Here is a 57,671-nt window from a genome sequence, read left to right as displayed (position 1 = left end):
GCTTTGCCTCAGACAGTACCAAGATCAATGTCGAACAAGTGCTAAAGCAGCTATCTCCAAATACTGACGTGAAATCAATCTAGAGGAACAACGATGAGTACTCAGCTTGATAAGCTCACTATAAAGGGCTTCAAATCGATTCGTGAACTTGAAGATTTCGAAATGAAGAATCTCAATGTGATCGTTGGTGCCAACGGGGCAGGTAAAAGTAATCTGATATCATTTTTTAAGATGCTACGCTCCTTGATCAATGACAACCTAAGTAATTATGTGTCTAACAATGGTGGAGCTAGCGATCTCCTGTTCAATGGTGAAAAAACTACGCCCAAAATGAGCTTTAGTACTCGTTTTGGTACTCGTGGATTTCGCTTTACATTAGCTCCGACACCCTCGGACAGCTGCTCTATTGAAAGTGAAGCTCGATATTATTCAGGTAGTCAGTACGGCTGGTGGGAGCTGGGCGACAGTCATGACGGTAAGTCCAAGATGGTTGCTGAGGTGAGAGAAAAACGCTCGGATGCGCGTTACTCGCAACCTGTTTATGACGAAATAGCGTCTTGGATGATCTATCACTTCCACGATACCAGTGCAACGGCTCCAATGCGTAAGTACGAGATCGTTGAAGATGATGCGGTGTTACGTACTGACGCGGCGAATATTGGTCCGTTTTTGAAAAAGCTGAAAACAGCCCACGAAACACAGTATAAAGAAATCGTTAATGCGATTCGCTTGGTTACGCCATTCTTTGACGATTTTCTATTAAAGCCTCGAGAGTTTGGCGTAAAGCAAAAAGTGAATATCAGCTGGCTCCAGAAAGGTTCTGACTACCCGATGCAGCCTTATCACCTATCTGATGGCTCAATTCGCTTTATCTGCTTAGCGACGGCACTTTTGCAACCTAACCCACCTTCGACAATCATCATTGATGAACCTGAGTTAGGGTTACATCCAGCGGCAATTGATGTTCTAGCTGAGTTAATCCAACAAGCTTCACAGCGTACACAGGTAATTGTTGCAACTCAGTCGCCAGCGTTGATCGATCAGTTCGCAATTGAAGATATTGTGGTGGTGAATCGCAAAGATGGAGCATCAACGTTTGAACGTCTAAATGCAGAAGATTTCTCACAATGGTTAGAAAGCTATTCCGTCGGTGAGCTTTGGACTAAGAATGTCATAGCAGGGGGACCTCGCTATGAGTAAGTTCATCTCGGTTATTGCCATCGTAGAAGGGAAAACAGAACAAGTATTTATCGAGAAGGTACTCGCTCCATACTTAGCATTGAAGAATATCTTTATTTCAGCAACGCAAATTACTAAGCCGGGACAAAAAGGCGGTGATGTTCGTTTTGTGCGAGCCCAGCAGGATATCGGTAACCATCTTAAGCAGCGTGGCGATACGTTTGTAACGACCTTTATTGATTATTATGGAACGAAGGAGTGGCCAGGGTTGGACACTCTTGCTCCGGCTCAAACTCCAGCGCAGATATCTGCACATCTGCATCAAGCGACTAAGCAAGCGGTCAATGAGCTATTTGGTGGTCATCGCTCAGATGGGCGCTTTATTCCCTATGTTGCAATGCATGAATTTGAAGCATTACTGTTTTCAGACAGTGAAGTGCTCTCGGCAGAGATGAACATCGACTCGGAGGTGGTTGATGCGGTTCTTACCGAATGTGGGGAACCAGAATTTATCAATAATAGCCCAGAAACAGCACCATCTAAGAGATTAGATGGATGGGCTCCTTACGGAAAATTTGCCAAAACGACAACAGGTATTGCCATTGCACAGCGCATTGGTATCCAAAAAATGCGTGAGATGTGTCCGTTGTTTAACGGCTGGCTAGAGCAACTAGAAGCAAAGCTTGAGGAACAAAATGAAGCTTAAATTTAAACATCAAAAATATCAGGCTGCTTCTGTTCAAGCTATTGTGGATTGTTTCAAAGGTCAGTTACCCAATGATGCAGCTAGCCGCTATCGCATGGATCCTGGTGTAGAAAAGGCCGACCACACAGGTGCTCGTCAGCAAAAGCAGGATTTTGATGAAAATGCATTTAAAAATGCTGAAATTCAGCTCAATGAACAGCAGCTACTTGCCAATGTGCAACAGGTTCAACGTCATCAAAACATACCTCAGTCAACAGGTCTGCTTGATTTCAAAGACGTGGACGGTAACTCAGTCAAATACTTCTCCGGCGCAAATCTCAATCTAGATGTCGAGATGGAAACAGGTACCGGTAAGACCTACTGCTTTGTAAAATCGATATTTGAGCTCAACAAACAGTACGGCTGGACCAAGTTCATTATTGTTGTGCCGAGCATTGCAATTCGTGAAGGGGTCTATAAGTCGCTGGAAATCACTGCTGAGCACTTTCTAGAGGATTACGGTAAGCGAATTAGGCCTTTTATCTATAACTCGAAACAACTCCATGAGATTGAAAGCTTTTCATCTGATGGCGGCATTAATGTAATGGTCATCAACGTTCAAGCCTTTAATGCTCGCGGAAAAGATGCTCGTAGAATCTACGAGGAGTTAGACGATTTTCAAAGCCGTCGACCTATCGATGTCATCAAAGCCAACCATCCGATCATGATTATGGACGAACCGCAAAAGATGGAAGGTAAGAAAACTCTAGAGTCCCTAGCCGAGTTTAACCCTCTGTTTATTCTCCGTTACTCTGCAACACACCGTGTCGAACGAAATAAAATCTTCCGTCTTGATGCTGTTGATGCTTATAACCAGAAGCTGGTGAAGAAAATTGGTGTAAGGGGTATTACCACGAAAGGCCTCTCAGGTACTAATGCCTACCTTTATCTGGAAAATATCGAAATTTCGCCGAAGAAACCTCCGGTCGCTCGTCTCGAGTTTGAAGTTAGGAATAACTCCGGCATTAAACGTGTTGTCCGCAAGTTGGCTAAGGGCGATAACCTTTACGATCTGTCTGATAATTTAGAGCAGTACAAAAATAACTTTGTTATTTCGGATATCAATGCTGTAACAGATACTGTCAGCTTCTTAAACGGTGTAGAGCTGACGGTTGGTGATGCGATAGGTGATGTGAGTGAAATTGCATTACGCCGAATGCAGATCCGTGAGGCGATAAAAGCTCACTTAGACAAAGAAGTTCGGTTGTTTGATAAGGGTATTAAGGTGTTAAGCCTGTTCTTTATCGACGAAGTTGCTAAATATCGCGACTACGAGCAGCCAGATGAAAAAGGTGAATACGCGCGAATCTTCGAAAAAGAGTACCAACTACTCGTAAACGACTATATCCCTCTTGACTCAAAAGGAGAGCATGCGGATACGGCATATGCTCGTTATTTGAAGCGAGACTTGGCATCGGGTATCCACCAGGGGTATTTTTCTATCGACAAGAAGAAGCGGCTGGTTGATCCCAAAATTAACAGAAGTGGCGACAACAAAGGGTTGTCTGATGACGTAGATGCTTACGATCTGATTTTGAAAGATAAAGAGCGCCTACTTAATCTATCTGAGCCAACAAGGTTTATTTTCTCTCATTCTGCTTTGAGAGAGGGGTGGGATAACCCTAATGTATTCGTGATTTGTACTCTCAAACACAGCGATAACACTATTTCACGACGTCAGGAAGTCGGTCGAGGCTTGCGCTTGGCAGTAGACCAAGATGGAGAACGTGTCGATCATCCATCCATAGTTCATGATATCAACCACTTAACCGTAGTCGCTAGTGAGAGCTACAAAGACTTCGTGAGTGGATTACAGCACGATATAAGTAGTTCGCTATCGTCAAGACCAAGACAGGCAGATGAAAAGTATTTTACTGGTAAGGTGTTAGGTACACCTGAAGGTGATATTGAAGTGACGCCAGAGATGGCAAAACAGATATATCGTTACCTGGTTAAAAACGATTATTCAGATGACAACGACAAAATTTCCGATACCTATCATGATGCCAAGCGTGAGGAGCAGCTAGCTGATCTTCCAGAAAGCCTGCAGCCTTATGCGGAGCAGATCTTCCATCTGATTGATTCGGTATACTCTGATGCTCAGCTTCCTGACATCGCAGATGATCGGAAAGCGAAAAGAAATGAGCTTAACAATAACTTTGATAAAAAAGAGTTTCAGGAGTTGTGGGGGCGTATCAATCACAAAGCCATTTATAACGTTGAGTTCGATAGTGGTGAATTGGTATCAAAGGCTATCCCTGTTCTTGATAGTAAGCTACGAGTTGAAAAGCTTCACTTCGATATCGTCCGAGGCGAACAGATAGCACATGTTGATGCTGAGCAGGTGAAGGCTGGTCAAAGCTTTAAAGTAGAAGAAACGGAAAGTGCTGAGTACCATGCTTCGGTTAAGTCGAATGTTAGATATGATTTGCTTGGCAAGGTAGCAGAGCTAACCAAACTAAAACGTAGTACGGTAGCTGATATTTTGCGTGGTATCGGAAGTCATGTTTTTGACCAGTTCAGAAACAACCCTGAAGATTTTATCGCAAAAGCTGCACAGTTGATCAATGAGCAGAAGGCGACCATGGTCATTGAACATTTGGCATATGACACCTTAGAAGAGAAGTTTGATGCTAGTATTTTTGATGCAAATAGCTCAGAAGATTTTGCTAAGGCTGGTGAAAAGCTTAAGCGCCATATCTACGATTACGTAATTACAGACTCGAAAATTGAGCGTAAGTTCGTTGAAGAATTGGATACTCGAACTGAGGTTAGCGTATACGCAAAACTGCCAAGAGGCTTCTTTATCCCAACTCCTTTGGGTAGCTACAATCCCGACTGGGCTATTGCGTTTCAAGAGGGGGCGGTTAAGTATGTTTATTTCATTGCTGAAACGAAAGGCTCAATGCAGTCTCTTCAGTTAAAAGGTGCTGAGCTTGCCAAGTTAGATTGTGCAAGAAAGTTCTTTGAAGCAGTGAATGAAAAGTTCAGTGAAAATAAAGTTAGGTATGATGTTGTAGATAGCTATGAAAGCTTGAAAACGTTAATTCATTAAGGTGAAGGCTCAAAGTTATGCTTTGAGCCTTTTATGGTCAAAGGGAATATAAACATTGACAGAAGTTTCCTCTCAGATAGTTAATAGTAGCGCCATTCCTGCTTGGAGTGGGTTTGTATATCAGGGTAAAGTTGCCTTGTATCACGCGATACGTCTTCTTACGCAAGGGGATTCCGAAGCTCATTACCTGAATGTCGAGCACCTAGATGATTTTGTGATCCACGATTGTAACGGTAACGTTCTATCTCTTCACCAGGTCAAAGCTATGAAGAGTGATAAGCGCTATTCTTATAGCCCTGCCTTGCAACAGGCATCAAAAGTATCAGAGAGATGCAATGAGAGCACTGTTAGATGGTTTCACGTTTCAGTGAGGCTTGATGATTTTTCTGATAGGGCTGCTAATGTCGCTAATGGCGAGCATCTTGTTCAGTTTTATCAGTACCATGATGATCGTTGTTATGTTGAAACGAACTCTATCGATACTAAACTCAATGAAATTGTTGAACAGTACCTTGGAGCATACGGACTGCCATCCACAGAATTACTAATTGCGCATAAATTGGCTAAATTGCATGTATTGTTAGCTGGGCGAGTGAATTTAGCTCACTATCGAAACCAACATGAGTCGATGAACAAGTTTGAAGCGGCAGAATCTATTCCAATTTATTTTTCGGAGATAGAGGATTGTTTACATTCTGAAGTAATTCACAATGATGATCATGCAGCGATTCTATTTGAGTTTAGAAGGACTCTTTTGGATAGAACCGACCAAATATTAGATAGCCTTCAGGAAGGTGAGTCTATTGATTTGAATGGTATTTGTAAGTGTAGATTTGCAGTAGCGAATATGGATATTCCAGCCTTAACTCGCCTCTACTATTCAAAGAAGCCAAATCAAAAGGGAATCACTTTAGCTGGTTTTAGTAATGATACTGTAGATCATTATTTAAGAATAATTCTCAACATCATGGGGATTAAAATGTCTGAAGACTTACCACACTACTTCAAAAGCGGACTTGGTTCGTACCTTCCTACTGCGATGAAGTTTGATTTTTTAAATAAGAAATTAGACGTAAAGCAAATTCAAGAAAATGTTGATGGTCTGCGTGGAAACCTAGCCGTACAAGATGTGCTCTATGATTACGATAATCTAGTTGTACATATGGATAGTGCTCCATTTCCACTTAGTAGTGAATCTAGTTCTACTGGTAAATTTACAGAGATTTCTGAAAACGATAAAAACCGAATTACAAAAATAAACAATGTGAGGTTTGTGTCAGTTCGCGACGCAAGTGATGAAATTAATGATTAATCGAATAATTACAACATTATCAAATAACTCTCCTTGTAAGTTTGAGTTAGTTGAACAAGAGGCAGAACAGTTTTCTTTTTATCGAGCAACATCACCGGATTACCAACGGTTTTTGGTTGTAGTACAAGTTGCGAAATTAATGAAACCGAGTGAACTTAACCAATGGGTGTTGGCAAATACTCCGGATGAGCTAAGGGAATTACCAGCTTTTGCTAAAAACACAGATGTTCTGGTTCTTTTTAAGTTAGATCGTTTAACGGATATCGTTGGTTATGAAAGCGAAGTCTTTTCTCTGGAAGAGGATGGCTATAGCTTTAAAAAACATGTGTTGTATTACTCACAAGGAGAATTGGCCCTTTTGAATGATATGGATGTGAATAGCATTGCAAATTTAATAAAAGATCAAAGTAAATTTAGTCTATATAAAAAGTCACCTTTGGCCGAGTCTGAATACGGTATAGCTAGTCGTATTTTTATTAAGTTGCCTTTTTTATCTGTTCCTGTAGACGAGTCTGAACTAGATGATCCTTGTCAGTTGGCAGACGACTACTTGAAGAAATTAGGTTTACTGTCGATTAGTAATGAATTTGAAACGCTAATCACAAGCAACGGTAATAATTACAAAGCAATAGTTGAGGGGTACATTCGTGGTAAGATGGCGAATTCACAAGCTGAAGATTAATGGCTTCAAGGTTTTTACAGAGTTCTCAGAAAACTATTCGTCTGATCTAGTTGTTTATGATGGACCGAATGGCTTTGGTAAAACCTCCTTATTTGACGCCAAACAACTGCTTTTTTGTAGTGAAGTCCCGAGAATCTCAGCGAGGCATCGTGCTCTCAAAGGTGGGAACAAAAAGTACAGCCGTAGTATATTCCAAAACCATAACAGCCAAGATGGAATATCTATTATTGCAGAGCTTAAAAAGGGTAGTGAAACACTTTATGTGATGAGGTGGGCTAAGCAAGAAGATTTAGATTCAAGTGGGAACAAACCTAATAGCTTTAATGAATTCAAGCTTTATGAGCTATCAGGTTTCGATGGTACTGCAAGCCCTCAGTTAATAGACGATGAGGAAAAGTTTTGGTCGGAGAAACTTGGCGATAAGTTTCTAGAAAACTTTCCAGTGCTTAACTACTTACAACAAGATAGTAAATCAATTGTTATTCCTGATGGTTGTAATAGTGATAAAAGAACAGATCAAATAAGCCACCTACTCAACCTTGATGAGCTAGATACAAAGATTGATAATATTGGCAAGTTAAGAGCGGAATCCAAAGCGCAGTTTAAATATGCTGGAGATGAATATGCGAAGCAAAAACTTCGACTAGAAGAGCTACAGCAAACTTTAATGGTCAGTGACGTGGCTCCGGTAGCTTACACTAAATTAACTGAGTCGAAGGTTACTCCTCAATGGGACCTTGAGGTTCCATTTTCTGTTGATAGCTTAAAAAGCTTGGAACAGCTACAGGAACAACTTGATTTGTTAAGTAATGTCTATGCTGGCCGGCAAGAGATTGCTAAGAGGGTAAGGAATCAACTTAAAATTGATTTCACTAAACGAGCTGAGTTTGGTTTGGCCGTTAGGCTCTTTCATCATTTCGATAAGCTACCTAGCTTAAATAAAGAGAAAGCGGAGCTAGATAAATTAGACAAAATTTGTCGTGCGTTGGAGGTTGAAGTATCAAAGCTTACTTCATCACATGGTTCACTTATTTCAGCTTGCCTTGACGAGCAAGAATCAGCCAAGCTTATACAATTGCTTGAAGAAAAAAATAAGCTTCACTTAGGCCACAGTGATGTGAGTAAAAAACAAGCAGAAGTGATGCGGCTGAGATTAAAGTTGACTCAAAAAGTTGATATTAGTGAGCATGAATGTCCACTTTGTGGGGTTGATTATAAAGAGAATGAGATACTACTTTCGGCAATTGACGCAAAGACAACTTTGTTAGAGCAAAAACTAAATAAGATCGGTTTACAAATCAATCAATGCTACGAATCGTTAGAGGCGATTTTAAAACCATTAAAAGCTCAGTATGTCCCATTGTTAGAATCAAATAGACGTGAGTTTAATGCAATACTGCATTCTGAATTGGCTAGATATGAGCACCAAATACAGAGATTAGTCTCGATTGGACAAAAGTTGGAACAGCAAGGGATTGAGTTACCAAGGGTATATGCCACAGATCCAGAGGACCAATCGAAACAAGTTTCGGCAGTGAATACCGCTATTCTTCAATCTTTGGAGCCAGAAGATGAGATGTTATCAACTAATGAGTTTGACTTCTTTAAAGCTCATTTTTCTGACCTAAGCAAACTTGAACAGTTGACAGAATCGCAGATTGAACAGAAGAAAAACTACATTAAGCAACAGCATAAGTTGACGGTAAATGCGTCGATTATTGCACGGCAAAAGGATGTAGAGTTTTACCGTAAAAAATCTCAGCATTTAGAAGAGTTATGTTCACAGCTAGAAGGCATAGAAACCCAGCTTAAACGCGCGCGTACAAACTATACTAATCAAACACTTGGTCAGATGGAGTCACTTTTCCATATCTATAGTGGGCGATTGCTACAAAACTATCAAAGCGGGTTAGGTGTCTTTATTGATACACCTAATGGTAAACAACGAAAAACAGCTGCAATGAACTTTACCACAGTGCGTGATTCTGAGCATGATGCAGCGCTGTCGATGAGTAGTGGGCAGATTAGTGCTCTTTCGCTATCTCTATTTCTTGCGCTTAATAAAAAATATGCTAAAACGGCATTTGTGTTCATTGATGATCCAACGCAATGTATGGATGAGATCAACATAGCATCATTGAGTGATTTGCTCCGAGTTGAGCTAAGAGATAGACAAGTAGTGATGTCCACCCATGAACAGGATATCTCAGATTACTTGTGCTACCGTTACGGAAAAGCTGGTCTTTCTAGAAAACAAATAAATTTACTTGAAAAATCTAAGCTGCCATCAATATCACAGGAATAGATGGATTAAACCATGTCGTATACACCACTATTTCAATTAACCCACAACATGATGCGATTAGTGGCCGAGATTTCAGAATCAATCGGTAATTGGACTGCGGTCAATGATCATGATCTTGTTCCACAGTTACGCCGTGAGAACCGAATTCGTACTATTCAGGCTTCGCTAGCTATAGAACAAAATACTTTAACTCTTGATCAAGTTACAGCTGTCATTGAAGGTAAACCTGTACTTGGTGATCAAAAGGAAATTCAAGATGTTCATAATGCGTTAGCGGCTTATGCAGATATGCCTAATTGGAATAAAGCTAAGTCTAATGATGTGTTGAAAGCACATCGTATACTAATGATGGGCTTACTTAATGATGCCGGGCATTAGCGAGCAGGTGGGGCTGGAATATACCGAGGTGATCAATTAGTCCATATGGCACCACCAGCCGGCCAAGTACCAAGATTAATGGAGCAACTCTTAACATGGCTCGACACGACTGATGCACATCCCCTTATTGCGTCAGCTGCCTTTCATTATGAGTTTGAATTCATTCATCCATTTAGTGATTGAAATGGCCGTGAGGGACGATTGTGGCAAACTTTGGTATTAAGCGATTGGCAACCGTTATTAGCTTATTTACTTGTGGAAACAGTGATTAAATATCGTCAAGAAGAGTATTATCAAGCCTTTCGAGAAGCTGATATTAAAACCGACGGTTCAAACTTTATTGAATTTTTACTACAAGCATTAGCTTCTTCATTAGAGGAAGCGATCAATGCATCAAAAATGTAGGTAGAAATGAAGGTAAAAACGCGGGTAAAAACAGCAGATAAGATCCTTGCGCTTTTAGCAAAAGATTCAACCTTGTCACTAATTGAAATATCTGAGTATTTATCCGTTGCTAAAAGTACCGTTGAGCGCACAGTGGCCAAACTTAAAAAAGAAGGAAAATTGACTTATGTGGGGCCCAAGAAGAACGATCACTGGCAATTATTGGAATAAGTAACTTTTATGAATTGAAATTCAAAATGAAGGGATAGGGTTGACGCCTTATCCCTTTGCTTTGTTGCAAAGTAAGCTTTTTCTGTAATATGTATATATACAAATACCAGATGCATTTATTGTGAACGACAACCTTGATTTGTTTGTGGTTTTTAGTAGCGTTTAAACATCTTTCTTTTTTAAGTAAAAATTATGATCCCAAATTATCAAGAGTTCATGCGTCCATTTCTTCGAGTGGTTTATGCAGCGCATGGTCAAGAAGTAAAATTACGAGATGTGATTGAGACTCTGGCTGAACAGTTTGAATTGACTGATGAAGAAAGGGAAGAGCGTCTACCAAGTGGTCGCCAAACTGTCTTGGACAATCGCGTTGGATGGGCGAGAACCTACCTTGCTAAAGCTCAACTTATTACCATACCAAGGCGCGGATTTAGCCAAATTACCGCAAGAGGGAAACAGGCTATTGAAGATCGAGCAGAGATTAATAATGCTTATTTACGTCAATTTGATGAATTTATAGGATTTATTAATGCGAGTAAGAATGCTGAAGAAATCGCTCAGTCAACTGATGATTCTAAATCCGATATTACCCCTGATGAAGTACTACGCAATGCTTATAAGCAGTTAAATGACGCACTCGCTCAGGAGCTGTTAGAAAGAACTCGTAATGTCTCTCCTGCCTTTTTTGAAGAAATGCTGATTAAATTATTGCTTGCTATGGGCTATGGCGGTAGTGATGACAAGATGGGGCACACTTTAGGAAAAACGGGTGATAACGGTGTTGATGGTGTGATTAATCAAGATCCATTAGGAGTCGATCAAATTTATATTCAAGCAAAACGTTATGCTCAAGATAACTGGGTAGGCTCACCTGCAATTCGTGATTTTTGTGGTGCGCTGAGTCAGAAGAAAGCGAATAAAGGGATTTTTATTACCACCTCTGATTTTACAGCTTCAGCACATCAAGCTTGTGCTGAAATGGGAACGAAGATAGTGCTTATTAATGGACGTCAATTATCCCGTTTGATGGTGGATTATGGGGTTGGTTGCCGTAATGAACAGGTACTGACGGTTCGAGAAATTGATGAAGGCTTCTTTGAAAGTTAAGGTAGGGTAATATGCTTGAAGTGACATGTACTCATCCTGATGCAAAATCTTATTATCGTATTGAGCAGTTTTTACAATTAACTGAAGAAGATATTGAACGGTATCGCCAGCATTTAATATGCCCTGTATGTCATGGAAAAGCCTACTTTAGAAAGCAAAGTGTCAATGGACGCTCTGCTTGTTTTGGTTCTAATTATCATGCAAGTGATTGTGGTAATTGGCATCCTACGTTAAAGACGCAACAACAGAAAGAAATCGAGGCTCTTAATCAGCAATTAGCGGAAAGTGATGAGCTGATTTTTGATTTTGTGATTCCAGCTAATTCTAAAAAAGAGGATGAACCTCGTCGAGATAGCTTAAAAGGGAAGCAAAGCCAGGAACGAGTCTTGCGTTCAACTAAAACGCCGTCTGAAAAGTTAATTTCTAAAGACGATACCACAGTAAATGCTAGCCGTAGGCCAGAAGTGCTAACACCCGATAAAATGCTTAATAATTTATTGCATGGTGGTGAGCTTGCAAAATCAGAGACACGCATTGTCCTGAAACTTGGCAATAAAGATTACTCTTATAAGGCCAAAAATTTATTAGTAAACTTTGCAAGTGCAGAACCCGCTAAGAATTTTGAAGAAGCGAAACTCAAAATGTATTGGGGAACGGTTTCTCATACTGATAAAGACTTTGAGTGGCTGAACCCAGCAGATTGTGATGATGTGGGTATTCCACTCGGTAAAGCCAAAGAGGCGATTATTAATCAGTATGGCATTACCTCAAGAGATGAGTTGGAAGGAGCGGGTATTTTGTTTCTTGGGTTATGCTTTTGGAACAAGGATAAAACTCGGAAAATAGTTAAAATTCAAGCTGCTGATAAATTGTATCTATCTTTACTTGGAGATGGCAGAGTTAACTAAGCAAAGAGAAAGGTGTTCATGCTTCGGTATGAAATTCAATGGTAAAAATTAATCGGGGTTTCGCCATAGAGCGATTGTATTAATCTGGATGTAATCATTGAAGGATGTTGGACTTCTTTGTATTGCTATAGTAGCAATTTGCATCGATATATACATTAGTTTGCTATTTTAGTAGCAGTTTCCCGTGTCGTCCGTCGTGACTTTTTATCTCATCCGTTTTAATGAATCAATAATTATCATTACTCATAATTTACTACAATAATATCAATAAATGCGAGATTTTTGCTATTGTTGTTATCATGGTGACAAATTTTGAGGAATGCATGTTATCTCTTTATACCGCTTATGATCTACAAATGGAGCTCAAAGAGTTTATTAAGTCCGCTCGGAAAAAAGATAAGCTCAGTGTTCAGAAAATGGCCGACCTTTCTGGTGTGCCTTACGCAACGATCCGAAAGTTTGAGTCAACTGGCAATATCTCACTGCGTCAATTTCTCATGCTTTATGAGACAGTCGGTGACTTGAAAAAAGTCAAAGAGCTGACAAAGCCGTCTGAGCCGGAATTTAAATCAATAGAGGATGTACTTCGACATACTTAAATTAGCTTTAATTGTAAAACGAACGCTGAGCACCGGTGAAAAAGTACAGGTTGGCAAGCTCGTTGAAAATAGTAAAGGTAGCTTTTTTCAATTTGACGATTACTAGATGCTCCGTTCCGAGAGCCTTCTTTGGACTATGTCGATTTAGTTAAAGCTACGCGTATCATGTGTAGTGTTACTGAATCACAGAAGCTCATTAAACGTTGCATATTTAACTACCTGACGGTCAACCAAGATGATCACAGTAAGAATTTCAGTTTCCTGGCTAGTGATTCTGATAACTGGTCACTCTCACCTTTTTACGACATTGTTTATAGCCCAAGCCCTTACAAAGAGCATATGACGGCATTTAGTGGATATGGTCGAACACCAAAGAATGCGCTGGACCAGTTAGCTGCTCAATCGGGGTTGCCTTCAAAGAAAGCCATTATGTTTATGGCTGAAGAAATATTTGAAACAACTCGCTCGTTTAGCCATGAAGCTAAACATTTAGGTTTGTCATCAAATCTAATCAAGGAGATTGATAAAAATATGGTAGAAAAGTTTAAGGCACTGTAAGCATTGATGAATAAAGGACATTAATAAGTGCTTTGTATCATTTCAACTCTTGGTAGGTGTATATTAAACAGATGTGTTTATTTTAATAAAAGAATGAAAAATATCATGAAAGATTACATGTGGAATATGCAGCCTAATATGCCTCTAACAAAGCAGTTAGCGAAGAGGGATGTACCAGCTTTAGTTTATGATGCTGTAAATCTTGAAGGTGTGGCGATGACATTGCCAGAGGTTCAAACCATTTTAGATGGTATCACTGTTGGCGGTCATCGTATTAGTGACCAAAATATGGCGATGAATCAAGCAAAGACTTGGGAGTATATCTTTGATCTTGTCTCTCAAGGCGCATTCTTTTTTAATAAAGACACGGTATTAAAAATTCATGATATTGCTGGAAAAGAAGAAACATTAGAGCGGGGGCGATTTCGATCAGGTTATGTATCTATTACTGGCTCTGAGTATGAACCAGCAGAACCAACTGAACTTGAATTGAAATGGTATGAAGTTGAGGAACAAGTGAATGCTGAAAAATATGTGTACGATCAAGCGATCACTGCATTTTACAAATGGCTCGCAACCAATTTTTTGGGATGTAAATAAACGCACAGGCCGCTTTATGATGAATGGCATCTTACTTGCTAATGGCTTCCCTATCATTAATGTACGGGCAAAACGTCAGCAAGAGTTCAACACTTTAATGCTCGATTTTTACGCCACAAATGATATGAAACCTATGAACAAATTTTTGCGTAGTTGTTTAGATGAAAGAATCATACGTAACTTTCAAATGAATCTAAAGCTTGATTAATTTTTGAGTGGCTTTGCAAGCCGTTGATCGGATACTCTCAACGAGTAAATCTATTCAGATATGCAATAAAAAAGATGTAATTTTTGGTATAAATTTCAAGCAAAAATTAAAGTAATACAGCTAGTAATACTTGAGTAAAGTCGAATTGAACTTTTGTTTGTTAATCAATGTTATATTGCTTTAAGTGTGCCGTCTCACTCCCGCCACATTCGAAGCCCTAGCAGAAATGCTGGGGCTTTTTTGTATATGCTGAATCAAAACGGCAGATATGCTGGGGCTTTTTTGTATATGCTGAATCAAAACGGCAGATATGGCCTTAAATCTTGATCGTTTTGTAAGACGATTTGCTGGCCTTGCGGTTTGCCATTTTGCGTGTAGATATTCACGTTATACGCATCCAGCACGTATTGAACCAGAGTGGCATTGGTTTCAATATTTAAAACGCCATCCACCATACCAAAGTCATATTCAATCACAGCTTTTTGCTTTTCATCAAAGCGTAAATCTGGCACAAACTGAATCATAATATCCGTGTTCCAAGGACTATCTTGTTGTTTGTTATATTCTGCTTTGCCATTGATATCAGGTATTCCTCGGATACGGCTTAATACAAAATCACGATAATCTTTTGCGTGTTCACAATAAGCGCGTACATGCCAACGCAATGGTGTGCAAACAAGAGTGTGCGGTGAAATGATCCGTTCGACTTGTAATCCATCTTTTGGAGATGTGTAGCAAATATCGACACGTTTTTGTTCACGAATAGCCTGAATTAACGGGCGTAAAATTTCCGGTGAAATGTTTCGAGCGACAGGGCGTATCCAAGTTGTATGGTCAAACCCCATATTGAGATCGGAAAACGTATAAGTCATATCTTCACTGCGAGAGAGTATGTGTAGATATTCATCAGCATGTCCCGTGGTGAGCTTGGGTGAGAATGTACTACTAGGCTTATAACCTTTGAGGTGCTTATCATAAATAAGATTACCAGGCGCAATTTCAGCCAAATAAGAATTAATATCTTTAGAAGCTTGCTGGCGCCCAATACCAAAGCTTTGAATCAAATGATTAGTCGTGAGCCTGCCTTCCCATAACGCAATAATCTCAATTAAACGATAGCGAAATAATAAATCCCACCGTATTGGCCATTTCTTCATATTGAATATTTCCTGTCCATTTTTGCGACGTGTGTATGTATTCAGTATTTACCTGTCGTTAATGAAGACATACTATAATTTAGTCAATAAAAATCAAGATCAGCTGGGGAATATTGTATGAATGTATCTATAGAAGAGTTTACTCATTTTGATTTTCAGCTTGTTCCCGATCCTTCGCCCTTGGAGCTCGTCATTACTGAATCGCTCGAAAATCATACTAAAGTTAATGGTGCTAAATCTGGTGCTTTGCTTCCATTACCGTTTCAGACCGGAATCGGGAAAACATACACGGCATTGAGCTTTTTGCTCCAGCGGATGCTCGAACAAGTGCAAAATGAATTGCAGGAAGAAAAGAGCGGTAGTAGATCCAAGCGTTTGCTCTATTACATTACAGATTCTGTAGATAACGTCGTAAGTGCAAAAGCAGACTTGCTGAAGTTAATTGAGGAACAAACAGTCAAGGGAGTGCCTCGCTTCACTCTAGAACAGCAAGAGTATCTTAAGATGCAAATAGTCCACCTACCTAATCAGTCAGAGCAGTTGTTGCAATGTTCTGATGCTGTCTTGAATCAAGTATTAGTCGGATTTGAGTTGAGCGCCGAGCGCGATGTTAAAGCAGAATGGAGCGCTATATCGGGCCTAAGGCATCATGCGAGCAAGCCAGAAGTTAAAGTTTCTTTAAGTCGTCAAGCCGGTTACTTTTACCGCAATTTAGTTGCCCGCTTGCAAAAGAAACAAAAAGGGGCCGATAGAATCTCGCTGAATGGCTCGTTACTGACTTCTGTTGAAGCACTTTTGCCGGGAGAAAAAATCCGCAATGGAAGCGCTCATGTTGTTTTCTTAACGACGAGCAAGTTTCTGAAAGGCTTCCACAATACCCGCTCGCGCTACAGTCCATTACGCGATTTAAGTGGTGCGGTGCTTATCATTGATGAAATTGACAAGCAAAATCAAGTCATCCTTTCCGAACTGTGTGAACAACAAGCGCAGGACTTAATTTGGGCTATAAGAAATCTGAGAGCAAACTTTCGAGATCACCAGCTTGAGAGTTCGCCTCGCTACGACAAGATTGAAGACCTGTTTGAACCACTGCGTGAGCGACTCGAAGAGTTTGGCACCAAGTGGAACCTAGCGTTTGCGTTTAATACGGAAGGACCTAACTTGAATGAACGACCTGTTCGGTTGTTTTCAGATAGAAGCTTCACGCATGTAAGCAGTGCCACTCATAAGCTGTCATTAAAATCAGATCTATTGAGGCAGAAAAATTTCATATTTAGTGATGAGAAAGTGGAAGGTTCTCTCATTGAAAAAAATGGGCTTTTAACCCGCTTTGTCAATGAAGCGGATGTTATATACCAGTGGTTTCTTGGCACTATGCGAAAAGCCGTATTTCAGTACTGGGAGAACGTTCGTAGCCTTGATATTGAAGGGCGAGAAAATAGAAGTCTAGAAGGAACGTTTCAAGAAGCCGTTCAATCCCTGCTTACTCACTTTAACCTACAAGAATTTGAGTCTGCGGTTTACGAGTCTTTTGATACTAGGGGGCTGCGGCAATCAGCGGGTGGGCAAGCGAGCAAGTTGAGTTCTAGCAATAGCTACCATCATACAGGAATGAAACTTGTTGAAGTCGCCCATAATCAGGGGACTCGCGATACCGTAAATTGTAAAGCGTCATTCTTAAATCTTTCACCATCGGGTGTCTTGGCGGATATGGTTGATGCCGGAGCTGTTATTCTCGGTATAAGTGCAACAGCGAGAGCTGATACCGTAATACATAACTTTGATTTTAAGTACTTGAATGAGCGTTTGGGTAAAAAGCTTTTATCTTTGTCGAGAGAGCAAAAGCAGCGGGTAAATGATTATTATCATAGTAAGCGCAACTATAAAGATAATGGTGTGGTTTTAAAGGTTAAGTATCTTAATAGTCGAGATGCGTTTCTTGATACTTTGTTAGAAGAATATAAGCCGGAGGCTCGCTCAAGCCACTTTATCCTAAATCACCATCTGGGTATTGCTGAGTCAGAGCAGGCATTTGTTCGGAGCTGGCTGTCTAAGCTCTTAGCGAGTATTAAAGCGTTTATGTCAGTTCCTGATAATCGTTATATGCTGTCGCTGTTAAACCGTACTCTTGATACAACCCGTCAGGATATTAACGATTTCATCCAGTTCTGCTGCGATAAATGGGCAAAAGAATATAATGTCCAAACTAGGATATTTTTGGGTGTGAATGCTGATTGGATGAGGTTGGTTGGCTACAATGAAATTTCCAATCACCTAAACACTGAGCCAGGGAAAGTCGTTGTATTTAGTACATTTGCTTCAATGGGAGCAGGCAAAAACCCTGATTATGCAGTTAATTTAGCGTTGGAAGGTGGAAGCTTAATATCCGTTGCCGATGTCACTTATAGCACCCAGCAGCGAAGCGATATAGACAGTATTTATCTTGAAAAACCTACTCAGCTACTCCTGTCAGATGATTACTCGCACACTGCTAACCAGCTTTGTCAGTTCCACCAAATCTTATCTTTGCAAGAGAACGGCGAGTTGTCACCGAAATGCGCTGAAAGCTGGTGTCGACAGCAACTTATGGGCATGAGCAGAGAGCGCTCTTTACAGCAATATTACCAAACAAGTGACTACCAAAGCGCGGTAAGGAAATACATTGAGCAAGCGGTAGGAAGATCCGGGAGAACGTCTCTGAAACGAAAACAAATTCTCTTGTTTGCTGATTCTGGTTTGAAAGAAATTCTGGCAGAAGAGAGTCGAGACCCAAGTTTGTTTTCGCACGAATATATTGCTTTGGTTAATAAAGCGAAATCAGGTAATCAGTCTCTAGTTGAGGACCGATCTGTTCGACGTTTATTCAATCTTGCTCAAAGAAATAATAAAGATGGTATGCAGTCAATCAAAGCCCTAGTTCGCCGTCTACATAATCAACCAGCATCCGATAGTGATATTCAAGAATGGCAAGACATTAGAACTCAGTTGCTTCGCTATCCGACGGTGGCCTATCAACCAGAGCGATTCAATCGATTGTACTTACAGTCGATGACCAAAGGGTATTACCGCTATCAAGGTAATTTAGATGGTGATCCGAATGCCTTCGAGTTCTTTAATAGAGTACCTTCTGGCGATATGGTCTCAGAGGAAGCGTGTAGCCTGGCTACGTTAGTACAGAACCAATACGTGAGGCCGTGGTTTGAACACAAAGGCTTTGCCTGTTCGTGGCAAAAAGAAAGTTACGTGATGACGCCAGTTATGTTCACCAACATTTATAAGGGAGCGTTGGGGGAACAAGCGGTAGAGGCAGTGTTAACAGCATTCAATTTTACCTTTGAAGATGTCCCCCATTCTATCTACGAGCGATTTGACAATAGAGTCATATTTGCAGGGATTGAGCAACCGATCTGGTTAGACAGCAAATACTGGAAGCATGAAGGTAATGAAAGCAGCGAAGGCTACAGTTCGAAAATTTCATTGGTAGAAGAAGAGTTTGGACCTTCGAAGTTTATTTATGTAAACGCGTTGGGGGATGCTTCAAAACCGATTAGATACTTGGACTCGTGCTTCGTAGAAACCTCACCACAGTTAGCTAAAGTTATTGAGATTCCGGCACTAATTGATGATATCAATGCCGACACCAACCTAACAGCAGTACAGGAGTTGATAAAATGGTTACACAACAGCTAGAACCTTCCTCACACGGTCCGTTATCAACCTTAATTGAACAAATATCAATTGATACTGATTGGGTTGATAGAAGCTTCGCGATTTACTGTGTCAGCTATAAAGGCATTGACTACTCAGAGCGATCTAAGCGTTTGGTTATATTAGCGCCTGAAATCTATAAATCCGGAAGTGTTTATTGCTTAGTGAAAGGTACCAATAAGGAAGCGTGTTATTGGGTGATGTTACCAAAGGACACCAAGTTAGACCTCAAAGACACATCTTTGGCCATCAAACCAGTTAGCGCTGCCGAGCTACCTACATGGCAATTGGCTCGTTTACTGATTAAAGCGATACCAAAAGTATTGAGTGGCACTAAGCCAGAGATAAAGCGCTTTGAAAGTGAAGGTTTATATTATCTAGTGAAAAGCAAAAAGTTACCGAAAGGTCACTCTGGCTATGAATTAACGACCGTGGAAATCGATTTAGCACCATGCGGAGCACTTGGATATAAACAAACGCTGTCAATGAGTACTAGAACGTTTTCTCCCTTGTCTTGGTTTACGCTAGAGAGCGGAGAGATACAAAAAAAGGCAAAATTTGCTACTCGTTATCAACTTGATGATGTGGGGATGTTGGTCAGCAAATCCATAAAGGGCGATTACATCAAGAAGCCGCTTTACTCTAATGCGAAGAATCGAATTCAGGCTATTGATATTACCAAAGAGTCTTATAGCGGTTTTCAACTATCTAAGGTCGGTATTCTCGAACAATTCATGCAAGACCTTAAGCAAGCTTATGGCGATGCAGTATTCGTGAAGTTGCATCGGATTCCCGGAGAAAAGCACAGATTTGTTTCAGATACAATTGTCAAAAAATACTATGTAGGGTTGTTTGATGCGTTGAAAGAGCATCGTTTGGTGATTTGTGATTTAACAGAAAACCAAAACACTGATGCAGCATTGACATTGCTTCACGGTATCGAGCATTTGGACATAAATGCCGAGATAGCTGAAGTTCCGATTCGTGGTGCATTGAATATCCTAATTGTTGGTAATAAAGAGGCTTATAAGTCAGCAGAAGAAGACCCGTATCATGTTTATCGCAAAAAGTACCAAGACACGGTTTTCCAGTCATGTTATCCAGAACGATTATGGGATCGAAGAGGACAACCAAATCGGCATGTGATGGAAGTGTTGTTAAAAGAACTGCTTATTAAGTTAGAAGTCCATACAAGAAAGCATTTGATTGAATACCCAAGCCGCCCTGAAGGATGTGTATATTACATGCCTCAGCGACCGCAAGGCGAATTTTCAGAGGTTCGAGACGGGCCGTGGCCAGTGTATGCGTCTAAGTTAGTGGTTGATGAATGGCAATATACACAAGCGACTCAAGAGGAGCTTGAAGATATTGAACTCGATTTAGGTAATGATAAATGGCAAGTATTTCAAGGATTCCAACGTTCCCCTTTTATTTATTGGCCGGAGACGGGGAACTATGCCATTTTCATTGACACTGGCATTCAAATGCTGCCGGAGTTTGAAGCTGTTGCCGAGCGATTGCGTGAACTTAAAGAAGGCCGATTACAAGATGTTCCTATTGCATTGTTGACTCAGTTCATTGAAGAAAACCCAGAGAGTAAAGTTGTAACCAAACTGAGAGCGATATTGTCAGAGTGGGATGATTCGGCCCCTCTACCGTTTGATGAGTTTTCGACAATCGCATACAAAAGCAATGATGAAAAACAATTCTATGATTGGTTGCACGAACAAGGATTCTTCTTAAAAACATCGATGAGAGGACAAAGTGAGGGATTCTTTAATGCATCCTTAGGTTTCTTCTATAACCGAGAGCAAGGGATGTATTTTGCTGGTGGTAAAGGCAGTCCCCAGAGCAAAATCGAGACCTTTAGTCATTTATACCTGATAAAACATTCGTTTGATGCGTTGCCTGAAGAGGTAGAAAGCTTGTTTGATGTTTATCACTTACGGCATCGCCTACCAACCGTAACACCTTATCCATTTAAGCATCTACGTGAGTATGTTGAGACCCAGCGTTTTAAATCTTGATAATAGGTTTAGCTATGTACCTACTAATAGTAGGTAATAAATGCCGTGATTTCGTGTCATATGGGTTTATATCAGTCGACATTGCCCAGAATGGGGGGGACTTGCGAATATGCTGAAGTCAAAAAACACCTGTACTGTATCGCCTAGCATTTAGACAATCGTGTGAATCATTTATTGGCCCTAGCAAAAATGCCGGGGCTTTTTTGTTCTCCCCATCGCCTTCTTTAACTGATTCATATATCATTAATTTCTTTAGCTCATTTGATGACCACCATGTCTAAAACTCTAGATATTTACAACCAAAACGCTGATCAGTTTGCGTCCCAATATGATTCAGTAACGTTTGAATCTGTGCATCAATCTTGGCAGCAATATTGGCCGGTTTCTGGAAATCATGTTTTAGATATTGGTGCGGGCTCTGGGCGTGATTCACGTTGGTTTGTGGAACAGGGCTGCTTAGTGGTTGCGGTTGAACCTTGCGATAATTTACGTGCATTGGGTAAGCAAAACTCCTCAGATTCAATCCAATGGTTTGGTGATTATTTACCTAATTTAACTGGAGTTGAGACCTTATCACGCCAGTTCGACCTTATTTTATTGTCAGCGGTTTGGATGCATATTCCGGTGGAGTTGCGCCCTGCGTCATTACAGGCTTTGACTCATCTAATGTCTGATGATGGGAAAGTTGTGATCACTTTGCGTCATGGTGAATTTAGTGATGGGCGGGAAGGCTACGATGTTTCAGTTCAAGAGCTGACACAACTAGGGCGCGAGGCTGGGCTGGTGGTTTGCTTGGAATCGGGGTCGGCAGATGTATTGCAACGAAATAGTGTTGTCTGGCAGACCGTTGTCCTGACCAAAAAGTAGTGTGAGCAAGGAATAACGTATGTCGCATAGCTATTATCTAAACAAATTTCACAACTTAAATATGAACAGCTCAGGCGGAAGAAAGAGCCCTCATAAAGTTTGTATGTTATTAGCTGTGATGGATTTAATCCAAGCTGGGCATATTTCCGAAAATAAAATTGAATTTAATTCCGCTTTAAAAGATCGTTTTACTCACTACTTCGACACCTTAGCTCATACTAGTGACAAAAATACTCCAGCAAATCCCTACTTTTATTTGAGAAGCGAAGGATTTTGGCATCTCGCATATAATTTGGGCTTTGATGAGGCAAATACAAAAGGTTACTCAGCCAAGGCTATTTCACATGCTTACTTGGACGATGAGCTTTTTGATTATATGAAAAGTTTTATTGTTTCTAATGAACTGAAAGATGCTTTGATTTCCAACCTATCTGACACGGAAGGGCTGTTTTATCAATGGCTACTCGATATCGGAAAATCTGAAAAAACTGCGAAGAATTATCTCGGTGCAATACGTGGGTCTATTTCAACTTGGATGATAGATGCAGGAATGATTTCAGAACCCTTAACTGGCATCAGTTCTTATCAGCAATTTGTCGATTATGAAGAAAAAGCCAAAAACCTATCTGAATTTAAGATCCGAGATTCAAAGGGTAATGGGATGTATAGCGCTGCTTTAAAACATTACCATCAGTTTTTGGCGGACTTAACTCAAATAGATGTGAATGCTGATATACGACAGGTCATGACGGACAAAAAGTTAACTGAGACAGAAAAAACAATCTTAGTAAATACTCGTGTCGGTCAGGGACATTTCAGGACTAAATTAATTGAGATGTGGCAAGGTTGTGCGGTAACGGGCTATAAAAATACGCAAATGTTGCTGGCTTCGCATATTAAACCTTGGCGAGACTCGAATAATGAGGAAAGGTTAGATAGATACAACGGATTGCTGTTGCTTGCGAATTTAGATAAAGCCTTTGATCTAGGTTTTATTTCTTTTGATGATTCAGGAAAAGTGATGATTTCTAAGTATCTCGAAAAGCCAGAAGTCTTGGGTTTAGATGAATCAATGTCATTTGTAGTAAGCCCTGAACATAAACCATATCTAGGCTTTCATCGCGGTGTTTTATTTAAAGGTTACTAGCTCAAACTCTTAGGCATTATCCACATATACTCTTGTGTGAGCTCACAGCGTCACTGCCTATTCATTGGCAGATCACTTTTGGGGGCGATATAGATAAATCAGTGATGTTTAATAGGATTTGGTTGATTTTTTGAGCTTGCTTTAGTTTTAGTTAGTATTACCCGATAGCTCTACTCAAACCATCGGGCTTAATCGTTCTACATTCACCTAATACCTACAAATCATTATTCCTTTCACTGGGAATATCGCTGAGGTATTCAACAAATTCTACTTCAAACCCCGCAGGGTCTACGAAATAGATGTTTTTTCTAAATGGGTTGTCTGTGCCTGGTTTTGCTATGGTGTAGCCTGCGTTTTCTAGGCGTTGAATAACCGCATCAAGATTGTTGACTGCATAGGCAAAGTGGGCGAGGCCGGTTGTGTGGCCGTCTAAGTCACGGTTTTCACCTTCGCCATGGTCACTGATGGCGAGGTATTGATAATCATCACCGAGATGTAGCCAGTGTCTGGGTTTGCCGTTCCAGTCGTCATCGCCTTCGCTGCGTATCGACCAATGCGGAAAGGCAGTTTGATAAAATTTCACCATGGCTTTGGCGTCACTCACCACTAGGTTTACGTGTTCTAAATACATATTCACTCCTTGATAAAAAATGTGCTGTTTTTCTATTGATGACGCTCATGCTAAAACCTCAAGCTAACTTTAGGTAAAGTCTTTTTACACAAAAAATCACTTTAACGAGCGAATCACCGTTGGCATCAATGTTTAGCGGTATTCGTGTGGTATACTTCAGCCCAACCGATAGATTCTCAATGAGTTGTTTTGCATGATGTCTGAGCTTTTGTTCCATAAAACCTATTTACACCCAACCAGCAAAGAGTGGGTGGTATTTGTGCATGGCGCTGGTGGTAGCTCTTCACTTTGGTTTAAGCAAATTAAAGATTACCGACAACATTACAATTTGCTGTTGATTGATCTTCGTGGTCATGGCCGTTCAAATCAATTATTGAAAAACATCATTTCTAAGCAATATTCTTTCCAGGATGTGACGAACGACATCATTCATGTCCTTGATCACCTAAATATAGAAAAAGCCCATTTTGTTGCCTTATCTTTGGGGACAATTTTAGTTCGTAATTTGGCCGAGATCGCACCAGAACGCGTTCATACCATGGTGCTGGGCGGGGCAATTACGCGATTAGATGCTCGTTCTAAAGTATTGGTTAAACTGGGGGATTGGAGCAAAAACTTCATTCCTTATATGTGGCTCTATAAACTTTTTGCCTACATTGTCATGCCACAAAAAGGCCAGCAGCAATCACGCCATTTGTTTATACGTGAAGCCAAAAAGCTGTGCCAAAAAGAGTTTAAGAAATGGTTTAAGTTATCGGCGGATGTGAATCCGATGATGCGTTATTTCCGTGAGCGTGAATTGAATATTCCAACCCTGTATTTGATGGGTGAAATGGACTATATGTTTATCCGCCCAGTCAAAGAGATGGTGAAGAAACATCAATTTAGCCAACTGCTTGAAATTCCTGATTGTGGGCATGTGTGCAATATCGAAAAGCCGCAAGAGTTTAACCACCATTCGCTGGCGTTTATTAAGCAATATAGCGCTTAATCTTGGTTTGGATTTATCGCCTCGCAGTTCCAACAAACAGAAAATTGATTCTCCACATTTTCCCCACACTGCGGGCAAAGCCAATCAGGCCCGCATTCTTGCTGTTCATATTCTGCAATTAATCGTTTTGCTTTCTCTAATTGGATGTCATCTTCCAGCCATACATATGGGTCGCTGTCTTGAGTAAATGGAATTTCGCCTTTTAAACTGAAGGTGTGTTCGGCATGTACTTTCGCTAATACGCCGTGGCTTTTCAGTAGCTCGCATACAATATGGGCTTCAACTGGGTTAGCAGCACTAAAGATCTTCATCCGGACTCCATTTATTTAGGGTTTGCTTCACATCATTGAATTCTGATTTCGAGATGGTGTGGTAACCCGCCCAAATTCGGTTTGCTGTGGTCATAAAGCATAGAATAGCAAATACCGTCGCGAGAGTAGGGAATGCATTTGGCCACAAACAAAAAGCGATAAAAAAGCCAATGGTTTCCGTGCCTTCCGTAATGCCAGCCATGTAATACAAGGATTTGTGTTGATAGATTGGGTTATCGATCTTGTGTTTTGCTGCCACTGAAGCAAAGGCAAGAAAGCTGCTGCCCGTACCGACAAATGACACAATCAACAATGCAGCGTATAAGCCATTTTGTTCAGGCTCGGCAAGTAAAAAGCCAAGTGGGATCAGAGCGTAAAACAGAAAATCGAGACAAATATCCAAAAAACCACCCGCATCCGTGGTTTGAGTTTGTCTTGCTATCGCGCCATCGAGCCCATCACCAATGCGATTAAAAACAATGAACACCAGCGCAAGTAGATAATAGTGCTGCCATAACGCGGGAATAGCGAGCAGCCCAATCGCAAAGCTGGCAATCGTGACTTGGTTGGCGCTTATACCACGTTGAATACAACAGCGAGCACCCTGTTCGAGCGGTTTTTTGATGATGGGTATGACGTAGCGATCAAGCATGTATGTTCTCCGAATTTTTTCTAGTTATCCGCAGCTGAGGTTAGCTTTGGCCATTGAATGAGCTTGCCGCCTTCAGGGACATCTGAGGCATCGTGTGTCACCATCAAAGCAGGAACATTTGCCGCTTGCAGTTGTTCGAAAACCCATTGTCTGAAAACAGGACGCAGTTCGGGGTCGAGCTGGCCAAAAGGCTCATCGAGTAATACTGCGCGAGGTTGAGCACTGAGCATGCGCACCAGGCTGATACGAGCACGTTGTCCGCCTGATATTTGTTCTGGCATCGATTCGGCAAGATGCGCTAATTCGATAGAATGCAGAACTTGTAGAGCTGCTTGTTTGCGTTGCTTACCTTTAATGTGATTGGGCAAAGCAAAGGCGATATTTTCCCAAATGTTGAGATGGGGAAAGAGCATATCATCTTGAAATAAAATTCCGATGGAACGCTGGTGGGGCGCGCGTTCTAAGATGGCCTCACCGTCGAGTGTAATTTGTCCATTTGCTGAAAAGTCTGCACTGAGGTGTCCGGCAATCACAGTAAGTAACGTGGATTTACCACAACCGCTTGGTCCCATTAAGGTGACAATTTCACCCGGTTCAATTTCCAAATTAAAGTCGCCTAATAATTGATCATAAGGGCTGTGCTGCTTTGTAATGCTGAGGTTTTGAATCGATAAGCACATAAGATTACGCCTGCCTATTTTGGGTTGGCACTGAGTGTTTAAATGGAACAGGATGTTTAGATGGATCTCGGTTTCTGTTTCGCTTTAGATCTTCATCCCGATTTTGGTATTTGGCCGGTTTTTGCATAGCATTAGGTTGGGTTAAAAAACGATTAGCGACCAATGCCAAGCTAAAGAATATGAAGGGTACTAACGCTTGCCATAACGCATACAAAGCAATGATACGGCGATCATGGCCACTGGAAAGCGCAACGGCTTCGGTGGTTAAAGTGACAATGCGGCCAGAGCCTAACATCAAAGTCGGTAAATATTGCGCTAAGCTGACACTCATTCCCATCGAAAAAGCAAACGCCAACGCGCTAGCCAGTGTGCGTAATTTGATCATGACAAAAGCTTTAAATGGCGATGCGCTTAAACTGACCGCAGTTTGTGATAAGCGGGTTGGATAGCTTTGCCAGGGCCCATCTAAGCTCAAATAAATATATGGAAAAGCAAAAAACAGATGTGACCAAATAACCCACAGCCAATAATATTCTTGGTTTATCCAAAGCGTTGTGACTTGTAAGCCAAACAGCAAAGAAAGCTGAGGAATGAGCATTGGCAGAGCAATCACATACATGGGTAAACGTAGGCGAAAATGTTGCCGATATTCTTGCGCAATAATGGCAAATATTAACGCGATGATCGTACTGGCTACGGCAAGGCATAGGCTAGTTTGAATCGCTTGTTGAATGTATGGCCATTCGCTTATCCAAAAGCGCAAACTCCAATCTGATGGGAGTAGCTGCGGAAATTGCCAACGTTGTGCGAAGGTCCAAACCAGCAGGGCAGGCAAACATAATAAACTCACCGCCATGAGCACAGGAGCAACCGCTGAAGTCATAGTGGACTGGATAGCCGAGTTGATAGACAGCGGTGAGAAAATGGAAGAGGACGATTTACCGTAAACGCTGTCAGCATTCTTTTTGCCAGAGGTAAGCCAGCCGCGAGCATAATGAAGTAACAGACGTTCGATAAAATACACCAAACCAATCAATGCGCTACAGAGCAAAAACAAACACAACGCTCCGGCAGCAGCGCGAGGCAATAAAGACAAATCAGGCTCGTTAAACCATTGCCAAACCAATACGGCAAACGTCGGTGGATGCGTTGGTCCTATGATTAAGCTGACATCCACCACTGAACTTGAGTAAGCCATAATGGCAAAAAATGGAAAGCGCATGTGTCGAAGCCATTGTGGCAAGATCACTTTCCACCATGTCTGTGCAGCTGAATAACCTAAGCTTTGTGATACCGCTAAGGTTTGCTGAATTCGTAAGTTATTTAAAATGGGTAAACTCATTAACACCAAAAACGGCGTTTCTTTAATCGCAAGTGCCAGAGTCAGCCCAAGGCCAAGATTATCTTGTACGTTCAACCAACCTTGAGTGTTAAAAGTGCTAAAAGCAGAAAAAACACTGTTTAATGCACGTGCGAACCAACCTGTATCTGAAAATAAGAATAAGAAACCCACAGCAAAAGCGACATGAGGCAAGGCTAATAAGGGCGATAATAACTTTTCCACTTTATGCCAAGCAGGACGATTCCAATAGGCTTGCAGTATTGAAAACGCCATGATGGTCGCTAAAAAAGTACTCGTAATTGCAGAGAACATACTCAGACAAATTGAATGCATTACCGCGGGCCAATCCGCCACTTTTTCGAACCCAGTCAGTGAGAACTCGAATAAGCCCAAGGGGGGAATAATGCCGAAGGCAGGGCTAAGCATACCGATTAAGCCGGGAATGATGGGAAAGATACACAGCAACACAACGAAAGCATAACCCAAGCGCAGCGAGACTTTACTGGATTGGCTTTTATTCAATATTCGTCGATTTAATAGAGTGCTATTGAGTCGGTTACTCATTTTAGTATGCCTGCTTTTAATAGGCCTAGCTTCACTATCCCTTTTTTTAATAGACATGGTCCTTTGAATTGCTCCTCGACGTAACGCCATCAATATTTTATTGGCTATAACGTTCAAGCCAAGCCTGTTCTAATGCGGTTTGCCAGCTAGGATGTGGCTCAGGCAAGGACGGGTAGAGTTTGGTCTTTTGTGCGCTGCCAGTTAAGTATTGCGGCTGCAAAACGGATGGATCCCCCCAAATATTGATGTCGCCTTTACGAGATTGCGCTTCAGGGCTGAGTAAGAAATTGATCACCACTAAAGCGCCTTGTTTGGAGTTAGCATTCCATGGAATAGCAAGAAAATGAATGTTCGATAAAGCCCCCTGTTTCCACGCGTAGCTTGCGGTGCTTGAAGCAAGTTTGCCACTGGCTTGCGCGGAGAAAACTTCATTGGGATTGAAGGTGATCGCCAAATCAAGTTGGTCATCATCCAAAAGTTGAATCATTTCCGCTTGGCTAGTTGGAAACTGTTGACCTTGTTGCCACAAGAAAGGCTGCAAAGCATCTAAATAGCGCCATAATGGTTGAGTGAGTTGAGCAAAAGCCTCTGTGGTAACGGGTTGCTGTAATGCAGGATCTTGCTGGCTAAGTTCAATCAATAATGACTTTAAAAAACTGGTGCCATGAAATTGTGGCGGCTTAGGGTAGCTAATACGGCCTGGGTGCGCTTTAGCATACTCGAGCAGATCTTGCGCTGATTGAGGAGGCGAGGCTAGCTTGTCACGGTCATAAATATAAACCAGTTGTCCTACACCCCAAGGCGCTTCGAGCCCGTTGGTTGGTTCGGAAAAATCATCAGTGACAGGTAAAGCCATATTTACTTTTTGCCAATTAGGTAATGTCGATACAAACGGGCCAAAAAGTAATTGGTTGTCTTTCATTGATTTGAAGTTTTCACCATTAATCCAAACCAAATCGACACTGCCTTGCTGATTTTTATTGGCTGTTTTTTCTGCCAGCAAGCGGGCGGTGGTTTCAGAAATATCGGAAACTTTAACATGGTGTAGAGTTACACCATATTGTCGTTTCACTTCTCTACTTACCCAACGTAGATAATCATTAATTTCTTGGCTACCACCCCAGGCATTAAAATACACATCTTGCCCACGAGCTTGTTTTTCAATGGTTTGCCAGTCGCTATCCTGAGAGGCCATAGCAAATAGAGGCAGTAATGAAAGTAAACCAAGGCTAATCCAGCGCATTGTATCTGTCCTTAATATCCATCGTATTTGAAGCTTTAGCTTTGTTGGCAGCTTTTATTCGCTCCGCTAACTTGGGTATGAAAATTTATGTAATTAAGCGTAGTGGAATATAAGACATAACATCACGCGAAAAAATTTCAGGTTATCGCTAAGTTAATCTGAACTCAGGATAAATTAATCAAAATCCAGCGAATAAAAATAAGGCGCATCTAAATGAATAGATACGCCTTGTAAATGTTTGCAGTGATAATACTAGAAATACTATTTAAGCGTTTTCACCGATGAACGTTCTACCATTTCAGGGAACATTTCGAAGGTTTGTTTAGCGTGATTTTTATCTTTAATGCGTTCTAATAAGATTTCAACCGCGTTCTTACCTAAACGACGCTTAGGTTGGTGAACCGTCGTCAACGGTGGTGAGAAATAAGGAGAAATATCAATGTTGTCGTAACCGATCACGGAAATATCTTCCGGTACACGCATGCCTTTTTCTTGCAGACGGCTCATTAAGCCTAGCGCCATGATGTCGTTAAAACAGAATACCGCAGTTGGTTTTTTATCCATTGCCAAGATTTTATCGGCAGCGATAACGGCAGTATCACACTCGAAGTTCCCTTCTAGTAACCACTCGTCTCGTAGTGTTAAGCCTTTTTCTTCTAACGCACGGCGACAACCTGCAATACGCTCTTGGCAAGCCACCTTTTCAAAATGCCCACTTAAACAAGCAATATCAGTGTGACCTCGTTCTAGTAGATAGCGTGTTGCGATGTAACCACCTTCTTCTGAGTTATCGATGATTTTATCGGCTTTGGATGTTTCTGGGCCCCAATCCATCACAACTTTAGGAATATCTGGGTGACCATCAAGCATTTCACGCAATTCTTCATCTAGGTCAGAACACATAACCAATAGGCCATCGACACGTTTGCCAGCCAACATGCGGATATAATCACGTTGTTTGTCAGAGCGGCCACCGGTGTTACACAAAATTAGGGTATAACCTTTGCGGTAACAGTAGCTTTCAACACCATCAACGACTTCGGCAAAGAATGGGTTAGTTGACTGTGTCACTAACATACCAATGGTGCTGGTGGTATTGCATTTCAAACTACGAGCCACGGCGCTTGGGGCATAATTGAGTTCTTTCACTGCGGCCATAACTTTCTCTTGAGTTGTCTCTGCAACAAAACGAGTTTTATTGATGACATGTGACACGGTCGTTGTGGAGACTCCAGCAATACGTGCAACATCTTTGATTGTAGCCATAGTGAATTTCCTTTATGCCGACCATACAGCCGGAACGATGATAGTTAATTGGATACTAAAAACATAAAAGTCGCCATTAATCAGCGACTTAATAATATAGATGCGTAGTTTTGATAAGATTTTAGTCTTAAATGCCATGCCTGACAATCAGATATGGCATTTTTATGAACAAACTTTGCAGGACGCAAACGATAACGTAAGTCTTATTGCGTGTAAATTGCTTTATTCTGCCGGCGCGCTATTTGCCGTGTTTTGAGTGTTAGAAAGTGTATCACGTAAAGATGACCACCAACGACCCAACAATTCATGCCAATAACGCTCACTTTGTTCTAAGTATTGAGCTTGAGGTGAATACTTGTCCCATGCTTGTTCAATGTTATCAAACGCAAGATAGTTGGTTGGGGCTGGGATGGGTTCCAAACCCGCTTTGCGAAACTCTTTCATGGCACGCTTCATGTGGCTCGCAGAAGTCACTAACACCATGCGTTTATTTCCCACGAAACCGGCGGCTTGATGGGCTTCATCCCAAGTGTCTTGTGCATTTTCTAATAAGATGATGTCCGATTTTGCCACACCAAGTGATACAGCAACATTAGCCATCATACGTGCGTTACTGACAGAACTACCCGCACCGTAACCAGATAAAATCAATTTTGCACCCGGGTACAGTCGTAATACACGAATGCCTTCGGCTAAGCGCATTAAACCATTGCGTGAAAGTTCAGAAGTCGGTGGTATGTCATCATCCACCGTGTGGCCACTGCCTAAGACCATGACGTAATCCAAGGTGCCATCAACCGGTAAAAAGGCTTTGTAAGCACGCTCAGTCGGTTTCAATAAAGAAGTAGAAAGAGGTTGGAATGAAAAGAGAAAGATCCCTGTTAAAGAGATAAAAGTGAGAATACAACCCAAGCCTCGTTTATAAGTAAACATGATCAAAAACAAGCCGAGAAAGCCAAGGATTAACATGGCTGGCAGCGGCATGAACAATGCGCCGATTATTTTTTTCAGTTCAAACATTTTAAATAGCCCAAAAATTCATCATTCAGCGGATAAAAGAGAGTATTTGCTTTATTCCTGTAATTGCTGTGACAGAATACACGCAAAATTCAGTTATCTTAAATGAAAAAATATGGCTAACGATCGAAATTTCGATGACATCGCACATAAATTTGCGAAAAATATTTACGGTTCGGATAAAGGAGATATCCGCCAAGTCATCGTATGGCAAGATATAGAAAACGCATTGCAACGCCTGCAACATGCTGACAAACCTTTATCCATCTTGGATGCGGGCGGCGGCTTGGCACAAGTATCTCAAAAACTCGCTCAGCTCGGTCATCAAATTTGCTTATGTGATGTGTCGAGTGAAATGCTGGCTCTCGCTCGGCAAGATGTAGAAAAAAATCTTTTATCTGCCAACTTTCGATTTGTTCATTCTCCTATTCAAAACTTGCATAAGCATGAATCAGAGCCTTTTGATTTCGTTTTATTTCATGCCGTTATGGAATGGCTTGAGCACCCTCAACAGGTCTTGAATGATGTGCTCGATAAAGTGAAACCGGGCGGAATAGTATCTGTGATGTTCTACAATCATCACGGACTGGTTTTGAAGAACGTAACTTGTGGTAATATCCCTCACATTTTGCAGGGAATGCCACATCGTAAACGGTTTAAATTGCAACCACAGAAAGGGTTGTTACCGGAAGATGTGTACCAATGGATCGAGTCTCAAGGTTTCGACATTGTCGGTAAATCAGGCATCCGTTGTTTTAATGATTACATTGGTAATCAACAATATATGGGGGACTACACCCCAGAAGATGTGTTGGCGTTAGAGCAGAAATTATGCCGCACAGAGCCTTATCTTTCTCTTGGCCGTTACATTCATGTATGGGCACAAAAGCCGCAAAGTGAACAAACGGGTGAGAGCTAATAGCAAAACAGGAATGATAATGAGTGAAATAACTCAATCTTCAGCTGGACTGCCTTTTAACCAGCAGCCAACTCAGGAACAGCCCATAGATGAGCTGGTCACCTGGGTAAAACAGCATGATTTTTCATTGAATCTTTCTTCCGAGCGTTTGGCGTTTCTGATTGCTATCGCCGTTCTCAGCAATGAAAAGTTTGATGAAGAATTAGGCGAAGGTGAATTGCATGACGCGTTCAAAATTGTCACGACCATGTTTGATGATACCGGCGAGGCGTCGGCGTTTCGCGCCAACAATGCCATTAATGAATTGGTATCGCAGCGTTTGATCAGCCGATTTGTCAGTGAGTTGAATCAAGGGGCAAGCATTTATCGTATTTCACCTTTAGGCATGGCAATCACAGATTACTATGTGCGTCATCGCGAATTTTCGAAATTAAAGCTATCGATTCAACTGTCGATGGTGGCTGATGAAATGTCAAAAGCGGTTGAAGCGGCAGAACAGGCTAACGATTTAGCGCAATGGCAAAAGCACGTTTATGGCGTATTGAAATATTCGGTCAGTGAAATCTTTGACCGCATTGATTTAAACCAGCGCGTGATGGACGATCAGCAAATCGAAATCAAACAACAAATTGCTGAGCTATTAAACCAAGATTGGCGTGACGCGATCAGCAGTTGTGAAAGCCTACTTACTGAAACGTCCAACACACTGAATGAATTGCAAGACACCTTACAAGCGGCGGGCGATGAACTGCAAACCCAATTGTTGGATATTCAACAAACTATTTATGGACAAGAAGGGCTGGACTTTATCGATGCCATTTTGTTCGCACTGCAAACCAAGCTTGACCGTATCGTCAGCTGGGGCCAGCAAGCTATTGATTTATGGATTGGTTACGACCGTCACGTACATAAGTTTATCCGTACTGCGATTGATATGGACCAAAACCGTGCCTTTAGTCAGCGTCTACGTCAATCGGTGACCGACTACTTTGATGCGCCTTGGTATCTCACTTATTCCGATGCCGAGCGTCTACGTGATATGCGTGATGAAGCCATGATGCTGCGCGACGATGAAGTGGTTGGCCAAGTGCCTGATGAAGTGGAATACGAAGAATTATCCGTTGTTGATGATGAATTGAGTGAACGTGTTGCCTCCATGCTTCAACAACATAAAGACACCGGCGCACCGATTGATTTAGGTGCGGTGTTACGAGATTACCTTGAGCAGCACTCTCACGCGCAACATTTTGATTTAGCCCGAATGGTAGTCGACCAAGCGGTAAGAATGGGGTATTCCGAATCGGATTACCGAGCTATTCAACCGGACTGGAAAGCGATTAACGAATTTGGAGCAAAGGTACAAGCGAATGTCATCGATCAATACTAATTACGATGCGCAAGATAGCGCACAATATTCAGACTCGACTACTCAGGCTGCCAATGAAGCGTACATGCCTGAACAGTTAATTAAAGCGTTAGCGAATCCACTGTTTCCAGCCTTGGATAGCCAATTACGCGCAGGTCGCCATATTTCAAGTGATGATATGGATAACTATGCATTTTTAACCGATTTCGACAGTGAGCTTGGTGCTTTCTACCAACGCTATAACGCTGAGTTGGTTCGCGCGCCAGAAGGTTTCTTCTATTTGCGTCCACGTTCGACGTCTTTCATTGGTCGCAGCGTACTGTCTGAACTCGATATGTTAGTGGGTAAAATTCTGTGTTTCTTGTACCTAAGCCCAGAGCGTTTGGCGCACGAAGGCATTTTTACTAACCAAGAGCTGTATGAAGAGCTATTGAACTTAGCTGATGAAAAGAAACTGATGCGTTTGGTGACGAACCGCGCCACGGGTTCAGACTTAGACAAAGAAAAATTGTTTGAGAAAGTGCGCACGTCATTGCGTCGTCTGCGTCGTATCGGCATGGTATTGACTGTCGGTGATGACGAGAAATTCCGTATCAGCGAAGCGGTGTTCCGTTTTGGCGCGGATGTGCGTGTTGGCGATGATATTCGCGAAGCGCAATTACGCTTGATCCGCGATGGTGAAGCGGTGCTGGATCCTAGCGTGTTAGATAAGAACAATCTTAATGAAACTCAAGATAAAGAAGACGCTTCTGATGAACAAACAGAAGAATCAGAAGAACAACAAGCAGGTGACTTATGAGTGAGCAAGTGATCGAGAAAAGCAAAATGATTGAACGAGGAAAGTATCAATCACTCACTATGATCAACTGGAACGGCTTCTTTGCGCGTACTTTTGACATCGATGGTTTGGTCACTACGCTTTCTGGCGGTAACGGTGCGGGTAAATCAACCACCATGGCGGCGTTTATTACCGCGTTAATTCCAGACCAGAGTTTGCTGCATTTCCGTAACACCACCGAAGCGGGTAGCTCTCAAGCGTCACGCGACAAAGGTTTGTTCGGTAAATTACAACCGGGTACCTGTTATTCGGTGCTGGATGTGGTGAACTCGCGTCATCAACGTTTGTTATTTACCGTTAAGCTGCAACAAGTGGCGGGTCGTGATAAGAAAGTCGACATCAAACCGTTGTTGATTCAAGGCTTGCCAAGTAAGGTTAAACCAACCGACGTGCTGATTGAAAGCCTAGAAAACGGCCAAGCGCGTGTGCGTTCTTACAATGAATTAAAAGAAAAAATTGCCGAATACGAAGGCGTACAACTGAAAGCATTCTCGTCTGTGTCTGATTACCACAGCATGATGTTTGAAATGGGCGTATTGCCGAAGAAACTGCGTAATACCGGCGATCGTTCTAAGTTCTATCGTTTAATTGAAGCCTCTTTATACGGTGGTATTTCAAGTGCCATTACTCGTTCATTGCGCGATTACTTATTGCCGCAAAACGGTGGCGTGAAAAAAGCTTTCCAGGATATGGAATCGGCGCTGCGTGAAAACCGCATGACGCTCGAAGCCATCAAAACCACACAAGCCGACCGTGATTTATTCAAACACCTCATTACGGAATCGACCAATTACGTTGCGGCTGACTATATGCGTCACGCCAATGACCGTCGTATCAAGTTAGATCAAGCTCTAGCGCTGCGCAGTGAAATGAATCAATCGATTTCAACGCTGCATTCGCAAATGAATTTAATCACCGAAGTTCAAGCCGAACTTGAGCAATTGGTGGACCAAGAATCTGGCCTTGAGCAAGATCACCAAGCAGCAGCGGATCACTTGCAATTGGTGCAAACGGCGATTCGTCAGCAAGAGAAAATTGAACGCTACCAAGAAGATTTGGAAGAGCTGAGCGAGCGTTTAGAAGAACAAATCATGGTGGTTGAAGAAGCGGCTGAACAAGTGGCGATGGCCGAAGAGCAGGCCGAAGTGTCTGAGCAAGAAGTCGACAGCCTCAAGTCTCAGTTAGCGGATTACCAACAAGCGTTAGACGTTCAGCAAACGCGTGCGTTGCAATACCAACAAGCAGTACAAGCGTTAGAAAAAGCCCAACAACTTACGGGTAACGACGATCTCACTGCAGAAAACGCACAAGCGCAATTGTCGCAATTAAAGCAGCAAGAGTCTGAAAATACGTCTGCGCTACTATCACTTAAACACAAACTGGATATGTCGTCAGCGGCAGCAGAGCAGTTTGAGCAAGCGCTAAGTTTAGTGAAAAGCATTGTTGGTGATGTTGCGCGTAACGAAGCACTGCCACATGCCAAGCAAGCGATTCAAAAAGCGCAGCAAGCTGAACAATGGCTACAAAACGAATCTCAATGGCGTGCCCAGCAACGTGATTTAGAGCGTAACTTAAACGACCAACGTCAAGCGGCTGAGTTAGTTGAAAAGTACCAAGCACAATACCAAGTGTCGCTTGATGATGAAATGGTGCTTGAGCAAGAACGCGAACGTCACCTAGAACAGCTTGATGTTCTTGCGGGTGAACAAGAAGAACTGCGCGATGTGCGTGGTGATTTACGTCGCAGCCAACAAGATGCGCAAAGTCAAATTGAAACACTGCAAAAGCAAGCGCCAGCCTGGATTGCCGCTAGCGAAGCGTTAGAAAAATTACAGCAACAAACAGAAGCCGAATTAACTGACGGCCATTCTGTGATGGCGCAAATGCAACAAGTGCTTGAGCAAGACAAACAACAATCTATGGCGAAAGAACGCCTCGCTGCGCGTCGTGAGCAATTGGATGCCGATATTGAGCGTTTAGCCTCACCATCGGGTTCAAATGATCCACGCTTGAAAGGTTTAGCGGATAGCTTGGGCGGTGTTCTTTTATCTGAAATTTATGACGACATCACCATTGAAGATGCGCCATTCTTTAGCGCCATGTACGGCCCAGCGCGTCACGCGATTGTGGTGTCTGACCTAGACGGCATTAAAGAAAAGCTGGTGGATTTAGATGATTGTCCAGATGATCTTTACATCATTGAAGGGGACGTTGATGCCTTTGATGACAGCACGTTCAATGCCGATGAATTGGATGGTGCGGTTTGTGTTCAGCTTAATGACCGCCAAATCCGTTATTCACGCCTTCCTGCGATTCCACTCTTTGGCCGCGCTGCGCGTGAACAACGTTTAGAGCTTTTACGTGAACAACGTGAAGAAGTGGCAGAAGAGTACGCTAAAGCGGCGTTTGATTCGCAAAAACTGCAACGTTTGTACCAAGCCTATAACGAATTTGTATCTAAGCACATTCACATCGCCTTTAATGACGATCCAGAAGCGCAATTGGCTGAAGTGCGTGATGAACTCAACCAAATCACACGTCAATTAACGCAATTGGATGAAAAAGAGCAGCAACAACGCAGTCAAATGCAAAGCGCCAAACAAGCGCTCGCTCAGTTAGACAAACTGGCTAACGTGATGCATTTGATTGAAGACGACAGCATTGCTGAGCGTTTAGAAGAGCTCAATGACAAGTTAGAGCAATTGGCGGAATACAAGTCGTTCGCTCAACAACACGGTAAAGCGGCGCAGAAACTTGCGTCGATGGTGTCAGCACTTGAAGCCGACCCTGAGCAATTTGATGCCTTGCAACAACAATACGAGCAAGCGGATCAAAGCCTGCAAACACTGAAAACTCAATTGTTTGCCTTGGCGGATTTGCACGAGCGTCGTCATTACTTTGCTTACTCTGATTCTGTTTCACTACTGGATCAAAGCAGCGAACTAAGTGAGCAGCTAAAACGCAAGCTAGAGCAAGCCGAGCAAGCCAAAGTACGTAGCCGTGAAAGCTTAAAACAAGCGCAAGGTCAGCTAAATCAATACAACCAATTGCTAGCCTCGCTTAAATCGTCTCACCAAGCCAAGCTAGAAACGGTTCAAGAGTTCAAACAAGAGCTGCAAGAATACGGCGTCACGCCTGATCTTGGCGCAGTAGAACGTGCTGAAATCCGTAAAAATGAGCTGTACGAACGTTTGCATACTTCTCGTCAACGTAAGAGTGAATTTGAACGTACGCTTACCGCGACCGATATGGAAATGAAAGCGCTTACTAAACGCGTAAAGAAAGTCGAGAAAGACTACAAAGATTTACGTAAGTTTGTGGTGAATGCGAAAGCGGGTTGGTGTTCAGTGCTGCGCCTTGCACGTCTTAATGATGTCGAGCGTCGTTTGCATCGTCGTGAGCTGGCGTATCTGTCAGATAACGAATTGCGTTCTATGTCGGATAAATCGTTAGGTGCGTTGCGTCTTGCGGTTGCCAACAATGAAACTTTACGTGACGCGCTACGTGGCTCAGAAGACAGCGCTCGTCCAGAAGGCAAAGTGTTGTTCTACATTGCGGTTTACCAGCACTTACGTGAGCGTATTCGCCAAGACATCATCCACACCAGCGATCCGGTTGAAGCCATCGAAGAGATGGAAGTGGAACTGGCGCGCCTAACTGAAGAGTTGACCCAACGTGAAAACCGCTTGGCGATCAGCTCTGGTTCTGTGGCGAACATCATCAAGAAAACCATTCAGCGTGAGCAAAACCGTATTCGCATGCTTAACCAAGGTTTGTCTAACATTGCCTTTGGTCAGGTGCGCGGCGTACGTTTGAATGTCGGTATTCGTGAAAGCCATGAAATGCTGCTGGCTGGTTTGGCTGAAGAGCAGGGCAAACACCAAGACTTGTTTGATAACTCGCGCTTAACCTTCTCAGAAGCGATGGCGAAGTTGTTCCAACGCGTGAACCCGCATATCGATATGGGCCAACGCTCACCGCAAATCTTAGGTGAGGAGCTGCTGGACTACCGAAACTACTTGGAGCTAAGTATTGAAGTTAACCGTGGCTCAGAAGGCTGGTTACAAGCGGAATCTGGCGCACTATCAACCGGTGAAGCGATTGGTACTGGTCAATCAATTCTGTTGATGGTTATCCAAAGCTGGGAAGAAGAGTCACGCCGCTTGCGCAGTAAAGATATTGTTCCGTGTCGTCTACTCTTCTTAGATGAAGCTGCGCGTCTGGATACTAAATCGATCAATACCTTGTTTGAGCTGTGTGAACGCCTAGACATGCAATTATTGATAGCCGCGCCAGAAAACATCAGCCCAGAAAAAGGCACGACTTATAAATTGGTCCGTAAAGTGTTTAAAGATCACGAACACGTACACGTCGTCGGCCTACGTGGCTTCGGCAACGGTCCGAAAGAGAAAACCGACCAAGCACAAGCGCTTGAAACGGTAGAGTAGTAACTCGCTAAGCAAAAGAACAACGCCTCACTTTGTTATGAAGTGGGGCGTTTTTGACTAATAAAGACGTAATTTATTACTAGGTATAGCTTTTAAGATTGAGACTGGAATCATTAAATTTCACCTGACTTGATTTTCGCGTCAGCTTCATTGACTGTTGTCATATTGAATAATAAATCTAGCATCATCAAAATACGTTTACGGTCATCACCCCATTTATCACTATTTAGACTATCTGGTGCTTTGAATTCTACTTCTCCTACCTTACGTTCATCCTTGTAAGCATTAATTCTTGAATCAGAAATGTATGTGCTTAAGTCCCAGCTCCATTGAGAAACATACATCAATGTTAGTTCTGAAGGGTTAGGGAGTGTGCCATCAGCGACAAGTTTACATCTATGAGCATATTCCAAACACCACTCTTGCATGGTATCCAAAAAGATAGGTCTTGTAGCATCATCTTTAACAATTGTGATTTCTTTCGTTATTTGGGGTTCTGGAATAGGAGTTACGGTATATTTTGGTGCTGAACAGGCAGCCAAAAATAAAGTTGTAACTAGTAGAGAAGCCTTCTTAAACATCTTTCATCCTTAATATTAGGTTTCCTTAAGTGTGTTTTCGTGTATAAGTATCATATGTTGCATGTATGTGTTTGGTAAGTGTAATTGCTTTGGTCAATATTCGTCGTTATTAATGATCGGCTTGTGACAAAGGATTAATTTTCCACTCAAAATTTTTAGTTAAACTATTATTTGTAAGTGATTTTGCTGATAGGTGATAAACATGAGTCGCACTCATTTCGATCAAGATATTCAGCCATTATCTGAATTTGGTGCCGGGGTCGCTTCTTATATCAAACAGATTAATGAAACTCGCCGTCCGTTGGTGATTACACAACGTGGTAAAGGCGTTGCTGTTGTGCTTGATGTTGCAGAGTATGAAGTGATGCAAGAGAAAATTGAGTTGTTGGAAGAAATGCTAGCAGCAGAGTCTCAACTAGCTTCTGGCCTTGGTATTTCCAATGAAGATGCACGAATGCAAGTGTTAGGACGTATTAAGAAATGAAAGTAGTCTGATCTCCCTTAGCGCTTGAAAAGCTACTAGTGTGTTGAGTGCCGCAATTGTCGGCAAATCTTGACCGAAGATGACATATAAATCCTAATACCGTTTGCCTAAACACAAAAAAGCAGAGCCTCCATTTAGAAGCTCTGCTTTTGTATGTTTATAACCTAAAAAAACTAACGGATTCTTACGCTTTAGACGACAACACGTTCAATACTTTTAAAGCGTGCTCTGCGAGTTCAATCCCTTCATCGGTTAAGTAACCGCCATCTTGAAGGGTACATAAATTCTTATCAAATAGGCTTTTTGCTGCGGCTTGCATTTCTGGTGCGGCGTCGTTGTGAACTTTGATGCCGGTTTGCATGCTGGTTGGATCAAACTGAAGAAGTAGGTTTAACTCGGCAATATTCTGTGCGGTAAATTTCATAATAGATCCTTATTTTTATCGTTAAACATACAATAGGTTGCAAACTTAAGGTTTAGCAAGCAGCAAAAATGCTTTTTGATAGCCTGTTCACTTTCCGCCGGATTGACTGCGTTTAAAACAGACAAACTTAGGTTTAATGAACAGGAAAATAGTGTTTATATCCGGCAAATTGTTAGTTGGTCGATGACAAATTTTGAAAATCAGGTAAAGTAACGGGCAAAATTTCCCGCTATGGGAATCCGTTTAAATAAACCGTTGTAATAGGAAAACACATGATCCAAGTAGTAGGTCACAAAAACCCGGATAGTGATAGCATTTGTAGTGCATTGGTTGCCACCGAGCTTTTAAAAGCGCGAGGTTTGGAAGCGAAAGCAGTTCGTCAAGGCGAGCTTAACCGTGAAACTCAATACATTCTTGAGCAAGCGGGCGTTGAGCAACCAGAAATGTGTACTGGCGTTGCAGGTCAAAAAATTTGGTTAGTGGACTACACGGACGTGGCACAAGCACCAGACGATATCGCAGAAGCAGAAATTCTAGGTATTGTTGATCACCACCGTTTAGGTGACGTGATGACGATTAATCCGCTTGAAGCATGGATTTGGCCAGTAGGCTGTACTTGTACTATTTTGTTCAACCTGTTCAAAATGGAACAAGCGGAAATCACTAAACCATTAGCGATTTTAATGATGTCAGCTATTTTGTCTGATACAGTAGGCTTTGCATCTCCAACTTGTACGCCAAAAGATGAAGCGGCAGTGAAAGAGTTGGCTGAAATCGCAGGTATCGAAAACCTAGATGAATTCATCAAAAATCTATTGATTGCTAAAACAGACATCGAAGGTCTAACAGCGGCTCAATTGGTTGAGAAAGACTTGAAAGCTTACCCATTCAACGGTCGTGATGTGGTTGTGGGTCAAGTTGAATTGGCAACAATGGAACAAGTTGACGGTATGATCGATGATTTGAATGCTGACCTTGAGCGTCGTTGCCAAGAAGATGGTTTGGCGTTTGCTGCGTTAATGCTGACCGACATTACAACCAGCACCACTGAGCTATTATTTAAAGGCGAGTGGGCTGCAAAACTTGAGAAACACGTAAAAGACGGTTCTTTAGTCATGGAAAACACGCTAAGCCGTAAGAAACAAGGCTGGCCTTGGTTGCAAGCTGAATTGGTCTAAATTTAAGACATATCAATTAAGAAGGCGGGTGTTGACTCGCCTTTTTTATAGCAAATTGACATTAAAGCGGAGAACGCTCATGACTCAAACGTTAGATACAGCAAAGATGGCGGAAATTAACGCCTACGACAGCGAAAAGCGTTTTCAATACTGCATTAAAGAAGTGGTGGCGAACCGTCAAATCTGGATCTTAGTCGATGAAGACGGCTGCGTGATGCTGAACACCGAAGATGAAGATTGTGTGCCAGTGTGGCCGAACCAAGAGTTTGCACAAGCTTGGGCCAATGGCGATTGGGAAGAGTGTAAGCCTGAAGCGATTTCATTAAACAAATGGCATAGCCGCTGGACACACGGATTAGAAGACGATGATTTATCCATTGTGGTATTTCCAAATGCCGACCAAGAAGGCGTGATCGTTTTCCCAGATGAATTTGATTTTGAGCTTAAAAAGCAAGCGCAAAAGCGTTAATTGATAAGGCTTCTAGCCATCTATAACGTAAAGAAAGGCAATCATTTGGTTGTCTTTTTTTGTGTCCAATCACAATCTTTTATCAGGCGATAAATAAGCGAACACTTTATTGATCTAACTCTAAATTGCTAAGCCGAACTCACTTAATAATGGGCGAAATGACAATAAGAGTTCAGTCTATGCGCCAATATCTCCGCTATTTTTTCCCAATCGTTATTCCTTTGATTGTGCTGTTTTTACCGCTTTCAGTTTTTCCTTTTGAAGGGATGACCATTATTCAACAACGCGTTGCTGCCATATTCCTATTTGCAGCATTAAGTTGGGTTATGGAGCCGATCCCAATTTACGCGACGTCAGTTGCGATCATCTGCTTTGAATTGTTGCTTATTTCGGATAAATCTATCGTTTTATTCACTGGGCAGCAGGGCAGTGAGGTTTATGGCCTGGTGATGAACCATGCCGATATCATGGCGACGTTTGCGAACCCAATCATTATGTTGTTTTTGGGCGGCTTCTTTTTGGCCATTGCGGCGACTAAATATCGCTTAGATATCAACTTGGCTCGTGTTTTGCTCAAACCGTTTGGCGATCAACCTAAATTTATGATTCTAGGATTAATGTTGATCTCGGCGATGTTCTCGATGTTTATGTCGAATACAGCGACCACGGCGATGATGCTGTCTATCTTAGCGCCCGTGATGGTGTTACTAAAACCTGACGATCCAAGCCGTACCGCCTTCGCTTTGTGTATTCCATTGGCTGCCAATATTGGTGGTATAGGTACGCCTATCGGTACGCCGCCCAATGCGATTGCGCTCAAATATTTGCAAGGTACATCAACCATTTCATTTGGCGAATGGATGGCGTTTGGCGTGCCATTTGTAATTCTTTTGATGGCGGCCGCGTGGTTGCTGATTTTGGCATTATTTCCCGCTAAGCAAAAAAGTATTTCGCTTGATATACAAGGTCAGTTTTTAAAAACGCCACAAGCATTTGTTGTCTACATTACTTTCATTGTCACTATTCTATTATGGTTGATGGGCAGTACGCATGGCATGAACTCGTATACGGTCGCTATGATTCCTGTCACCGTGTTTTTGATTACCGGTATCATTACAAAAGAAGATCTTAAGAAAATTTCTTGGGATGTACTGTGGCTGGTTTCTGGTGGTATTGCGCTCGGGCTTGCGTTAGATAAAAGCGGATTAGCGGCATTAATTGTGTATAGCATTCCATTTGGTGACTTTTCACCTTATGTCGTGTTGGTTGGCGCGGCTTTATTGAGTTTAGTGATGGCGAACTTTATGTCGAATACTGCCACCGCAAACCTACTGATGCCGATAATGGCGGCATTAGGTATGACAATGACGAGCCTTGCACCGTTAGGTGGGCAAACCACATTAATTTTGGTGGTGACGTTTGCCGCCTCGCTCGGAATGGCATTGCCGATCAGTACGCCTCCGAATGCATTGGCTCATGCGACTGGCCATATACAAACCAATCAAATGGCGAAAGTGGGCATTATTATTGGCCTATTAGGTGTCGCACTCAGCTTTGCGGTAGTGGCGATATTGAATGTGATAACAAATTAACGAATCAATAGATAAAGCAAAGGACGTGAAGATGGATAGGTTTCACATAATCTGTGTTGATGATCAGCCGGAGATGCTGTTTCAATTGGCGCACGATTTAGCTGGGTTCTCAGATTGGGTAAAAATTAAAATTTGCCCCGATGCAGAGGCGGCACAAACATGGATTGAAAAGTTAGATCAAGACGGTAAATACGCTTGTGTTGTCGTCTCAGACCAAAATATGCCAGGACAAAATGGGGTCGATTGGTTACAACTGCTTGCTGCTGATCGTCGTTTCAGGCATACAAAAAAAATCATGCTGTCACAAAACCCAACCAATGAAGTGTTGATCGAAGCCATCAATAAAGCACATATTGACCGATTTTTTGCCAAGCCGTGGGATGCGGAAGAACTGGTGCACGAAGTTCGTGTGTTACTCACTGAATATGTCTTTGAAAAGGGGGTGGACTATCAGCCATTACAAAAGCATCTAGACCCTGAAACGATTTTTAAATACCTGCATGGTGTGACAGATTAGCTTTAATATAGCACTGTGATATAGCTAACATTGTTGATATATAGATGTATTACTCACGCGTAACTTGATTCTAAACAATAAAGTCTAATGTGGTTAACTTTATTTTGTCTGAATTAACTATAAAAAATAACATTAGGATCAGACAATGAAGAAAAAACTTTTAGTGTGTTCAATATGTTCGGTCATATCTATTTCTAGCTTTGCTGCAGAAAAGACCGATACGGTTATAAATGGAATGGACTTTGGCCCGCTTGCGTCATTAGTCGGTACCTGGAAGTCGACAGATTCAGGTGGTATTGATATAGCACCTGCGCGCCCTGATACCGAAACTGGTGCTGGTGCGCCCGCTGTTAGCCCTTACTATGAAATTACAACTATTGAAGTTGCGGCTGATGCGGTGAATGCTGGTAAACAGAATCTCGTTGCTTTGTATTATAAAATGGAAATGTTCAAAAAAGCCGATGATACGAAGTTTCATGATCAACGAGGATATTTTATCTACGATAAAGCCAACAATATGGCTTATAACACGTTTTGTGTTCCAAGAAATACATGTGTAACTTCTGAAGGAAAAGTGAATCCTGGTGATAATAAAATCTCTTTCGTAGCTTCACCTAAGGGAATTGCCGAATCTTCTTTTATGGAAAAAAATGCATCGACGACTGGCTACTCGATGACGATTAACATTGATGGTGATAATTTGACTATCAATCAAAATACACACCTAAAGATTTATGGGAAGGACTTTAACCATTCAGATACTAGCCCGTTAGTCCGAGTAAAAGCGGATTAATTAGATATAAGGGTATTTATGATTTTAAATACCCTTAACACGGTATCTCATTTTTCACTTCAAATGACTTGGAGTTTTATTGAAGTGGTTTTCAATCAATTTTTGACTGACAGGATGTTGCGGTGAAGCGATGACTTTTTGTGTCTCACCTGTCTCAACCACTTCACCTTCGTGCATCACCATAATTTTGTCGGTAATGTGTTTTACCACGCCGATATGTTGTGACACATAGACAAATGACACGCCCATTTCTTCTTGTAATTCTAAGAATAGGTTAATGATCTGCGAGCGCATTGCCATGTCTAAGCCGTTTAGCGCTTCATCTGCCACAATCACAGAAGGTTGCAACACTAAGGCTCTCGCGAGGCATACGCGCTGTTTCTGACCGGTTGCAAGCATTTGAGGATAGAAGTATGCATGCTCTGGCAATAAGCCAACGCGAGTTAAGGTTTCTTTTACACGTAAAACGCGCGCTTCGGGCGTCATTTGTGTATTACGTTTAAGCGGCTCTTCTAAGATTTTACCAATTTGAATACGTGGGTTGAGTGACGTATTGGGATCTTGGAAAATCATGCGAATCAATTTACAACGGGTAGCGTAGTCTTTATCAAATAACTGCTCACCGTTAACAAAAATCTTGCCTTGGCTTGGTTCTGTCACTCCTGCCAGCATTTTTGCGAGTGTAGATTTCCCTGAACCATTTTGACCAATAATGCCGAGTGTTTGCCCTGCATCAAGAGTGAAAGAGACTGGCTTTACCGCTTGGTGAACACGCTTTTTGAAAAAGCCGGAGCGAGTGACAAAGTTTTTCGATAAGTCGATGACTTCTAACAACGCACTCATATCTGTTTCTCCAATTTCACTTTCTTTTCAACCGTTGAGCGTTTTTCCATATTCAGCGGGAAGTGACAACTAAACTTATGATTTTTGATGCGACGACGTACTGGCACGTTGACACATTGTGTTTGTGCATAAGGGCAACGTGGGCCTAAGCGGCAACCAATCGGTAGATGCTGTAATGGTGGAATTGATCCGGGTAGCGATGGCAGTCGGCTTTTATGTGGGATCCAATCATTAAAGTCTGGCATGGCATGTAGCAGTGCCACGGTGTACGGGTGCTTAGGCTCATCTAAGATATGTTTGGTGCTGGCCGATTCGACCGATTGACCACAATACATTACGGTAATGCGTGTCGCCCATTGGGTGATGGTCGTCAGGTCGTGACCGATCAACATAATGGTGGTGTTATTCACCTGATTCAAACGACTCAGCAGACGCAAAATTTGAGACTGCGTAATAGGGTCGAGGTCGTTGGTGGGCTCATCGGCGATTAATAACTTAGGTTTTGACGCAATCGCCATCGCAATCATGATTTTCTGGCATTGGCCGTCGGTCAATTCATACGGGTAGCAATTCATGACTTGGCGATGATCTTTAATACCGACTTTATGCAGTAAGGCTTTGGCATGTTTATGGCGCCAATGCCAACGTTGCCACCATTTACCTTCAAAAGAGGAAGATGGAATCGATTCACGCAGTTGGTGACCAATTTGTTCCGATGGATCTAAACAGCTACTTGGTTCTTGGAATATCACCGCAATATCGCGGGCAATGACACGGCGACGCTCTTTCGGAGTCAGTTGCAATAAATCGATATTGCCTAAACGCATTCTATCCGCTGATACATTCCAAGTGTCTTTAGTCAAGCCCACGATTGCTTTGGCCACAAGGCTTTTTCCAGAGCCAGATTCGCCTACAAGACCACGAATTTCACCTTCATTTAGAGTCAAACTCATGCGGTCTACCGCTTTTACGGTGCCGTGAGGTGTTTCGATTTCGATGGTTAAGTTTCGGATATCGAGTAATGGCATTATTCTGTCCCCGCACTGAGAGAGTGACGAACACCTTCACCAACCAAGTTGATAATGATGACAGAAAACATAATGAAAACACCAGGTAAGGTTACTGTCCATGGCGCAAGATAAATCAAGTCTACAGAATCACCCAACATGGTTCCCCATTCTGGTGAAGGCGATTGAGCACCGAGCTCTAAGAAACCCAGTGCGCTGATGTCTAAAATTGCCATTGAGGCGGCAATGGTCATTTCTGATGTGATGACGGTAGATAAGTTCGGTAAGATCGAACTCCATAACAATTGGAAATTATTCGCCCCATCCAGTCGAGCCGCGATGTTGTAGTCTTTTTCCATTTCAGCACTTACGGCGATATAGACCGAACGAATAAATCTTGGGATCAAAGACAAACAAATCGCTAATAGAATGTTAAATTCGCCAGTGCCTAGAAAAGCAACGAAGATAATTGCTAATAAAATCGATGGAATTGACATAACGGTATCGAGAAGGTGATTCAAGGTACTGGATAACATTCCTTTGGTCATGCCGGCAAAAATACCTATGGTGCAACCAATCAAGGTGGCAATCAGCATAATTACCATGCCAGATCCAAAGGTTAATTGGCTACCAATGATTAAGCGTGAAAGTATATCGCGGCCAATATCATCAGTGCCGAGGAAATAGTCGACACTGCCGTCATGGTGCCAAGAGGGCGGTTGTAGTCGAGTGGTGGTTTGTAACAGAGGATCGTGTGGGGCAATCCATTGAGCAAACAAGGTCATTAAAATTAGGCCAATGAAGCACCATAAGCCAAACATAGCGAGACCATTGGCTCTATAGCTACGCCAAAAACGTTCAAATTGACCCGGAATGCGGTCTTCTTGATAAATGTTATTTGACAGCATACCACTGCTTCCTTACTAACGGATTCACCATCGCACCGATGAGATCAGAGAGAATATTGACGATTAAGACAAAGGTTGCCACTGTCATTACGCCTGCCTGAATAGACACAAAGTCTTTATTTGCTAAAGCATCCAGCAACCAACGGCCAATACCCGGCCAGTTAAAAATGGACTCAGTAATAATGGCGTAGGTCAGCATAGTCGACAGTTGAACGCCGACTTTTGGAATGATCGGCGGAATCGCGTTACGCAACACATGTTGGAAGATGATTTCATAAGTGGATAAACCGCGAATACGTGCGGCTCGAATATAATTTTGCTTTCTTACTTCCGCTACAGATGAACGCATCAAGCGAATTACTTCGGTTGTCGGTGCCAGTGCAAGCACTAAGCATGGTAGTAAAAGGTGAAGCGCGACGCTGTGAATGAGCTCGATCCGGTTAGATTGTTCAGTCAAAAACGCATCAATGGTGGCAAAGCCTGTGATGTAAGGTACTTCAAGCAATAAATCGTGGCGGCCCGATACAGGCGTCACGCCAAGATTAAGCGAGAAGAACATGATCATCATCAGCGCAATCCAAAAGATTGGAATGGAGTAGCCAACCATGGAAGTAAAGGAAATAAAGGTATCGACGATTTTGCCTTGACGCATACCCGCAATGGTTCCGATTGGAATACCAATGATGAGTGAGAAAATCATCGCGAAAAAGCACAGTTCAAGTGTGGCTGGAAATACGAGCTTAATTTCGTCAATAACAGGCTCACCGTGCAAATTTATACCCAGATTAAGCTGAGATAATTGGCTTAAATACGTCATCCAACCTTGAACGAAATCTTGAATGGCCCATGGAGAAAGAGGATCTAAACGTAAAATGCTATATCCAATGAGCGTCAAAATTAACAAAGTAATGATGAATAAATTGATGCGGCGCAGGGTATAAACCAGCATTATTTTTCCCTTACAACGTTCTCAAAACTACCTGAATTAAAAGGGTTTAGCACAAATCCACTCAATGAACTGTCATGGACTTGATATTGCACACCATGCGCAATGGGAATAATCGGTAATTGTTGTGTCAGCATAGTTTGTGCTTGATGATACAAATTTAAACGGTGACGAGTTTGCTCGCTTTCACGGGCTAACGTCAACAAAAAATCAAAGTCAGGGTCACACCACATCGCCACATTTAAACTGGCGCGTTGCGCTTCACATGACAACTGTGGCCTTAATAAACTGTCGGGTTCACCAGTATTCGCCGCCCAACCGGTTAAAATTAAATCGGTATTTGGCTGTTGTAACAACACATGCCGGCGTACGAAATGCTCTTTAAATATCGACAGTTTGATGCCAATTTTGGCTAAATCAGATTGTATTAATTCTGCGGTTTTATTTGGGCTCGGATTATACGATTGAGCCGCTAATGGCACCCACATCGTGAGCGAAAGTCCATCACTGTAACCCGCTTGTTGCAACAATGCTTTAGCGTACTGCGGATCATAACGAATTTGAAGCTGATTGTCTTGATATGCCCATGAATCTTCAGGTAATAATGAAGAAGCAATGTAACCTTGGCCAAAATACACCGCATCTATGATGTTTTGTCGGTTAATCGCGTAGCTCAGTGCATGGCGAACTCGAATATCGGTAAGGGCATAATGTTGAGTGTTCAGAGATAAAAATGCCACATTCATGGCTTTACTGATATTGGATTTAATTTGTGCATTATTATTAATAAGCGAAAGCTGGCTGGTCATCGGATCGGCCATGACGTCACATTCGTGAGTTAATAGCTTGGCCAAGTTACCCGTGCCTCGGTGGGAGAAATCAAATACCACTTGAGCCATTTTGGGCGTGCCATTCCAATAACCGTCATGACGAGATAATCGCACCAACTCACTGTGGTCACTACTACTTAATTGAAAAGGGCCAGTCCCTACGGGGTTGGAGTCGATGTTGTCTTTTTCATCTTTAGCCGCTAATTGGTGAGCGTATTCTTGAGAGTGAATGGCGGCAAATACGGTCGAAATATTCGCTAAAAAAGTGTTATCCGGGTGATTTAGAGTAAATTGAACATGAGTGTCGTCGATAGCTTTAACGGAATGAATGAGATGTTGGAAACCAATACTTTCAAACCATGGATAGCGCCCACCATTGACGTAATGATAAGGGTTTTCTGAATCGAGTATGCGGTTAAAGCTGAATACCACGTCGTGTGCGTTTAGAGCGCGTGTTGGTGTAAACCAGGCCGTATGTTGGAATTGAACATCTTCTCGTAAGGTAAAGGTATATACGGTTTTATCTGCACTGACTTGCCAGCGGGTAGCAAGGTGAGGCAGGGGCTCAAAAGTTTGAGGATCAAGAACCAGCAAAGAATCAAAGAGTTGTGGCCCAATCGATTTTATATTATCTCCACTGTCTGAGAGTTGAGGATTAAGAAAAATAGGATGAGTGGTACCGCAATACACGAAGCCAGTTTGTCTAACCTCACGGGTTTGTGGTGACTCTTTACAACCAACCAGAGTCACCAGGGTCAGCAGTAGAGTGAAGATTTGGCAACGTGTTTTGAACATACCCACTTCCTTGGCTCTATGATTACTTATTGCTGCTCTTTGCCGATCATGTCGTATTTTCTTAACATGCCTCTAAATTGATGGTAGCTCAAGCCGAGCAATTTCGCTGCATTCCGCTGATGGTATTTCGCTTGCTTTAAGCTTTGCTTAAGAAGTTGAATATCTTGCTGTTGTTGCCAATCTTTGTATTCAATAGGAAGACCAAAGCTTGGTTGGTTAAGTTGAATCTTGGTGACGTTGTCACTTGTCGACTGTTGAGTAGGGTTGGCATTGATGTGTTTGTCTGTTGTCGTTTGTCTCGAGCTTTCCGACATTGGCGATTGTTTAAATGGGTCAAATTCAATGTTAGTGATTTTTCCTGCTTTGGTTCCGTGACGATATACCGCTCGTTCTACCACATTTTTTAATTCACGCACATTGCCGGGCCACGGGTAATCAAGTAATGCTTGTTCAGCACGAGTACTGAAACCAGTAAACAGTGGTAAACCCAACTCTTGACACATTTGAATCGCATAGTGTTCGGCTAACAATGGAATGTCTTCATGGCGCTCTCTTAGAGGCGGTAGGTGAATGACATCAAAGGCCAGTCGGTCGAGTAAATCAGCTCTGAATTGCCCTTGGGCTGCCATTTCAGGCAAGTTGGCATTGGTTGCACAAATTACTCGCACATTACTTTGTAGTGTCTTGCTTCCTCCGACGCGCTCGTATTCGCCATATTCAATCACGCGCAATAGCTTTTCTTGCACGGAAAATGGTGTGGTGGCGAGTTCATCTAAAAACAGAGTGCCATTTTCTGCACGTTCAAAGCGGCCTTTATGCTGGCCTTTTGAGCCGGTAAATGCGCCCGATTCATGTCCGAATAATTCAGAATCAATCACACCTTCATTCAAGGCTGAGCAGTTGAGGCTAACCAGTGGATATTGCCAGCGCTTAGAAAGGTAATGCAATCGCTGGGCTATTAACTCTTTACCAGTTCCGCGTTCACCAATAATTAAGATTGGGCGCTCTATGGCCGCCAACTGAGACGTTTTGTCTAATGCAGCTAAAAAGGCAGCGGATTGGCCAATGATATTTTGCGTTTTCATAAAAGCTCACACCATGTGGTTAAATTTACCAATAGTTAGTCAAATTGTTTAATTAAATGCAAGAGGTAAGTCGTTGCTAGACATTACTGCATTAAATAACAATGACTTATGATTTGGCATGCTTTGTGAATATCATAAGTTAACTGAAATACGACTGTGACATCATTAAAGGGGAACATAACATGGGTATTTTTTCTCGTTTTGCCGATATCGTTAACTCAAATATCAGCTCATTACTCGATAAAGCAGAAGATCCTGAAAAGATGATTCGCTTAATTATTCAGGAAATGGAAGACACGCTGGTTGAAGTCCGTACTCATTCAGCGAAAGCTTTAGCTGACAATAAAGACATTACTCGTAAAATCGAATTTCTTGAAGAACAAGTAGAAGATTGGAAAGCGAAAGCATCGCTCGCCATTCAAAAGCAGCGTGAAGATTTAGCGCGTGCAGCCTTAATTGAAAAGCAAAAAGCGGAAGAACAGTTAAAAAACTTACGCAATGAAAAAACCTTACTGGAAGAGTCAATTGAAAAGCTCGCCAGTGAAGTTAGTAAGCTTGAAACTAAAATCACTGAAACACGTGCTAAACAGCAGTCTATTGCGATGCGCCGTCAGTCTGCTACCCATCGTCGTGATATTAAAAAGCAGCTTCATACTGGGAAAACAGAAGAAGCTATGTCTAAATTCGAGCAGTATGAACGTAAGATTACTGAGCTTGAAGCGGAAGCAGACAGCTATGATATAGGTGAAAAAGCCAAAGATCTGAATCAAGAGTTTGCTGAACTCCAAGCCGATGATGAGATTGAAAAAGAGCTAGCAAAACTGAAAGAATCTTTGCAGGATAAACAGTAATCTCATGATTAGGAGTTGTTAATGAGTACGTTATTTGTCGCACCACTGATTGTCTTTTTGATTTTCGTCGCGCCATTGTGGCTGTTACTGCACTACCGTAGTAAGCGCAAAGTGGCGCATGGGCTATCAAGTGAAGAACTTGGACAACTGAAGGCTTTAGCGGAAAAAGCAGAAGATGTGCAGCAGCGAGTGAAAACCTTAGAAAAGATCCTCGATGCAGAGTCTCCAAATTGGAGGAACCGCCATGGCTAATGGAATCAATCGAAATGCACTGTATCGTGAGCCTCAAAATGGCAAATTGGCCGGTGTTTGTGCTGGATTAGGCCGATATTTTGGTATGGAAGTGTGGTGGGTACGTATTATCGTGGTTTCCGCCTTTCTACTCGGCGGCGGCATTCTCGTTCTGTTTGCTTATGTTGGCTTGTGGTTGATGCTTGAAAAACGCCCTGATGATTTAGTGGCCGCTGATCAATTTGATTTTGACCACACCATCAAAAGCAAGCCGTGGCAAACGGGTCAATTGCCATCTGAGTTGCTGGCCGACCTCAATAAAGAGTATGCCCAAATTGATGGCAAATTACGCAATATGGAAGCATACGTGACTTCAGATGCCTACAAAGTGGATAAAGAGTTCAGCCGACTTTAAAGTCAGCCACGAAAGAAAGTCAGCCACGAAAGGGCAACAGACACTAGGTCAACTGTCTCAAAATTAATTTGAATTCAATGCCTCTGTTTCAGTTATGCTGTACAGAGGTTTTTTTATTGGGAATAGGAACATGACTGATACCACTTGTGGCTGGGCAATGAAACATGACAATGAACGCGAGTACCATGATAAAGAGTGGGGCATGCCTGTTTACGATGACAAAGTCTTGTTCGAGTTCATTTGTCTTGAAGGGGCGCAAGCAGGCTTGAGCTGGCGCACGATTTTAAATAAGCGAGAAGGGTACCGTGCCGCTTTTGCAAACTTTGAGATACAAACACTGGCTCAATACGACGAAGACAGGGTGCCTTATATCATTGAAAACTATGATGTGGTGAAACATAAAGGCAAAATTGCGTCGGTTTTCTCTAATGCGCGAGCGGCGATTGAGTTACAGGAAGAGTTTGGCTCATTAAGCGCGGCCCTTTGGCAATTTGTTGATGGAAAGCCGCAACAGCCAAAGCGTCAAAGTATGGCTGATATTCCGGCAGTGAGTGAAGAATCGAAAGCCATGAGTAAGTTTTTAAAAAAGCGCGGTTTTAAATTTATGGGTGAGACCATTTGTTATGCCTTTATGCAGGCGGTCGGAATGGTGAATGATCATGTCGTTGATTGCCCTTGCTTTGAAAAATGTTACAACGCTGAAAGCAATTAAGCGAGCATGGTGAATGATAAGGGCTTAAGCTTAAGCTTAAGCATTTGGTTTTTATATCAACCTACTCATGCATTGCTTATATTTTAAACGGATAGCAGTAATTTTGTTCGCTTGAGGTGTAAATGCTGACATTCCGTTAACATATTGTGGATATTGTTGGGTGGGCTTTGTATTCTTAGTTAAACGTTACTACATTGATGGAGTTGTGTTTTTTTATAGCTAATTGAAATTAACGCATTTTCATCGATTGGTGATAATTTTAATCCAGTAAGGAGAAGCTCATATGGATGTTTCATCGACCTCGAAAAGGTCATCCACCGTTTTAGTTCCTGTTTTTATCCCTGCCGTTATCGTTATTACACTTCTCGTCATAGGCACCATCTTAAACCCTGAAAAAGCTGGGGTTTTCTTTTCTGATTTACTTTCACAAGTGACAACGAATTTCGGTTGGTTTTACATGCTTGCCGTTGCGATATTCTTAGTGTTTATCGTTTGTGTCGCTGTCAGTAAATGGGGTGAGATTAAGCTCGGGCCAGATCATGCTGAGCCTGAATACAGTTTTACAGAATGGTTTGCGATGCTATTTTCAGCCGGTTACGGAATTGCGTTACTCTTCTTTGGGGTAGCAGAGCCTGTGCTTCATTATGCGTCGCCACCAACGGGTGCAGCGGAAACGGTGGATGCGGCACGTCAAGCGATGCAAATTGCCTTCTTCCACTGGGGCTTTCATATCTGGGCGATTTATGGCTTAGTGGGCCTTGCTCTCGCTTACTTTGCGTTCCGTCATGGCTTACCGCTCTCGATGCGTTCGACGTTGTATCCTCTAATTGGTGAAAAAATTCATGGTCCAATTGGCCATGCTGTTGATGTGTTTGCCATTTTAGGCACCTTGTTTGGTATTGCGACTACGCTTGGTCTATCTGTAACCCAAATTAATACCGGCTTGCATTACTTATGGCCTGAAATCCCAATTAACAGCACAGTTCAAATTATTGCCATTACCTTGATTACTTTATGTGCACTTGCATCAGTACTCGCAGGTATGGACAAAGGGGTGAAAAACCTCTCGCTACTCAATATTGGTTTAGCCGTATTATTAATGCTGTTTGTGTTTGTCGCTGGTCCAACGTTATTTATCTTAAATACCTTCATGCAAAATACAGGTAACTATTTAAGTAACATAGTTGAGCGTACCTTTAACCTGCAAGCATATACATCAAGTGATTGGATTGGTAACTGGACCTTGTTCATTTTTGGTTGGACGATTGCTTGGGCGCCATTTGTGGGGCTATTTATTGCTAAGATCAGCCGTGGCCGTACCATTCGTCAATTCGTTGTGGGTGTGATGGTCGTTCCAACGATCTTTACCTTCCTTTGGTTCTCTGTGTTCGGTGATACCGCGTTGCACATGATCATGATGGATGGCTACCATCACATTATTCAAGAAGTACAAGAAAACAACGCCATCGCTCTGTTTAAATTGTTTGAACGTTTACCGATGACATCGATCATTTCATTTGTGACCGTTGTTCTGATCATTACTTTCTTTGTGACATCTTCTGACTCCGGTTCTTTGGTTATTGATTCACTTGCTTCTGGTGGGGTACAAGAAACACCAGCTTGGCAACGTACGTTCTGGGTTGCGACCGAAGGTATTGTTGCTTCAGTGCTGTTATTAGCGGGTGGTTTAGGTGCATTGCAAACCGCGAGTGTGGTCAGTGCGTTGCCATTTGCCATTATTATGTTGATTGCCATGGTTGGCATGATCAAAGCCTTACGAATTGAAGGGCACCATGAAAGTAGTCAGCAGCAATATATGCAAACTCAGCAAAATACGGCTGGGCCATCAGGCAAAGGCATGTGGAAAAAACGCCTTGCTAACTTAGTTGATTTCCCAGCGCGTAGTGATGTTGAGAAATTTATTCAGGTCACAGCACTGGAAAGTATGCGTAAAGTAGAGCAAGAGCTTGAGGCGCAAGACTGGGAAGCGGAAGTGACGTTTGATGAAGAGCTTTGCCGCGCCCACTTTGAAGTGTTCAAAGAAGGCCAAGTTGAGTTCATCTATGAGATTCGCTTACGTGGTTATGAGATGCCAGAGTTTGCTTCTGAGGGTGAAGAGCCTGAAGACGAGTACTACTATCGCGCTGAAGTGTTCTTACGCCGTGGTGGACAGGCTTATGACGTATACAACTATGAACAGCAAGACATCATTAATGATATTTTGAATCAGTTTGAGCGTTATCTGCACTTCATTCATATTTCACCGGGTATTCTTCCTTGGAATATGGAAGAGCACGATGATGATGTTCCGCCTGAGCAGCCATCAAACCTTGAATTGAAATAATGATTTAATCTTACCTTAAGCAAAGCCTCATCGTCCTGATGGGGCTTTTTACTGTCTTCGTTTTTTACTTTCTTCGCTTGTCCCGTCCTGAATGTGTTATGAACTTGTCTTCTTTCATTCTTGATTTCTCCAGTTTGTCTAAAGAAAAACAAAAGGCTCATTTAGTGTGTTGTTGCAATATGAACTTTTTTGGTTCATTATTTAATAACACCAAATGAGCCTTACGATAAATAATAAAAACTAACAAAGAATTGGAGACACAAATGTCTAAAAATAAAACCATAGGTTACCTCAGAGTTTCCCCCAAAGTGGCCGATATTGATAATCGAATTGAGGTGATGAGCCAAGCCACACAAGATATGTTGTTGATAGAAAAAGGTGTGCGTGGAAACGTGCCGTTAAATGAAAGACCTGAGTTTAAAAAAGCCTATAGCCTACTTGAAGCCGGCGATACCTTGATGATCTGGTGGATGACGGATTTAGGGCTTGGTTTTAAGCTCGCCTACGATGTGATCACAGAATTACTGGCAAAAAACATCAATGTGAAAACATATCATCAAGATTTGATCTTCAAGCCCAATGATGAGCAAACAAGTGCTTTGCTTCGGTTATTAAAAGGTTATGAAGAAGTAGAAACCAAGCAACGTTTAATGGCAGCAGAACTAGGCCGACGTAAATTACGCGGTAATCCGGATAAATGGGAAGCCAAGTTTCAAGGTCGCAGAGCAAACCATGAATTACATGTGAAAATTATTGAACTGTTAGCAACGGATAAAACACTACAAGCCATTGCAGATGAAACGGGCAGCAGTATTTCTACTGTTAAACGAGTGAAAGCAAAATTAAAGCAGCGAGAAACTGGTCCTAATGGACACCAAGATCGTGCACACAAAGATCGTGGACACAAGCATCACGGCCACAAGCACAATAAGCATCAAGGTCGCCGCCATTCATCTGACACTCTTGCTTTCGATAAGGAATAATCATGAAACCTAACCGTAAACCTAAACATGCGCGTGTCATTGATACTTTTCAAAACACACCCAATATGCACCGTATCATCCTGCAAAGTGATGACTTTAAACAACTGAATCAATCTGATCGTGGTGGTTATATTAAATTGATGTTCCATCCAGAAGGACATACTGATATTTCCAATCTTGGTGAATGTGTGCGTCCAGTAATGCGTACTTATACCATTAATGAATTGGACACTGATGCTGGAAAGGTCAGCGTGGATT

At 42.2% G+C, this 57,671-nt stretch carries 54 protein-coding genes and 1 pseudogene (2 of these 55 only partly in view); 38 read left to right on the top strand and 17 right to left on the bottom strand.

Annotated elements, in window-relative coordinates:
- The 16 genes and pseudogenes from Vgang_RS06820 to Vgang_RS06750 form a co-directional block, all read left to right on the top strand.
- Positions 1-83, top strand: the end of a protein-coding gene (locus Vgang_RS06820; RefSeq protein WP_105901893.1) for a site-specific DNA-methyltransferase. 1,888 nt of this gene lie to the left of the window's left edge; 83 of the gene's 1,971 nt are visible here — the last part of the coding sequence; its start codon lies off the left edge, out of view; it ends in the stop codon at positions 81-83.
- A gap of 10 nt (positions 84-93) precedes the next feature.
- Positions 94-1,200: an AAA family ATPase gene (locus Vgang_RS06815; protein ID WP_105901894.1), complete on the top strand. Its 1,107-nt coding sequence runs from the start codon at positions 94-96 to the stop codon at positions 1,198-1,200.
- Positions 1,193-1,885, top strand: coding sequence for a DUF4276 family protein (locus tag Vgang_RS06810; protein WP_105901895.1), 693 nt, complete (start codon positions 1,193-1,195; stop codon positions 1,883-1,885). Before Vgang_RS06815 ends, Vgang_RS06810 begins: the two co-directional genes overlap by 8 nt.
- On the top strand, positions 1,875-4,979 hold the full coding sequence (locus Vgang_RS06805; protein WP_105901896.1) for a type III restriction-modification system endonuclease: 3,105 nt from the start codon (positions 1,875-1,877) through the stop codon (positions 4,977-4,979). Before Vgang_RS06810 ends, Vgang_RS06805 begins: the two co-directional genes overlap by 11 nt.
- A 55-nt stretch (positions 4,980-5,034) precedes the next feature.
- Positions 5,035-6,291: an ABC-three component system protein gene (locus Vgang_RS06800; RefSeq protein ID WP_105901897.1), complete on the top strand. Its 1,257-nt coding sequence runs from the start codon at positions 5,035-5,037 to the stop codon at positions 6,289-6,291.
- Positions 6,275-6,973 (top strand): ABC-three component system middle component 1, encoded by a 699-nt coding sequence (locus Vgang_RS06795; RefSeq protein ID WP_105901898.1) that lies wholly within the window; start codon positions 6,275-6,277, stop codon positions 6,971-6,973. The genes Vgang_RS06800 and Vgang_RS06795 overlap by 17 nt, the downstream gene beginning before the upstream one ends.
- Positions 6,939-9,278 (top strand): hypothetical protein, encoded by a 2,340-nt coding sequence (locus Vgang_RS06790; RefSeq protein ID WP_105901899.1) that lies wholly within the window; start codon positions 6,939-6,941, stop codon positions 9,276-9,278. The genes Vgang_RS06795 and Vgang_RS06790 overlap by 35 nt, the downstream gene beginning before the upstream one ends.
- A 12-nt stretch (positions 9,279-9,290) precedes the next feature.
- Positions 9,291-9,656, top strand: coding sequence for a Fic family protein (locus tag Vgang_RS06785; protein ID WP_211294012.1), 366 nt, complete (start codon positions 9,291-9,293; stop codon positions 9,654-9,656).
- A gap of 18 nt (positions 9,657-9,674) precedes the next feature.
- On the top strand, positions 9,675-9,839 hold the full coding sequence (locus tag Vgang_RS17095) for a Fic family protein (protein ID WP_406708304.1): 165 nt from the start codon (positions 9,675-9,677) through the stop codon (positions 9,837-9,839).
- Between the two features lie 18 nt (positions 9,840-9,857).
- On the top strand, positions 9,858-10,061 hold the full coding sequence (locus tag Vgang_RS06780) for a hypothetical protein (RefSeq protein WP_211294016.1): 204 nt from the start codon (positions 9,858-9,860) through the stop codon (positions 10,059-10,061).
- A 6-nt stretch (positions 10,062-10,067) separates the two neighbouring features.
- Positions 10,068-10,271 (top strand): HTH domain-containing protein, encoded by a 204-nt coding sequence (locus Vgang_RS06775; protein ID WP_211294017.1) that lies wholly within the window; start codon positions 10,068-10,070, stop codon positions 10,269-10,271.
- Positions 10,272-10,463: 192 nt separating this feature from the next.
- Positions 10,464-11,378 carry a restriction endonuclease gene (locus Vgang_RS06770; protein WP_105901900.1) on the top strand — a complete coding sequence of 305 codons (915 nt, stop codon included), beginning with the start codon at positions 10,464-10,466 and terminating at the stop codon, positions 11,376-11,378.
- 11 nt (positions 11,379-11,389) lie between these two features.
- Positions 11,390-12,286 carry a hypothetical protein gene (locus tag Vgang_RS06765; protein WP_105901901.1) on the top strand — a complete coding sequence of 299 codons (897 nt, stop codon included), beginning with the start codon at positions 11,390-11,392 and terminating at the stop codon, positions 12,284-12,286.
- A 323-nt stretch (positions 12,287-12,609) separates the two neighbouring features.
- Positions 12,610-12,885 carry a helix-turn-helix domain-containing protein gene (locus tag Vgang_RS06760; RefSeq protein WP_105901902.1) on the top strand — a complete coding sequence of 92 codons (276 nt, stop codon included), beginning with the start codon at positions 12,610-12,612 and terminating at the stop codon, positions 12,883-12,885.
- A gap of 129 nt (positions 12,886-13,014) precedes the next feature.
- Entirely contained in the window at positions 13,015-13,443 is a 429-nt protein-coding gene (locus Vgang_RS06755) for a HipA domain-containing protein (protein ID WP_245879902.1), read from the top strand.
- Between the two features lie 105 nt (positions 13,444-13,548).
- A pseudogene (locus Vgang_RS06750) lies at positions 13,549-14,251 on the top strand (Fic family protein).
- A 296-nt stretch (positions 14,252-14,547) separates the two neighbouring features.
- Here the strand turns inward: Vgang_RS06750 and Vgang_RS06745 are convergent.
- The gene (locus tag Vgang_RS06745) at positions 14,548-15,408 is read right to left on the bottom strand and encodes a helix-turn-helix transcriptional regulator (protein WP_105901903.1); all 861 of its coding nucleotides are present in this window, start codon (positions 15,406-15,408) and stop codon (positions 14,548-14,550) included.
- 117 nt (positions 15,409-15,525) lie between these two features.
- Between Vgang_RS06745 and Vgang_RS06740 the strand changes: the two genes are divergently transcribed.
- The 4 genes from Vgang_RS06740 to Vgang_RS06725 all read left to right on the top strand — a co-directional run bounded on the left by Vgang_RS06740 (position 15,526) and on the right by Vgang_RS06725 (position 23,157).
- Positions 15,526-19,098, top strand: coding sequence for a hypothetical protein (locus tag Vgang_RS06740; RefSeq protein ID WP_105901904.1), 3,573 nt, complete (start codon positions 15,526-15,528; stop codon positions 19,096-19,098).
- Positions 19,080-21,143, top strand: coding sequence for a recombinase family protein (locus Vgang_RS06735; RefSeq protein WP_105901905.1), 2,064 nt, complete (start codon positions 19,080-19,082; stop codon positions 21,141-21,143). Before Vgang_RS06740 ends, Vgang_RS06735 begins: the two co-directional genes overlap by 19 nt.
- Before the next feature lie 273 nt (positions 21,144-21,416).
- Positions 21,417-22,010 carry a class I SAM-dependent DNA methyltransferase gene (locus Vgang_RS06730; protein WP_105902129.1) on the top strand — a complete coding sequence of 198 codons (594 nt, stop codon included), beginning with the start codon at positions 21,417-21,419 and terminating at the stop codon, positions 22,008-22,010.
- A gap of 19 nt (positions 22,011-22,029) precedes the next feature.
- Positions 22,030-23,157: an HNH endonuclease gene (locus tag Vgang_RS06725; RefSeq protein WP_105901906.1), complete on the top strand. Its 1,128-nt coding sequence runs from the start codon at positions 22,030-22,032 to the stop codon at positions 23,155-23,157.
- Between the two features lie 214 nt (positions 23,158-23,371).
- On the opposite strand, the gene Vgang_RS06720 is transcribed toward Vgang_RS06725, so the two are convergent.
- Positions 23,372-23,788 (bottom strand): VOC family protein, encoded by a 417-nt coding sequence (locus Vgang_RS06720; protein WP_105901907.1) that lies wholly within the window; start codon positions 23,786-23,788, stop codon positions 23,372-23,374.
- 193 nt (positions 23,789-23,981) lie between these two features.
- Between Vgang_RS06720 and Vgang_RS06715 the strand changes: the two genes are divergently transcribed.
- Complete coding sequence (locus Vgang_RS06715) at positions 23,982-24,779, top strand: alpha/beta fold hydrolase (protein ID WP_105901908.1); 798 nt, start codon at positions 23,982-23,984, stop codon at positions 24,777-24,779.
- Here Vgang_RS06715 and Vgang_RS06710 read toward each other — a convergent pair.
- From Vgang_RS06710 to elyC, 7 genes are all read right to left on the bottom strand, one after another.
- Positions 24,776-25,090, bottom strand: a complete 315-nt coding sequence (locus tag Vgang_RS06710) for a putative signal transducing protein (protein ID WP_105901909.1) — start codon at positions 25,088-25,090, stop codon at positions 24,776-24,778. The two genes, Vgang_RS06715 and Vgang_RS06710, sit on opposite strands and share 4 nt — an antisense overlap.
- The gene (locus Vgang_RS06705; RefSeq protein ID WP_105901910.1) at positions 25,077-25,742 is read right to left on the bottom strand and encodes a CDP-alcohol phosphatidyltransferase family protein; all 666 of its coding nucleotides are present in this window, start codon (positions 25,740-25,742) and stop codon (positions 25,077-25,079) included. Before Vgang_RS06705 ends, Vgang_RS06710 begins: the two co-directional genes overlap by 14 nt.
- Before the next feature lie 20 nt (positions 25,743-25,762).
- Positions 25,763-26,422 carry an ATP-binding cassette domain-containing protein gene (locus tag Vgang_RS06700; protein ID WP_105901911.1) on the bottom strand — a complete coding sequence of 220 codons (660 nt, stop codon included), beginning with the start codon at positions 26,420-26,422 and terminating at the stop codon, positions 25,763-25,765.
- Between the two features lie 4 nt (positions 26,423-26,426).
- Positions 26,427-28,328, bottom strand: coding sequence for an ABC transporter permease (locus tag Vgang_RS06695; RefSeq protein ID WP_211294019.1), 1,902 nt, complete (start codon positions 28,326-28,328; stop codon positions 26,427-26,429).
- 97 nt (positions 28,329-28,425) lie between these two features.
- Positions 28,426-29,571, bottom strand: coding sequence for an ABC transporter substrate-binding protein (locus Vgang_RS06690; RefSeq protein ID WP_105901912.1), 1,146 nt, complete (start codon positions 29,569-29,571; stop codon positions 28,426-28,428).
- A gap of 261 nt (positions 29,572-29,832) precedes the next feature.
- Positions 29,833-30,837, bottom strand: coding sequence for an HTH-type transcriptional repressor PurR (gene purR, locus Vgang_RS06685; RefSeq protein WP_105901913.1), 1,005 nt, complete (start codon positions 30,835-30,837; stop codon positions 29,833-29,835).
- A gap of 222 nt (positions 30,838-31,059) precedes the next feature.
- Positions 31,060-31,857 carry an envelope biogenesis factor ElyC gene (gene elyC, locus Vgang_RS06680; RefSeq protein ID WP_105901914.1) on the bottom strand — a complete coding sequence of 266 codons (798 nt, stop codon included), beginning with the start codon at positions 31,855-31,857 and terminating at the stop codon, positions 31,060-31,062.
- A 112-nt stretch (positions 31,858-31,969) separates the two neighbouring features.
- Here elyC and cmoM point away from each other — a divergent pair, with 112 nt between their 5' ends.
- The 4 genes from cmoM (at position 31,970) to mukB (ending at position 39,425) form a co-directional block, all read left to right on the top strand.
- Positions 31,970-32,773 (top strand): tRNA uridine 5-oxyacetic acid(34) methyltransferase CmoM, encoded by an 804-nt coding sequence (gene cmoM / locus Vgang_RS06675; protein WP_105901915.1) that lies wholly within the window; start codon positions 31,970-31,972, stop codon positions 32,771-32,773.
- A 19-nt stretch (positions 32,774-32,792) separates the two neighbouring features.
- A complete protein-coding gene (gene mukF, locus Vgang_RS06670; protein WP_105901916.1) occupies positions 32,793-34,160 on the top strand; it encodes a chromosome partition protein MukF in 1,368 nt (455 codons plus the stop codon).
- Positions 34,161-34,224: 64 nt separating this feature from the next.
- Complete coding sequence (mukE, locus tag Vgang_RS06665) at positions 34,225-34,938, top strand: chromosome partition protein MukE (RefSeq protein ID WP_245879912.1); 714 nt, start codon at positions 34,225-34,227, stop codon at positions 34,936-34,938.
- 26 nt (positions 34,939-34,964) lie between these two features.
- A complete protein-coding gene (mukB, locus tag Vgang_RS06660) occupies positions 34,965-39,425 on the top strand; it encodes a chromosome partition protein MukB (protein WP_105902130.1) in 4,461 nt (1,486 codons plus the stop codon).
- Positions 39,426-39,538: 113 nt separating this feature from the next.
- On the opposite strand, the gene Vgang_RS06655 is transcribed toward mukB, so the two are convergent.
- A complete protein-coding gene (locus Vgang_RS06655) occupies positions 39,539-40,006 on the bottom strand; it encodes an Sbal_3080 family lipoprotein (RefSeq protein WP_105901918.1) in 468 nt (155 codons plus the stop codon).
- Positions 40,007-40,208: 202 nt separating this feature from the next.
- Here Vgang_RS06655 and Vgang_RS06650 point away from each other — a divergent pair, with 202 nt between their 5' ends.
- Positions 40,209-40,490 carry a type II toxin-antitoxin system Phd/YefM family antitoxin gene (locus Vgang_RS06650; RefSeq protein ID WP_105901919.1) on the top strand — a complete coding sequence of 94 codons (282 nt, stop codon included), beginning with the start codon at positions 40,209-40,211 and terminating at the stop codon, positions 40,488-40,490.
- 184 nt (positions 40,491-40,674) lie between these two features.
- On the opposite strand, the gene Vgang_RS06645 is transcribed toward Vgang_RS06650, so the two are convergent.
- The gene (locus tag Vgang_RS06645) at positions 40,675-40,914 is read right to left on the bottom strand and encodes a TIGR02647 family protein (RefSeq protein ID WP_105901920.1); all 240 of its coding nucleotides are present in this window, start codon (positions 40,912-40,914) and stop codon (positions 40,675-40,677) included.
- 272 nt (positions 40,915-41,186) lie between these two features.
- On the opposite strand from Vgang_RS06645, the gene Vgang_RS06640 reads away from it, so the two are divergent.
- The 5 genes from Vgang_RS06640 to Vgang_RS06620 all read left to right on the top strand — a co-directional run bounded on the left by Vgang_RS06640 (position 41,187) and on the right by Vgang_RS06620 (position 45,463).
- On the top strand, positions 41,187-42,092 hold the full coding sequence (locus Vgang_RS06640) for a manganese-dependent inorganic pyrophosphatase (RefSeq protein WP_105901921.1): 906 nt from the start codon (positions 41,187-41,189) through the stop codon (positions 42,090-42,092).
- Positions 42,093-42,171: 79 nt separating this feature from the next.
- Positions 42,172-42,561, top strand: coding sequence for a DUF2750 domain-containing protein (locus tag Vgang_RS06635; RefSeq protein ID WP_105901922.1), 390 nt, complete (start codon positions 42,172-42,174; stop codon positions 42,559-42,561).
- 179 nt (positions 42,562-42,740) lie between these two features.
- Complete coding sequence (locus tag Vgang_RS06630) at positions 42,741-44,153, top strand: SLC13 family permease (RefSeq protein WP_105901923.1); 1,413 nt, start codon at positions 42,741-42,743, stop codon at positions 44,151-44,153.
- Positions 44,154-44,184: 31 nt separating this feature from the next.
- The gene (locus Vgang_RS06625) at positions 44,185-44,670 is read left to right on the top strand and encodes a response regulator (RefSeq protein ID WP_105901924.1); all 486 of its coding nucleotides are present in this window, start codon (positions 44,185-44,187) and stop codon (positions 44,668-44,670) included.
- A gap of 145 nt (positions 44,671-44,815) precedes the next feature.
- Positions 44,816-45,463, top strand: coding sequence for a heme-binding beta-barrel domain-containing protein (locus tag Vgang_RS06620; protein WP_105901925.1), 648 nt, complete (start codon positions 44,816-44,818; stop codon positions 45,461-45,463).
- Positions 45,464-45,517: 54 nt separating this feature from the next.
- Here the strand turns inward: Vgang_RS06620 and Vgang_RS06615 are convergent, their stop codons facing one another.
- From Vgang_RS06615 to pspF, 6 genes are read right to left on the bottom strand one after another with little or no spacing between them, the layout of a single operon-like run.
- Entirely contained in the window at positions 45,518-46,306 is a 789-nt protein-coding gene (locus Vgang_RS06615; RefSeq protein ID WP_105901926.1) for a peptide ABC transporter ATP-binding protein, read from the bottom strand.
- Positions 46,303-47,334: a peptide ABC transporter ATP-binding protein gene (locus Vgang_RS06610; RefSeq protein ID WP_105901927.1), complete on the bottom strand. Its 1,032-nt coding sequence runs from the start codon at positions 47,332-47,334 to the stop codon at positions 46,303-46,305. Before Vgang_RS06610 ends, Vgang_RS06615 begins: the two co-directional genes overlap by 4 nt.
- The gene (locus Vgang_RS06605; protein ID WP_105901928.1) at positions 47,334-48,221 is read right to left on the bottom strand and encodes an ABC transporter permease subunit; all 888 of its coding nucleotides are present in this window, start codon (positions 48,219-48,221) and stop codon (positions 47,334-47,336) included. Before Vgang_RS06605 ends, Vgang_RS06610 begins: the two co-directional genes overlap by 1 nt.
- Positions 48,208-49,170 carry an ABC transporter permease gene (locus tag Vgang_RS06600; RefSeq protein WP_105901929.1) on the bottom strand — a complete coding sequence of 321 codons (963 nt, stop codon included), beginning with the start codon at positions 49,168-49,170 and terminating at the stop codon, positions 48,208-48,210. The genes Vgang_RS06605 and Vgang_RS06600 overlap by 14 nt, the downstream gene beginning before the upstream one ends.
- Positions 49,170-50,792, bottom strand: coding sequence for an ABC transporter substrate-binding protein SapA (gene sapA, locus Vgang_RS06595; RefSeq protein WP_105901930.1), 1,623 nt, complete (start codon positions 50,790-50,792; stop codon positions 49,170-49,172). The genes Vgang_RS06600 and sapA overlap by 1 nt, the downstream gene beginning before the upstream one ends.
- Before the next feature lie 26 nt (positions 50,793-50,818).
- Positions 50,819-51,877, bottom strand: coding sequence for a phage shock protein operon transcriptional activator (gene pspF, locus Vgang_RS06590; protein WP_105901931.1), 1,059 nt, complete (start codon positions 51,875-51,877; stop codon positions 50,819-50,821).
- Positions 51,878-52,059: 182 nt separating this feature from the next.
- Here pspF and pspA point away from each other — a divergent pair, with 182 nt between their 5' ends.
- The 7 genes from pspA to Vgang_RS06555 all read left to right on the top strand — a co-directional run.
- Positions 52,060-52,728, top strand: coding sequence for a phage shock protein PspA (gene pspA / locus Vgang_RS06585; protein WP_105901932.1), 669 nt, complete (start codon positions 52,060-52,062; stop codon positions 52,726-52,728).
- Between the two features lie 21 nt (positions 52,729-52,749).
- The gene (pspB, locus tag Vgang_RS06580; protein ID WP_105901933.1) at positions 52,750-52,980 is read left to right on the top strand and encodes an envelope stress response membrane protein PspB; all 231 of its coding nucleotides are present in this window, start codon (positions 52,750-52,752) and stop codon (positions 52,978-52,980) included.
- Positions 52,973-53,374, top strand: coding sequence for an envelope stress response membrane protein PspC (pspC, locus tag Vgang_RS06575; protein WP_105901934.1), 402 nt, complete (start codon positions 52,973-52,975; stop codon positions 53,372-53,374). The genes pspB and pspC overlap by 8 nt, the downstream gene beginning before the upstream one ends.
- Positions 53,375-53,504: 130 nt before the next feature.
- Entirely contained in the window at positions 53,505-54,086 is a 582-nt protein-coding gene (locus tag Vgang_RS06570) for a DNA-3-methyladenine glycosylase I (RefSeq protein WP_105901935.1), read from the top strand.
- A 283-nt stretch (positions 54,087-54,369) separates the two neighbouring features.
- Positions 54,370-56,430, top strand: coding sequence for a BCCT family transporter (locus Vgang_RS06565; protein WP_105901936.1), 2,061 nt, complete (start codon positions 54,370-54,372; stop codon positions 56,428-56,430).
- Positions 56,431-56,693: 263 nt separating this feature from the next.
- Positions 56,694-57,413 (top strand): recombinase family protein, encoded by a 720-nt coding sequence (locus tag Vgang_RS06560; RefSeq protein ID WP_105901937.1) that lies wholly within the window; start codon positions 56,694-56,696, stop codon positions 57,411-57,413.
- 2 nt (positions 57,414-57,415) lie between these two features.
- Positions 57,416-57,671, top strand: partial view of a siderophore-interacting protein gene (locus Vgang_RS06555; RefSeq protein WP_105901938.1) — the 5' end (the start) only. Its footprint extends 548 nt past the window's final position; the window shows 256 of its 804 coding nt (coding positions 1-256); its start codon is at positions 57,416-57,418; its stop codon lies beyond the right edge, outside the window.

Origin of the sequence: Vibrio gangliei (assembly GCF_026001925.1) — a bacterium.
In the GTDB taxonomy this organism is placed as follows: Bacteria; Pseudomonadota; Gammaproteobacteria; order Enterobacterales; family Vibrionaceae; genus Vibrio; species Vibrio gangliei.
The sequence above is the reverse complement of the archived record's forward strand: the minus strand, read 5'-3'. Positions and strand labels throughout refer to the sequence as shown.

Coding starts and splice junctions, on each gene's coding strand:
- Vgang_RS06700 (WP_105901911.1), bottom strand. CDS start 26,422: ATGTGCTTATCGATTCAAAACCTCAGCATTACAAAGCAGCACAGCCCT.
- Vgang_RS06570 (WP_105901935.1), top strand. CDS start 53,505: ATGACTGATACCACTTGTGGCTGGGCAATGAAACATGACAATGAACGC.
- Vgang_RS06710 (WP_105901909.1), bottom strand. CDS start 25,090: ATGAAGATCTTTAGTGCTGCTAACCCAGTTGAAGCCCATATTGTATGC.
- mukB (WP_105902130.1), top strand. CDS start 34,965: ATGATTGAACGAGGAAAGTATCAATCACTCACTATGATCAACTGGAAC.
- Vgang_RS06640 (WP_105901921.1), top strand. CDS start 41,187: ATGATCCAAGTAGTAGGTCACAAAAACCCGGATAGTGATAGCATTTGT.
- Vgang_RS06620 (WP_105901925.1), top strand. CDS start 44,816: ATGAAGAAAAAACTTTTAGTGTGTTCAATATGTTCGGTCATATCTATT.
- pspC (WP_105901934.1), top strand. CDS start 52,973: ATGGCTAATGGAATCAATCGAAATGCACTGTATCGTGAGCCTCAAAAT.
- Vgang_RS06785 (WP_211294012.1), top strand. CDS start 9,291: ATGTCGTATACACCACTATTTCAATTAACCCACAACATGATGCGATTA.
- Vgang_RS06645 (WP_105901920.1), bottom strand. CDS start 40,914: ATGAAATTTACCGCACAGAATATTGCCGAGTTAAACCTACTTCTTCAG.
- pspA (WP_105901932.1), top strand. CDS start 52,060: ATGGGTATTTTTTCTCGTTTTGCCGATATCGTTAACTCAAATATCAGC.
- Vgang_RS06565 (WP_105901936.1), top strand. CDS start 54,370: ATGGATGTTTCATCGACCTCGAAAAGGTCATCCACCGTTTTAGTTCCT.
- Vgang_RS06735 (WP_105901905.1), top strand. CDS start 19,080: ATGGTTACACAACAGCTAGAACCTTCCTCACACGGTCCGTTATCAACC.
- Vgang_RS06690 (WP_105901912.1), bottom strand. CDS start 29,571: ATGCGCTGGATTAGCCTTGGTTTACTTTCATTACTGCCTCTATTTGCT.
- Vgang_RS06810 (WP_105901895.1), top strand. CDS start 1,193: ATGAGTAAGTTCATCTCGGTTATTGCCATCGTAGAAGGGAAAACAGAA.
- Vgang_RS06805 (WP_105901896.1), top strand. CDS start 1,875: ATGAAGCTTAAATTTAAACATCAAAAATATCAGGCTGCTTCTGTTCAA.
- Vgang_RS06605 (WP_105901928.1), bottom strand. CDS start 48,221: ATGCTGTCAAATAACATTTATCAAGAAGACCGCATTCCGGGTCAATTT.
- Vgang_RS06650 (WP_105901919.1), top strand. CDS start 40,209: ATGAGTCGCACTCATTTCGATCAAGATATTCAGCCATTATCTGAATTT.
- Vgang_RS06730 (WP_105902129.1), top strand. CDS start 21,417: ATGTCTAAAACTCTAGATATTTACAACCAAAACGCTGATCAGTTTGCG.
- Vgang_RS06740 (WP_105901904.1), top strand. CDS start 15,526: ATGAATGTATCTATAGAAGAGTTTACTCATTTTGATTTTCAGCTTGTT.
- sapA (WP_105901930.1), bottom strand. CDS start 50,792: ATGTTCAAAACACGTTGCCAAATCTTCACTCTACTGCTGACCCTGGTG.
- Vgang_RS06705 (WP_105901910.1), bottom strand. CDS start 25,742: ATGCTTGATCGCTACGTCATACCCATCATCAAAAAACCGCTCGAACAG.
- elyC (WP_105901914.1), bottom strand. CDS start 31,857: ATGTTTGAACTGAAAAAAATAATCGGCGCATTGTTCATGCCGCTGCCA.
- Vgang_RS06715 (WP_105901908.1), top strand. CDS start 23,982: ATGATGTCTGAGCTTTTGTTCCATAAAACCTATTTACACCCAACCAGC.
- Vgang_RS06795 (WP_105901898.1), top strand. CDS start 6,275: ATGAAATTAATGATTAATCGAATAATTACAACATTATCAAATAACTCT.
- purR (WP_105901913.1), bottom strand. CDS start 30,837: ATGGCTACAATCAAAGATGTTGCACGTATTGCTGGAGTCTCCACAACG.
- Vgang_RS06625 (WP_105901924.1), top strand. CDS start 44,185: ATGGATAGGTTTCACATAATCTGTGTTGATGATCAGCCGGAGATGCTG.
- cmoM (WP_105901915.1), top strand. CDS start 31,970: ATGGCTAACGATCGAAATTTCGATGACATCGCACATAAATTTGCGAAA.
- Vgang_RS06745 (WP_105901903.1), bottom strand. CDS start 15,408: ATGAAGAAATGGCCAATACGGTGGGATTTATTATTTCGCTATCGTTTA.
- Vgang_RS06600 (WP_105901929.1), bottom strand. CDS start 49,170: ATGCTGGTTTATACCCTGCGCCGCATCAATTTATTCATCATTACTTTG.
- Vgang_RS06760 (WP_105901902.1), top strand. CDS start 12,610: ATGTTATCTCTTTATACCGCTTATGATCTACAAATGGAGCTCAAAGAG.
- pspF (WP_105901931.1), bottom strand. CDS start 51,877: ATGAAAACGCAAAATATCATTGGCCAATCCGCTGCCTTTTTAGCTGCA.
- Vgang_RS06765 (WP_105901901.1), top strand. CDS start 11,390: ATGCTTGAAGTGACATGTACTCATCCTGATGCAAAATCTTATTATCGT.
- Vgang_RS06655 (WP_105901918.1), bottom strand. CDS start 40,006: ATGTTTAAGAAGGCTTCTCTACTAGTTACAACTTTATTTTTGGCTGCC.
- Vgang_RS06770 (WP_105901900.1), top strand. CDS start 10,464: ATGATCCCAAATTATCAAGAGTTCATGCGTCCATTTCTTCGAGTGGTT.
- Vgang_RS06720 (WP_105901907.1), bottom strand. CDS start 23,788: ATGTATTTAGAACACGTAAACCTAGTGGTGAGTGACGCCAAAGCCATG.
- mukE (WP_245879912.1), top strand. CDS start 34,225: ATGCCTGAACAGTTAATTAAAGCGTTAGCGAATCCACTGTTTCCAGCC.
- mukF (WP_105901916.1), top strand. CDS start 32,793: ATGAGTGAAATAACTCAATCTTCAGCTGGACTGCCTTTTAACCAGCAG.
- Vgang_RS06815 (WP_105901894.1), top strand. CDS start 94: ATGAGTACTCAGCTTGATAAGCTCACTATAAAGGGCTTCAAATCGATT.
- Vgang_RS06610 (WP_105901927.1), bottom strand. CDS start 47,334: ATGCCATTACTCGATATCCGAAACTTAACCATCGAAATCGAAACACCT.
- Vgang_RS06560 (WP_105901937.1), top strand. CDS start 56,694: ATGTCTAAAAATAAAACCATAGGTTACCTCAGAGTTTCCCCCAAAGTG.
- pspB (WP_105901933.1), top strand. CDS start 52,750: ATGAGTACGTTATTTGTCGCACCACTGATTGTCTTTTTGATTTTCGTC.
- Vgang_RS06695 (WP_211294019.1), bottom strand. CDS start 28,328: ATGAGTAACCGACTCAATAGCACTCTATTAAATCGACGAATATTGAAT.
- Vgang_RS06615 (WP_105901926.1), bottom strand. CDS start 46,306: ATGAGTGCGTTGTTAGAAGTCATCGACTTATCGAAAAACTTTGTCACT.
- Vgang_RS06725 (WP_105901906.1), top strand. CDS start 22,030: ATGTCGCATAGCTATTATCTAAACAAATTTCACAACTTAAATATGAAC.
- Vgang_RS06635 (WP_105901922.1), top strand. CDS start 42,172: ATGACTCAAACGTTAGATACAGCAAAGATGGCGGAAATTAACGCCTAC.
- Vgang_RS06630 (WP_105901923.1), top strand. CDS start 42,741: ATGCGCCAATATCTCCGCTATTTTTTCCCAATCGTTATTCCTTTGATT.
- Vgang_RS06775 (WP_211294017.1), top strand. CDS start 10,068: ATGAAGGTAAAAACGCGGGTAAAAACAGCAGATAAGATCCTTGCGCTT.